This is a genomic window from Brevibacillus sp. NPDC003359, assembly GCF_042878995.1.
In the GTDB taxonomy this organism is placed as follows: Bacteria; Bacillota; Bacilli; order Brevibacillales; family Brevibacillaceae; genus Brevibacillus.
Genome location: NZ_JBIAOR010000001.1, coordinates 173015 through 230006 on the forward strand (window position 1 = coordinate 173015; position 56992 = coordinate 230006).

Below are 56992 nucleotides of genomic sequence, written 5' to 3' on the forward strand. Positions count from 1 at the left end.
GGGCTTCCTGTATGGTTACCTTTCGATCCAGCGTGTAATAGTAGTCGGGGATCGCAGGGGTCAAGGAAAGTTGAAATAAAAACGAAGTGAAATCCGTCACCATCCGTGGTTGATGCAAATTAATTCCCAGGTACAACAGAATGTCGCGACGTTTGTCACAAAGCAAGGAAATCTTCAAGTTCATTCCGAGCCAAGGTACGAGAGGGGTTGAACGACGCTTGCCGGCATTGCCTAAAATGCCACCTTGTTGCTCGTACATACAGACAAAGCTGCCATGCTTTTTGGCTGAAGTGAAAATTTGTTGCATGCGTGCAGCCCCTAGATGCAGATGCTCGGACCGCAAGCCTTCAGGCATGCAATCCGGATGAAAAGTAAAGGTGAGGACTAATGGCTGATAAGCCAAATTCATCTTATCGACCCAGCTCCAGTAAAAAGGGCGATTGCCGATATCCTTGTCCACCTCAACAGGGAGTTTGACTGTCAAATAATCCGGGTGAGATTCGACGATATGGGCAGAAAAAGTCGCCAAATAGCGCTCGACAAATTGTCTGACCTGTTGTTGCTGCATCAGGAGACCTCTTTTCTTTTTCGTTTCCAACAAGATTTATTGGTCAGCCGCCTCAGAAAGCGGGACCGCTGCTTTTGTTATTTTGCTTGCCCGAATCGCATGTCCAATGTTATCGAGCTTCAACGCTATTTCTTTGGAGGAACGGGAATCCATAATAATTTGAATCAGATTATCTTCCAAGGACTGACTTAGATTCAGGCGCTCCACAATATCATCGAGTTCACCGATGACCATTTCAAACAGATCGATTTTTTCATACAGCAGGTTGAGAATATGCTCTTCGATCGTTCCTATTGTAGATAAATTGTAAATGTGTACATCCCTTTTTTGTCCCAGGCGATGGACGCGACCGATTCGTTGCTCTACTCGCATAGGATTCCAAGGCATGTCGTAATTGATTACCTGATTACAGAACTGCAAATTGATGCCTTCCCCGCCAGCTTCCGTCGCGATCAGGACTTGTGCACGGTTTTGGAAAAGATCTGTCATCCAGTCTTTTTTACTGCGTTTAAAGCCGCCGCGGAAGGGGACAGAAGTAATGCCATGGTCGTGCAAATACTTTTGCAGATAGTTTTGTGTTGCCCTATACTCTGTAAAAATGATCACTTTGTCATTGATTTGTTGAATGAGCTCAACCGTCTTGGCAGCCTTGGAATGCGTCTCAATTTGTTTGATCATCTCGACTAGCTCAAGAATTTTCGTGCGCAAGGGAGAGTCCTCACCGGTGCGCTGGTGCATGTTATACAGCGTCATGAACGCAGCTTCCTTACTAGAGCAGACCTCTCGTTGCAAGGTAATCAGAGCGAGAGAGTTGAAGCCTCCAACCCCAAATCCGATTTGGTATTGCTCGCGGACAAAGCGGGTCACACCTTCGTACAAGGTCATTTCCTCAGGGGATAGGTCAATCGGAATCGACTGAACGCGACGACTGGTGAATTGAATACCACCATCACTTCGTTTGTTGCGAATCATGACCTTTTCGATTTCTTCCCGCAATTTCTCGCTGTTTTTGGATTGGCGTTTGCCTTCTACGTAATTGGTAGAGAAGGTGGAAGTATGGCCAAGGTGACCCGGCTTTAACAAATTGATGAGGTTGTACAGTTCGTCCATCTCATTTTGAATGGGCGTTGCAGTAAGGAGCAGACAATATTTTTTGCGGATTTCTTTGACGAACTGATAGTTGCGTGTTCGTTTGTTTTTGAGTTTATGGGCCTCGTCGATGATGAGCATGTCGTAATCGATGTCGAGTACGTGACGTCTGTGAGGATCTCGTTTTGCTGTATCAATTGATGCGACTACGACTTCGTGTTGCCGCCACATATATTCTTTTTTTTGTGCGACTGCTGAAATGCCGAATTTTTGATGAAGCTCTTTTGTCCATTGAATGACGAGAGAAGCGGGAACAAGAACGAGAATTTTTTTAGCCAAGCCTCGAACCATATACTCTTTCATGATCAACCCTGCTTCGATCGTCTTTCCCAGACCGACCTCATCTGCGAGGATGGCACGGCCACGCATCTCTAACAGGACACGTTTCGCTGTCTCCAACTGGTGAGGGAATGGCGACAAGAGTGGGAGGTATTTCAGACATTGCAGCTGGTCAAATTCGCGAACAGCCATCGCTTCTTCCGCTTCCAATGAGAGTTTGAACAACTCCCACTTATCCCAGGGACCATCTTCTTGCATGCGTTCTGTAAGCGGATTGATCCAACTCGTATCAAATGAAATAGGAACATTCGGCATAAAAGATACTCCTTTACATTGCTCTGCCATAACTTTCATGGTTAATGCCAAAAAACTGAACATTTCTCTATTGTCAATGTGTTTTGTTAAGTTTTTCTGAATATGACTGTTAATTTGTATATTTTCAACTTCGAGCTCTCATGGTAGGATAAAGAGGTAGCACATCCATTAGTATGGAAATGATAGCAAAAACTTATGTATGACCATGAAACAACCGCGAATGATGGTAGTAGGGAGAGACTGCTTGAACGTTTGGCAGCGCCGAAGGAGCAAGCCGGTAACGGTGAATCTCTCAGGCAAAAGTACCTCTACCGGACGCAACTCTGGAGAGAGCTCATACGAGCCACCAAAGGGGAAACTTGCATATGGGGGAACGATGTAACCCTCACGTGATTCGCAAGGTAACTCTCAGGTACCAAGGACAGAGGAGGAGAAATGGGCACCATTATTTTGGTGTACCCGTTTTTCCTCCTCTGTTTTGTTTTGGATCTTATTGTTCACAGGAGGTGCCACATGTCCATTTTGAAACGTACGCCACTATTTGATTCTTATGCAAAGTATGGCGCGAAAACCATCGACTTCGGTGGTTGGGATCTGCCGGTGCAGTTTACAAGCATTGGTCAAGAGCATGAAGCCGTTCGGACAAAAGCTGGTCTATTTGATGTTTCCCATATGGGAGAAGTGGACGTAAAAGGGGAAAACGCTCTTTCTTATCTCCAGCGTGTGACTACGAATGACGTATCCAAGCTGGCAGTCGGGCAGGCGCAGTACAGTGTGCTTTGCTACCCGGATGGGGGTACGGTAGATGATCTGCTCGTTTACAAATATGCAGATGATCATTACCTGCTCGTCATCAACGCGGGGAATATCGACAAAGACTATGCGTGGCTAGAAGAACATCTGATTCCAGGCGTAACGATTGAGAATATTTCGCCACAGACAGCACAAATCGCGATTCAAGGTCCTTTGGCAGAATCCATTCTGCAAAAGCTGACGACTACTGACTTGTCTCAAATCGGCTTTTTCCGTTTTGGGCGTGATGTACAAGTGAGCGGTATTTCGGCATTGGTCTCCCGCACTGGCTATACAGGCGAGGATGGCTTCGAGATTTATTTGGCTGCCGATCGTGCGGCAGAGCTGTGGGACAACTTGCTCGCTGCTGGTAAAGAAGAAGGTCTTTTGCCGTGCGGTCTCGGTGCGCGCGATACGCTTCGTTTTGAAGCCAAGCTGCCACTGTACGGCCAAGAGCTCAGCAAAGACATCACGCCGATTGAAGCGGGCATTGGCTTCGCTGTCAAGGTAGACAAAGAAGTGCCATTCATCGGTCAGGAAGTGCTGAAGGCACAAAAAGAAAACGGTGCCCCACGCAAGCTGGTAGGGATCGAAATGATCGACCGTGGGATTCCGCGTACGCATTACCCCGTCTATATGGGGGAAGAGCTCATTGGCGAAGTGACGACGGGAACACAATCTCCAACCTTGAAGAAGAATGTCGGTCTCGCTCTCGTAAAAACCGAGCACGCTGCGTTAGGTACACAAGTAGAAGTAGAAATTCGCGGAAAACGTCTCAAAGCAGAAATCGTTGCCGCTCCATTTTATAAACGCCCGAAAAACTAATCGATCCACCACATACATCCTTTTAGAGGAGGACAACGTCCGTGAAATACCGCTACCTGCCCCAAACTGATCAGGACAAGCGCGAAATGCTGGAAACCCTCGGCATTTCGAGTATAGAAGAACTGTTTGCTGATATTCCGGAAGAAGTACGCTTCAAAGGTGCTTTGAATATTCCAGAAGCCCTTTCCGAGCCAGATTTGGTGAAGTATTTTACACGCCTCGCAAATAAAAACGTGAACTTTAGCACGCATGTCAACTTCCTCGGTGCGGGTGTTTATCAGCATTACACGCCGAGCACTGTCAATCACATGCTGCTCCGCGGTGAATTCTTTACCGCGTATACACCTTACCAGCCAGAGATCAGCCAAGGTGAGCTGCAAGCTATTTTTGAGTATCAAACGATGGTATGTGAGTTGACTGGCATGGAGGTAGCAAACTCCTCGATGTATGACGGTGCGACTTCATTGGCAGAGGCAGCGATGATGGCTGCTGGTCACACTGGCAAAAAGCGCGTAATCGTTTCCCGCGCTGTACATCCGGAAGCGCGTGGTGTTTTGAAAACATATGCGTATGGACAAAATGTTGAGCTGGTTGAAGTAGGTATCAACAGTGATGGCGTGACGGATACAGCTGCTCTGGAAGCGCTTATTGATGAAAATACAGCAGCGGTCATCGTGCAGTATCCGAACTTCTTCGGAAACGTCGAGGACTTGGGAGCGATTGAACCAATTGCGCACGGAAAAGGTGCACTGTTGATCACATCCTCCAATCCGATTGCTCTGGGTGTACTGGAGGCGCCAGGCAAGTTGGGCGCAGATATCGTAATAGGCGATATGCAGCCATTCGGTATTCCAGCATCCTTTGGCGGACCGCACTGCGGATATTTCGCTACCACTTCCAAATTGATGCGCAAAATGCCAGGTCGTATCGTTGGTCAAACGAAGGACGAAAATGGCAAACGCGGCTTCGTATTGACGCTGCAAGCACGTGAACAACATATTCGTCGTGAAAAAGCGACTTCCAATATCTGCTCGAACCAAGCGTTGCTCGCTTTGGCTGCTTCCATTGCCATGACAGCACTCGGCAAGCAGGGTGTACAAGAAATGGCGATGATGAACCTGCAAAAAGCTCATTACGCCAAGAGCGCCCTGCAAGCAAAAGGCCTGGAGATCGTATTCACCTCACCATTCTTTAACGAGTTTGTCGTGAAGCTGAACAAACCAGTCGCAGAAGTGAACAAAGGGCTGCTGGCTGCTGGTATCATCGGAGGCTATGATCTCGGTCTCGACTATCCTGAGCTTGCGAATCATACCTTGCTTGCAGTAACCGAGCTACGTACCAAAGAAGAAATCGACACATTGGCGGCTGAATTGGAGGCGATCACACGTGCGTAACGACCAGGAGAAAGCACTGATCTTTGAAATGAGCAAACCAGGCCGTGTGGGCTACAATTTGCCGGCATTGGATGTTCCAGAAGTAGAAGTAGCAAGCCTTTTGCCAAAGCATCTCATTCGTGAAACGCCGGCTGAGCTGCCAGAGGTATCTGAGCTGCAATTGGTTCGTCACTATACAGAACTATCTCGTCGCAACCACGGGGTAGACAATGGCTTCTATCCGCTCGGTTCTTGCACGATGAAATACAACCCGAAAATCAACGAAGACGTTGCCCGTTACGCAGGCTTCGCGCAGACACATCCGTACCAACCGGAAGAAACAGTACAAGGTGCCTTGGAGCTTTTGTACAATCTGCAAGAAGAGCTTGCAGAGATCACCGGGATGGACGCAGTGACCCTGCAACCAGCTGCTGGTGCTGCGGGTGAATGGACAGGTTTGATGATGATTCGTGCCTACCACGAAAGCCGTGGAGAAGGCCACCGTACCAAAGTAATCGTGCCGAACTCCGCACACGGTACGAACCCGGCATCTGCTGCTGTAGCTGGCTTGGATACCGTAACCATTGCATCTGATGAGCGCGGATTGGTTGACATTCAAGCGTTGCGTGATGCGGTTGGTCCTGACACAGCTGCCTTGATGCTGACAAACCCGAACACACTCGGACTGTTTGAAGAAGATATCGTGGAAATGGCAAAAATCGTCCATGAAGCTGGCGGTCTGTTGTACTACGATGGTGCGAATGCGAACGCGATTTTGGGAATTGCCCGTCCGGGAGACATGGGCTTCGACGTAGTGCATCTGAACTTGCACAAAACGTTTACAGGACCTCACGGCGGTGGTGGTCCAGGTGCAGGTCCAGTCGGCGTGAAAAAAGTTCTCGAGCCATTCCTGCCTACACCAATCGTAGCGAAGAAGGAAGACGGAAGCTTCTATTGGGACAGCAATCGCCCGGCTTCCATCGGTCGCGTAAAAGGTTACAACGGAAACTTCGGTATCCTCGTTCGTGCGTACAGCTACATCCGTACAATGGGTCCAGAAGGCTTGCTGCAAGTTTCCCAAAACGCAGTGCTCTCCGCCAACTACATGATGCGTCGTCTGGCAACGGCTTATCATCTGCCATTTGACCGCGTCTGCAAGCACGAGTTCGTCCTGTCTGGTGTGATCCAGAAGAAGCTGGGCGTACGCACGCTCGATATCGCAAAACGCTTACTCGACTTCGGCTATCACCCGCCAACGATCTACTTCCCATTGATCGTAGACGAGTGCCTCATGATCGAACCGACCGAAACCGAGACAAAAGAAACGCTCGATGAGTTCATCGACGTCATGCTGCAAATTGCCCGCGAGTGCGAGGAAACGCCAGAAGTCGTTCAGGAAGCTCCTCATACCACTGTGGTGAAACGTTTGGATGAAGCGACAGCGGCAAGAAAGCCGATCCTGCGCTATCAGCCGCAAGCATAATTCTAGATTCCAGGAAAAGTCGCCTGTTGTTACGGGCGGCTTTTCTTTACGATTGGTGCTATCATGGGGGAAGAAGAAGCAGGGGAGGGTTCGAGCCGAATGAAAAGAAGGATTGTCTTTACCGGTGGCGGTTCGGCAGGACATGTCACTGTGAATCTTGCGCTCATCCCCCATTTTATCAAGCTGGGTTGGGAAGTCGCCTACATTGGTTCTGCGACAGGAATCGAACGAGAGTTAGTCGCCAGCCATCCCGATGTTCGCTATATTGGCATTTCTTCGGGTAAGTTACGACGTTACTTTGATTGGAAAAACGTGAGTGACCCGTTGCGAGTCCTCAAAGGCATTTGGCAAGCTTCTCGCTTTCTCGGCAAGTGGAAGCCAGATGTGATTTTTTCCAAAGGAGGCTTCGTTTCCGTGCCCGTAGTGTTTGGGGGCTGGGTAAACCGACTTCCTGTCGTCATCCATGAATCTGATCTGACACCGGGTCTCGCTAACAAGCTGGCTGTCCCTTTTTCTAGTAAAGTGTGCGTAACATTTCCCGATACGCTTTCGAAAGTGCCGAAAAACAAAGGGATTCACGTAGGCGCAGTCGTGCGGGAAGAGCTGAAAGAAGGTCGAAAAGAAGCAGGGTTGGGTTATTGCACCTTTTCAGCCAAAAAGCCAGTCCTACTTGTCATGGGTGGGAGCTTAGGAGCGCGAAGAATAAACGAGGCAGTGCGTGGCACATTGCCCTCCTTGCTAGAGCATTTTTCGATCGTACATATCTGCGGCAAAAAACAAGTCGATGAAACGATTCAAATGGCAGGCTACAAACAATTCGAATACGTACAGGAGCAATTGCCAGACCTGTTGGCGATGGCTGATCTTGTCGTGTCACGTGCAGGCTCCAATGCGATTTATGAGTTTTTAGCCCTGCAAAAGCCGATGCTCTTGATCCCGTTGTCCCGTGAAGCAAGTCGGGGTGATCAGATATTGAATGCACAGTCTTTTGAAAGGCAGGGCTTATGTCATGTGCTGCTGGAAGAAGAGCTGACGGAAGCTCGCTTTTATCAAGCGGTAAATCACTTGCATAAGAACAGGGAGCCCATCTTGGAGCGAATGCGTGAAGAAAATGAGAAGAAAACAGATGCATTGGCGCAGGTCATGGCTATTTTACAGGAAACGGCCCGTTCAAATTAGCCCATCAAAAGCTTGCCGTCTTTCGTGCTGGAAGCGTACAATGAAGGCGTTGTGAATGAGGAGGTACATAGATGGAACAGTGGCGCTATATCGTGACGGAAGCAATGTCACCTGCGATGAATATGGCAGTAGATGAAGCAATTTTGCAGTTGCACAGTGAGGGCAAGGTTCCCCCGACCGTTCGTTTTTACACGTGGGACCCGGCGACACTGTCAATTGGTTATTTCCAAAAGGCAATCAAGGAAATCAATCTGGAGGAAGTACAAAATAGAGGAATGGGCTTTGTTCGCAGAGCGACGGGAGGGCGTGCTGTTCTCCATGATCAGGAGCTGACATACAGTGTCATTGTATCTGAAGACCATCCGAAAATGCCCTCAAGTGTGACGGAAGCCTACAAAATCATTAGCTTGGGACTGCTGCACGGATTTCAAAACCTTGGACTCTCGGCGGAAATGGTCTCGTTGGCGAGTGAAGAAGAGAAGGAAAAGTACAATTCTCCAGGATCATCTGCTTGCTTCGATTCGCCTTCTTGGTATGAACTCGTAGTAGAGGGGAAAAAAGTAGCGGGAAGCGCTCAGACCCGACAAAAGGGTGTTATTCTTCAACACGGCTCCATTCTGCTTGATATGGACGTAGATTTGCTATTCTCGCTCTTGCATTTCCCGTCGGAGCGGGTAAAACAACGGATGATCGATAGTTTCCGCCAAAAAGCAGTGACGATCAACGAAGTAAGCCCTCGGCCAATCAGTCTTCAAGAATCCATCGAGGCGTTCTCGAAAGGCTTTGCATCCGGATTGGAAGTGGAATTAATCCCATCAGCGCTAACGGACGAAGAACTCGCCTTGGCAGAAGAACTCGTAAAGACGCGTTATGCCACAGACGAATGGAATCTGCGTCGTTAATCAATAGAGAAAAGCTCTCTCGGATGGATGTTCATACCGGGAGAGCTTCTTTTCATTACACGAGTACACTTGTGTTGATATGCTGTTCAAATAAGTCTTGTAGCGTAAGCACGACAGGTCCTGGCTGTCCGTTGCCGACTGCGACGCCATCTACCGAGATCAGCGGCATGATTTCTGCGGTCGTGCTGGTGAGGAATACTTCATCGGCTTGCTGCAAGAAAGCAATGTCGAATGCTTCTTCATGTACGGTGATGCCATTGTCCCGAGCCAAATCAATGACCACTTGGCGAGTAATTCCGTGCAGGATCAGATTGTCGGCCTGATGCGTATACAGCTCGTCATTTTTTACGACGAACAGATTGGAGGCACTGCACTCCGTGATGAAGCCGTTACGGTGTAAAATCGATTCTTGGGCACCTGCATCCTTTGCATATTGCTTGACAAGAACAGCCCCCAGCAGATTGAGCGTTTTAATATCGCAACGCAGCCAGCGGATATCTTCGACGAGCTGAGCTGTCCAGCCTTTTTTCATATCAGCGACAGGGCGGTCCTTGCGACGGACAAAGCCCATGATCACAGGTTTGATACCAGACGGAATATCGTGTACACGCGGAGAGGCGCCACGAGATACTTGCAGGTAAAGGCTGGCGTCGTCATTCTCCGTGATGTTATTCTTGGCGATCAGCTGATTCGCTAAGTCAGTCAGTTCTTCGGCGCTCCATGGAAGCTCCATTTTTATTTCTTTGGCACTTCGGAACAAACGAGTGAGATGACCGTCCCATTGGTACATGCGACCCTTATAAATACGAACTACCTCATAGATGCCATCCCCAAAGTTATAACCACGGTCTTCTGGATGAACAGCGACTTGCCCGTCTTCTACCCATTTGCCATCTACATACAGCATGGTACTTCCCCCTCAATAAATTCCAATCCGTTTCTTTTAAACGGTTTTTTTGTTGATTCCACCTTAGCAAAAGGGAAGGACATAGGTCAATTTGAAAGTCGCCTTTTCTTTATCAATAATTTTACGGAGAACAGCACCTTTCTATTAAGAAATCATATGGAGGCGAGTCACTCGAAAAATCGACGTTTTGGGAGAAGGAAAACGAAAGCTGTCCGGCGGTGGCGCAGGATGATGTTATTTGACTAACTATTCTGACTAGACGCTGTTTGTCATAACCGCCCATAATAAATGCATAGAGCGAAGGAAAGGGAGAATGCCATGCGATCTGTCCGTCATTATGCGCTATGTGCCTTGCTTGTCTGTGGAACGATTTTGCCGTTACCTTTCCTTTCACATCATGCTTATGCAGAGGAAAATCAAGATTGGATCGATAGTGAACGCTTGTACAGCCATGTCGAGCAACTGGCGAGAACAGCCCGTCCACCTGCTACGGAAACGGAATTTGCAGCAGCTGTCTATGTGGAAAATACCCTTCGATCTTACGGGTACACGACCAAGCTCGATCCCTTTTCTTATTATACGTATCGAAAGCCTACTACTCTATCACTGACCATGGAGGAATGGCCGGGTCAAAAATGGACAGTGAGCGGATTTGCTTTTGGGATAAATGGAACCGCGACAGCAGAAGTGGTGAATGCAGGATTGGGAAGAGCGGTTGATTTTGCGAATGATGCATCCCGGGGGAAGATTGCTTTGGTCAAGCGAGGGGAGATTCCGTTCGGAGAAAAAGTACGCCAAGCGGCGGCTGCTGGAGCCGTTGCTCTTATCATCTGGAATGATCGAGAGGAAGGATGGAATGCTTCATTGGGCGAACCCTTGGATATCGCTGTTCCTGTAATAGCTTTGTCCAAGGCTGATGGCACAAAGCTCCAAAAACGCATCATGGACAAGCTGCCTGTCAAGGGAATTGTAAAGGTAGAAGGAGCCATAACCAGCAAACAAACCTCGTATAATATTGTGGCGAGCCAAAAGCCCAATCAAAACGACACCGGGCAGGTCGTCATGGTATCCGCTCACCATGATTCCGCTGGGTTATCGGTTGGGGCTAATCACAATGGCTCCGGTGTAGCGGCCTTACTTGAAATAGCGCGTAATATGGCTGACAAGCCGATCGATACGGAAGTGAGGTTCGTAAGTTTCGGTGCGGTTACTTCGGGAAGCAGAGGTCCGATAGCTTATGCGAATTCCTTATCAGCCAAAGACCGACAAGCCATGATTGCAGCCTTTTATGTCGATGGAGTTGGCAGTCAAAAGGCAGAGGTGGTTGCAACCACTTCGCTGGGCAACGAAAATCTGCCGATCCAACTCCTGAGAGAAGCGGGAGTGTCTCCTTCCGACAAGGAAAGGACGCGAGAACGAAACGGTGCAGCAGGCTTTTTGGCCGCAGCAGGTATTCCAACGGCACTTGTGACGAATGCAGGATCGGGACAAGCAACAGAAGACTCCTTGGCGCAAATTGATTCGGAACAAATCGCAACGGCAACAAAGGCGGTCCTTTCAGCGATTCACAAAATTACGGAACGAACAACACCAGCTTATCCGATCGGTTCTCCAAGTGGGGGACAGCTGAGAGCGGAGAGTGAGGCTTTGCAGTAAACGTCTCCTTCGAGGGACGTTTTTATTTGTGGTAAAATGGGGGAGAGCAAGCATGGATAGAGGAGGCCTACGTGACGATGAGTCCGTTGAATATTTTGGTGTTTATCCTTGTACTCTTGGTCGTGATCGGAATATTGAATTGGCTCCTATAATGCGAAAAAAAGTGGCCAAGACTCTGTCTTGACCACAGGAGCTACGAGTAAACAATCAGGTCAATTCTGACACTTCCAAACGTACCAGCCCATTAAAAACATGCCGCAATAGGTAGCTGCACTGGCGATCAGAGAAATACTCCACGGAACAACGATTGGGAGCAGAGAGAATAGAAGGACGGTAAGCAACATGACGATGATCAACGGCAGCATTTGCAGATGTTGACGTGTCGCAATGGGACGTGTCAACGAGTAGAGTAGTGCTGCGAGAATGACTCCGCCGTGCACAAGTGAGAGGATAGCAAGGAGCCAATCGCCTCCCGTCATCAGTTGAACCAAAATTTGCTTGATGGGCAGCACAGAGGCGTGGGCATCATGCCAATGGGCAAGAAGGATGGCTTGACCTAACATCGTGAACAAAAGGAAGATTCCAGTTCCGATGATTACCCCCATCCGCACAGTTCGCTCATGGGATGCACGCACAGCCAGTGGCAGAGTCGTAGCCAAGCTGATGAGAAAATGCAAGGCAAGGAAAAATACAGAGTGAATCAGCCAGTTCACATTCATTTGATAACCCAGGCTCGGTACTGGCACATGGGATTGTGCGCTGAAAATCAATCCGAATAATAATAAACCGATTAACAGAGACAGTGCTGTTGCAGTGACAATCCATCTCCAACGATTTATGATAAAGAAGATGGCTATAACGGACAGAAGGATGAACCATAGAGGAGACAACTCCTCCAAGAGAAAATCTGCCTGTTGGCCAAGCATGACTCCTGTATAGCCCAATAGCAGAATGTGGGTGATTACAGATAGGCTAGAAGCGAACGCTTCGCTACACAATACGTAGTACAGCTCGTACAGGGAGCGAATTTGCTTGCGATGGCAAAAGGTCAACAGCTGGACGCCGAACCATCCGAGGCCAAGAGCCGCAAGTGCAATGCCTATTGTCCCCCAGGAACCGAAATAAGTAAAAAAGCGTAACCACTCATATCCACCCAAGTAGAATCCACCTAACGCAGACCCTGCAAAAAGCACGGCGATATGCCAAGCGACTTTGTCCATAGGCATCATCCTCACTTGCAACTTGGTACAAGTGTATGAGACGAACAGGTCTGTTCAGAACAGACGATATTAAATAAACATAAATGTTTACAAATTATACTTAATGGAATATAATGATGATCATACCAGTATTTAGATTATCGATGGGGTGAAACCATGAAAATTGTAGGAATAGCAGGAAGCATGAATGCCAATTCTACGACAAAACAAGCGATTCATATTGTACTCGAAGCAGCGAAGGCTGCAGGTGCCGATGTTGAAATGATTCATCTCGCGGACTGGAAGCTGCCGCTATATGATGATCGTGACGATACCAGTACGTATCCTGAAATTGTCCATCGATTTGTCAAAACGGTTTCTGAAGCAGATGGGCTAGTGATCGGTTCGCCTGAATACCATGGCACAATGACAGGTGCTTTGAAAAATGCCATTGACTTTCTGGAAGGGCGTATTTTGCGTGACAAGCAGGTTGCCATTATTGGCGTAGCTGGGGGAAGCATGGGTGCTACGAACACGGTCAACACCTTGCAGTTAATCATGCGCAACCTGCACGCATGGCCGTTGCCATCTAGCCCTTCCATCCCAAGTGCTTACAATGCCTTTACACCAGAAGGCAAGCTGAAGGATGAGCGCTTGCAGGCGCGTATGGAGCAATTGGGTGAACAACTCGTGCAATATGTCCAAATGATGAACCCAACACCAGAAAAACAGCTGCGATAGGTACTTTTCTCTTGCAAATGCTTCTCATTACACGGTATCATATTTCTACGTGCCTTTTTTGGCTAGATGAAATAACGGTTTGGAAATGAGGGGTTCACAATGCCGCCGACGCCGAGTATGGAAGACTATTTGGAACGCATTTACAACTTAATTGAAGAAAAGGGCTATGCTCGTGTCTCCGATATTGCTGAAGCGTTGGAAGTACATCCCTCTTCGGTCACGAAAATGGTTCAGAAGCTTGACAAAGACAAGTATCTGGTCTACGAAAAATACCGTGGACTTGTCTTGACGCCAAAAGGGAAGAAAATCGGAAAACGCCTAGTGGATCGTCACAGTCTTCTGGAAGAATTTATGCGGATCATTGGCTTGGATGAAGAGCATATTTATAAGGATGTGGAAGGAATCGAGCACCATCTGAGCTGGGAATCGATTACATGCCTGGAGTATCTGGTTCAGTACTTCGAGGCAGATCCAAAGCGTATAGAAGAGCTTCGTAACATTCGTTTGTTAGATGAGCAAAAAGAGGAATAGTCTATATCGTTATCGTATTATAGCGCAAGCCGACCAGGCTTGCGTTTTTCTTTGTGGTAATGGAAAAGCTGTCGTCTTATACATGGAAAATAGGGAGGAATTTTAGGGAGGGGAAACAAGGTGAAAGCGGATGCAGTCTTTGAAGGTGGTGGCGTAAAAGGAATCGCTTTTATAGGTGCCTTACGAGTCATGGAGGAGAATGGATACACATGGGAAAGACTCGCTGGTACCTCGGCTGGCTCCATTGTGGCAGCTTTGCTCGGCGCAGGCTATTCCAGCCATGAATTGAAACCGATCTTTGAAGAGCTCGATTACCTTCACTTTCTCAAGCGCTCAGGGCTGGGCAGGATCCCTCTCATCGGACCACTCTATGAACTAGTCGTGCGGGAAGGAATTTATCGAGCAGATCGAATCGAGTTGTTCATAGACGAGTTGCTACGGCGAAAAGGAGTTCGAACATTCGGAGATCTTCCTCCCGGGAAGTTGAGGATTGTCGCATCCGATGTCACTGACGGAAAAATGCTTGTTTTTCCCGAAGATTTGGCACGGTATGATGTAGAACCAGATCAATTTCCAGTGGCACGAGCAGTTCGCATGTCTTCGTCTATTCCGTTCTTTTTTCAACCTGCAAAGCTGACAAGTGCTGGACATGTCCACTACATCGTCGATGGCGCATTATTGAGTAACTATCCCGTGTGGTTATTTGATGTACCGGGGACTCCGCGGTGGCCAACGATTGGTTTTCGCCTGAGTGATGACCAAGACAAGAGAGAAGCGACCAGCATTAAAGGTCTTTTTTCCTTCTCCCGGGGATTGCTGGCGACCATGCTCGATGCCCATGACCGCCTGTATGTGGAAAAGGCAAAAGCCGTACGGACGATTTTCATTCATACATTAGGGGTGAGGACTACCCAATTTCAACTGTCAAATGAAATGCGGCAACAATTGTTTGATTCAGGGGAAGCAGCGGCTCACAAATTTTTGGCACAATGGGATTTTGAAGATTACGTTAAAGTGTTTCGCAATAGCTCTCCGAAAATGCTGGTTTAAAAACAAAAACAGGTCGCCGATTCAGGCAACCTGTTCTTGTTTTTAGTGGGAGATATTATTTTGTGATTTTTCGTCTGGTTTCTCTTTTTGCTTTCCTTTGCTGCCTTCAATCACACGAAACGGATGATCTTTTCTCGGGGTAGTCGACTGCTTCTTCACAGCTTGCCTGGCAATGGAGGGCTTTGGTTTCACCTTGACCTTTGGTTGTCTAGGTTTGCCTGCGCCTTGTGAAAAGAAGGAGCCAGTTTGTAAATAGTTGCGCACGACCAAGAAAAGTACAACGGATAATCCCAGAATGGTAATCGTACTGACAGGATCATTGATGAGTGTCATCAAAAATCCGTAAATCGCCAATACCATCACGATCATTATCACTGGTGGAATGCGGCGTAACATAGGGCCTCACCTCTATGGGAATAAAAATGCCTCACGTTATCCGGTCGTAACCATTCTTTCCTGCACGTGCTTCTGATCAAGCTCCCGCATCTTCTGGAACGAAGCAATGGCTACCTCGACTTGGCTGTCATCTGGTTCGCGAGTTGTGATCTTTTGCAGCCACAATCCTGGATAACCAAGGTAACGTAGGACTGGTACATCACGGAGCTTGTTTGTCCACTGTAAAACCTCATAGGATACGCCGATGACCAGTGGCAAAAGAACGATGCGTTGTACGACCCTCTCCGTCAGGGAGTCATAACTGAATAACGAGTAAATCACAACACCGACCAGCACCGAGAAAATGAGAAAGCTGCTCCCGCAACGGTAATGCAGGGCGGAAAATTTTTGTACATTGGCTACTGTTAATTCTACCCCGGATTCGAATGCGTTAATCACTTTATGCTCGGCCCCGTGGTATTGAAAAAGCCTTTTAATCAACGGAGCTTGTGCAATGGCTGTAATGTAACCGAGGAGGAGCAAGATTTTAAATCCGCCTTCAGCCAACGTTTGAGGAACGCCATCTGGTACCCATTTACCGAGTAAAAAGTCGGCCAGAAAAACGGGAACGAGTGTAAACACGAATTTGCCGAACAGGAAGGAAAGTACCCCGACGACAGCAACACCTAAAATCATGGTGAGCTTCGATGGACTTTCAGAAACTTCTTCTCCTGACTCCATACTGTATTGTTCAGAGGCGAAGTTGAGATGTTTGGCCCCATTGGCGCTGGCTTCGACCAAACCAACGATCCCACGCAATAACGGAATCTTTTTCAGCGTAGTAATCCATTTATATTCCGTCCTTGGGGATTCAAAATACTCAATTTCATGATTTTTTTTGCGAACAGCTGTAACAGTCATGGTTTTGCCACCGAACATAACACCTTCGATGACGGCCTGACCGCCGTAGCTAGGTACGTTTTGTTGCGCCAATACAATCACCATCCTTACCACTATATTAACGGAAATGGCGACTTGAAGCTACAAGGAGTTCGCACTTTTCCAACAAATGTAAAGCAAAAGTGAAAAGCTTAGAGGAAGAGCATACTACAGAACAGAGGTGATGGAAATGGAAGTAAGTAAATCAGGTCGGAAGCACAGGGAAGCGCGCGTATCCCATATGGAGGAAAGTAGTCAAGGGAGTAAAAGAATCTCCACTTCGAAGATTCTGGAGGTCGCATTCTGGGGAACGATTATTTGGGGGCTCATTCGTATGATGGCTCACTTTTTGAACATGACCCCGTACGGAGTCGGAGCGTTTGCACGTCCCTTTATCCGTATTGAGGATGAAAATATGTTTGCGAGCATATGCCTCGGTGCCAGCGTGTTGTTCGTTGAAACAGTCGTTGCTTCATTTGTGTTCAGCTTGCTATTTAGTCGGATCCGTGCGTGGTGGTTAGGACTCGTCTACGGGGCAGTCATGTTAGTGATAGCGGGCTTCTTCTTTCATATCGGAAATTGGGAGGTAGCCACTTTGAGTACGGAAGGCGCTTGGTATCTGACGTTTGGTTTGTTCATCGGGATGACAATCATGCTCGAGCAGTCAGATGAGAATCATGCTTGGAATGAATCCACAAGGTAGGAGGATTTCTCCGCTCCTTGTCAAAATGGATGTAGCAATGTTTAAAATGTTGCATAGATGAATGCCCACTATGGAACCAGGACGGCTTGTGGTAAAATGTTTCATTAGTAAAAAAACTTTTTCCGAAGAATGTAGATGATGAGGGAGGAATGGTCGATGACTTCCGTTTTGTTACTGAACGGTCCCAACCTGAACTTATTAGGGACAAGGGAGCCGGATGTTTACGGAAGAGAAACGCTGGAAGATGTGGTGACTATCCTGACGGGTGTCATGGATGAGTTGGGCGGAAAGCTTGAGCATCTCCAATCGAATCACGAAGGTGTCCTCATCGACGCGATTCATCAGGCAAGAGGCGTCCATGACGGCATCTTGATCAATCCAGGGGCTTTTACACATTACAGCTATGCGATCCGAGACGCATTGGCCAGTGTGGCTCTGCCAACGATTGAAGTACATATTTCCAATATTCATGCACGAGAAACATTTCGCCATCACTCGGTCATCGCTCCTATTGCGATTGGACAAGTTGTCGGGTTGGGAATCGATGGATATGAATGGGCACTAAGAGCGCTCGTCCGGAAAATCGAAAAAAAATAAGAGCTTTCGAAAAGGGGAAAAGGCTGCCATGAAACAACGTCTGCAAAAATTGCGCGAAGCACTTACACAAGTTGGAGCAGAGGCGTTTATTACCGAAAAAACAGAGAACCGTTTCTACCTGAGTGGTTTCACCGGATCAACGGGATGGGTGATTGTCACCGAAACAGAGGCGTTTCTCGTCACTGACTTCCGCTATGTGGAACAAGCGCAAGAACAAGCACCTGATTATACGGTAGTAAATAACGAGCGAAAAGCTGTTGAAGCCATCGCAAAGCTCTTGCAAGAAAAAGGGATCAAGCGCTTAGCATTCGAAAGCAGCGTGTCCTTTAGCAGCTATCAGGAATGGAATAAAGGATTTGACGGAGTAGAGCTGGTACCAACAAGTGGTTTGCTTGAAAAAATCCGCATGTTTAAAGACGAATCCGAGATGGTCATTATTCGTGAAGCGGTTCGTATTGCAGAAGCAGCGTTTACGCATATTCAAGGCTACATCAAGCCAGGTGTGCGTGAATCCGATGTTGCTTTGGAATTGGAATACTTCATGCGCAAACAAGGAGCGACGGGCTCTGCCTTTGATATGATCGTAGCGTCGGGTGTGCGCGGCGCTTTGCCACATGGACGTGCGTCCGAGAAAGTGATTCAAGCAGGGGAAATGGTTACGCTTGACTTTGGTGCTGCTTATCAGGGCTACAATTCCGACATCACACGTACGTTGTCCGTGGGAGAGCCAGACCCGAAAATGCGAGAAATCTACGAAATCGTTTTGCGTGCGCAGTTGGCAGGTTTAGAAGCATTGAAGCCAGGTGTATCCGCAAAGGATGCTGACGCAGCAACGAGAGACATCATCACAGCAGCAGGCTATGGCGATGCCTATGGACATAGCGCAGGTCACGGTCTCGGACTGGAAGTTCACGAACTGCCGGGGTTGTCGACTGTAAGTACCTTCGTATTGGAGCCAGGTATGCTCGTCACGATGGAGCCAGGCATTTATGTAACAGGTCTTGGTGGCGTGCGCATCGAAGACGATGTGTGGATTACAGCTGATGGTCACGAGAACCTGAACAAGTCCACGAAAGAGTTGCTCATTTTGCCTGTGTAATTTATACTTATTCTGTTATTGATTGATTTGGGAGGACTACCATGATCTCTGTAAACGATTTTCGTACCGGTTTGACAATCGAAGTGGATGGCAATATTTTTACCGTGCTAGAATTCCAACACGTAAAACCAGGTAAAGGTGCGGCATTCGTTCGCTCCAAACTGCGCAATCTGCGTAGCGGCAACACGACAGAAATGACCTTCCGCGGCGGCGAAAAAGTAAACCCTGCCCGGATTGAATCCAGCACGATGCAGTACCTGTATGCTAGTGGTGATGAATACACTTTCATGAATACTGAAACATACGAGCAAATGACGTTCACTCAAAAACAAATCGAGCGTGAACTGCGTTTCCTCAAGGAAAACATGAACGTGCAAATCATGCAGTACAACGGAGAAACAATCGGCATTCAATTGCCGAATACAGTTGAACTGGTTGTATCAGAATGTGAGCCAGGTGTAAAAGGTGACACGGCTTCTAACGTAACAAAGAAAGCAACCTTGGAAACTGGCTTCGTAGTAAACGTTCCTCTCTTCGTAGAAGAAGGAGAGCGTCTGATCATCGATACTCGTACGGAAGCATACGTTTCCCGCGCGTAAAAGTACGGATTGCAAGAAAAGCTGTGCCCATTTGGGTGCAGCTTTTTTTATTTGATTTCTCATATTGATGCGCTATTGTAAAAATTATGCAATTACACTAAATTAAGTGGTACGGAGAAATAGTAGGGTGGAGGGGTACTGCATTGAGAACGGAACAAGAAATGATCAGCATGCTGATCGATTTCGCCAGGAAGGATGATCGAATCCGCTTGGTAACCTTGGAAGGGTCACGCACGAACAAAAATATACCCGCTGATCCATTCCAGGATTATGATATTTCGTATTTTGTGACAGAGATGGATTCTTTCAAGGAAAATGATCAATGGCTCGATATTTTTGGGGATCGGATCATGATGCAGAAGCCGGAGGATATGGAGCTTTTTCCGTCCGAATTAGGGAATTGGTTTTCCTATCTCATGTTATTTGAGGATGGAAATAAAGTAGATCTGACGTTGATTCCGATAGACGAGACAGAGCAATATTTTGCAGATAGCGACGGCCTAGTTGAGGTTTTGCTTGATAAAGATGCGCTTATCAAACAAGAGGTGCTCGCTTCCGATCGTCAATATTGGATCAAAAAACCAACTGCTAGAGAGTTTGATGACTGTTGCAACGAGTTTTGGATGGTATCTACTTACGTTGTCAAAGGTCTGGCGAGAAAAGAAATCCTGTTTGCGATTGACCATCTAAACGAAATTGCCCGACCAAATTTGCTCCGAATGATGGCATGGCAAATCGGATGTGAGAGAGGTTTTACCTTTAGTGTAGGGAAAAACTACAAATTTGTTGATCACTTTCTTCCAAAAGAAGATTGGGAAGCGTTACTATCCACTTATCGAGAAAATGGCTACGCTGACATGTGGGAATCATTATTCACTTGCTATGAGCTATTTCGAAAATACGCCAAAGCGGTGGCAGACAGCCTTGGATATCCTTATCCGGATTACGATGAAGCCATTACCAAGTATGCGGAAACTATCTACCATTCGTGGAAGTGAAAGTCGCCATTCGACCGCCTTTATCAAGGGCGGTTTTTTTATGCTGTTGGAAAGTAAAAAATTTGGAAGGTATTAATCTCCCAGGAATGCTGGTGAGAAGAAAAAGCGCAGGGCTCGTAGACCTTGACATCGCCTACCCAGTCGGAACTTCAAAAAGGGGACCACGTTTGTCGAACACTTCTTCCTCGAGAACCTTCCGCCCGTAGGGTGGCTTTGGCTCGACGGTACTCTTTTTGAAGTGGAGACGACCAGTGAATCACCCCTGCTGGCGTGTCAGAGTCGAAGAGACCTGTGCTTTTTCTTCTCCTCCACTATGCTGACTCAAACTTTTTTAAAAATGTAATCATTTATGGAAAGAAAATACAAAATGATCCGTTAATTCATATGAACCTGCCAAAACGAACGCTGCGCAGCGAACTTTTTTGAAATGGGAGGATTTCCTTTGCAGGATGATTGGTTGCTCATACAACAGGTACAAACAGGGAATCGGGATGCCTACGCGCACCTGGTCGACAAGTACAAAGATCGTTTATACAGCTATCTTTATCGAATGACGGGACAGCAGCAGGATGCCCAAGACTTGACACAAGAAGCATTCATCAAAGCGTACTGTCAAATGGATAAGTATAAGCCGACAGATGCATTTTTGGCCTGGCTGTATCGGATTGCGTCCAACTTGTGTATAGACGCGTGGCGCAAGAACAAGCACTACGCCAAAACATCTTTGGAAGAGACAAGGCTGATTGAATCCGATACACCCGAAAAAGCTTATCTGGAAAAAGAAAAGCAAGATACCTTGCAGCAGCAAATCATGGCGTTGGGTGAAGAATACCGCGTTGTGTTTTTGCTGAAATACTTGGAACAGATGAGCTACAAAGAGATTAGCGAGATTTTGCATGTTCCGATCACAACTGTACAAATGCGTATCCATCACGCCAAGAAAAAGCTCCGGGCTAGTATCGCGCAAGAAATGTCAGGAGGTGCTGCTATCTATGAATTGCTCCAAAACTGAAGAGTTGCGCAAGTATTTGACTGGTGAGCTATCTGCAAGTGAAGCTAGACTGCTGGAACGACATGTCGAAGAGTGCCTGCTCTGTCAGAGGCTGATGATGGAGGAAGAGGATAGCAGCGAGGAGTTCCCGAGCCTGCAAGTTCCAAGCGCGTTGCCCACAGATTTTACTGTCCAGGTGATGACAGCGTTAAAGCAAGTAAAATTGCCAAAGCCAAAACCAGATTGGAAAAAGAGGAGCGTAAACATTTTGAAGAAAACTGCGTTAGCTGTAGCGAGTGTCACGGCAATCATTACGTTTGGGTCCATGGTGTCTCCGACTTTTGCGAGCTATGTAAACAGTGTCATACAGTCGATTCAAGGTATCGATCAAGGAATGAAGCAGGCTGCTGAAAAGGGGTATGCCCAAGAAATCAATAAAAGCGCGACAGATCAAGGAATTACACTGGTTGTAAAAGAAGTGGTTGCGGATCCAGTGCGGATGGCGATCATTGCAAATATCGTGGATCAAAATGGCAAGCGTATCCCGTTTGATGCGGAAAAAGACGGATTGTCCCTTACTTACAAAACCAAGTCAGGTGAAGACCTGAATCCTGGAGGAGGGGGCTATACCTACGGAGAAGAAGGAGAGTATCTTGTCGTCAGCCATGATATTTTCCGATTCCTGAAAGATAGCAAGAAATTGCCGGATGAGATAATCGTCGGTGTCGAAGCAACGATACTGGGTGGGAAAGAAGGAAGTTGGAAAGTTGAGTTTCCAATTGATATGAAAAAGACGAGGGAAGTGGCAAACCATACAGAGATTGGACAAAAGTACACGACACCGCAAGGGATAAAAATCATATTACAAAACATAATGACGGTTCCGAGTACAAGTTTGCTAGAGTTGGAAACAGTCTGGACAAAAGAAAGAGAAGAACAAATCCAAAAATGGAAAGAGCAAAACGGCTGGATTGTAAAAGAGCCAAAACAAGGTACATTCACAGAAGCGGAGAGGATGGAGAGGTATTTTATCGATATGGGAGTAGCGTTCCAAATATTCGATGAAAAAGGGAATGTGGTAGCAGGATGGGACGATGCCATACAGGAAGAACTTAACCAAATTCGAAAGAACAACGTAAAGCACTCGTATCGCGGAAAAGTGCATGATGACGGTAAAGGAGTTACGAAATGGAATGGGATGACTCCACTAGCAAAGGATCAAACGTACAAATTAAGAATGCACTCCCTGTACCTGTATGAGCCATCGAAATTTCAGGCAACCATCCCGGTGCATACCTTGTTAAAGGATAAGGTGGCCATGACCAACAGTGACAGTACCTATACCTTAACCGGCTTTACCTTAAAAACGACGGAGGGAGATGAAGAAATCGGGAATGAGACTTATTTTGGAAAAGGTGCACTGATTTCGTTCTCGGCAATACTGCCAGAAGGGATCGTCTACACGACTGAATGGTCGGCACAGGATGAGTCCAAACAAACATACAATGTATCTCCTAAAGGAACAACATATACAAGAGGCAAGGATGGAAGAGTGCATGTTACAGGGACATTCTTCATCCGCGACCTTGAAAAACAGCCAAAAGAGTTAAAGCTATCTCACGCTATTCAACAACGCCAATATCAAGACCTCAACTGGGAAGTTCCATTTGAGATGTCCAATAATGCCAAACGCTAAAACAACATAGACAAATCCCCCTCTTGCATGTAAAAGAGGGGGATTTCGTTCTTTATCTGCTTCCAAACCATTCCCACAGCTTCAACACAAACGCTGTAATACCAGCAGCCATCAAAGGTCCGACGGGAATGCCCCGAAAAAACACAATGCCAATGATCGAGCCAATCACCAGACCGACAATCATATGTGGCTCAGAGCGCAGCAAATCGAGTCCTTTTCCATTCATCCAGGTGGCAATGGCACCACCAGCCAGTGCGGTTAAGCCGACGACCGTAGTGAAGAGGGGGGTGACGTCTTTCCACGATATTTTTTCACTGGCGAATGGAACCAGCACGGAAATGGTCAAAAAGAGCAGGCCGAGCTCCAAACCACGTCGTTCTACCGTTGGGAAAAAACGCTCCAGTGCCGTTAGTTTCAACACCAACAATATACTCGCGGCAGTGGCAATAATCGGTGAGCGCCCAATAAGACCGATAACGATCAGGATGACGAGCATCACTTCTCCAGACATCATTGGCATCAAAACCCCTGTCCCTGTTCTCCTTTCACATTATGAGACAAGGTGTGGGAGTATGCGTTTCTCCTTGATATAGGGAACAATTTGATATTGATCCACTTGAGCGCAGTACCGTATGTCGCTTGCGAGATGATGCTGGATGAGCCTTTTTCCTGTTGTGGTGTGGGGTAACAGCTCACTCAGTTTTCCCGCGTAGTACAGGTAGCTCGCTTTTAGAACTTCACTTAGATCACAAATTTGGATGCTCGGTAACGATTGTTGTGCCTGGACAATCATCAAGCCGGCGGCCAGACCGTCTTCTAGAGCGAATTCCGACCGGGTACCTGCACAGTACAGAGTAATATCGAGATGAAACGAAAGAGCGTGCCGAATGCATGCAGTGGCATTCAAGAAACAGCCAATCAAAAGAGCAGAGGCGCGTTCTGCTTTTTGGATCGCGCGAGTCCCGTTCGTCGTGGTGAGAATAAGCTGGCTCTCCGTTTTCCCAAGAGCTGCGATTTCGGTGGGTGAGTTGTTGCAGTCGAATTCAGGGATTTTTTTGCAGTGACGTTCGCCAGCCAAAATACAGTCGTTGGCGCGCAGCGAGTTCGCTTGCCCAATTGTTTCGACCGGGATTACGCTACGAAATCCATTGCCTAATGCGGTGACAATCGTACTGGAGGCACGGAGCACATCAATGACGATGACAACATGATTACTGATCTGTTCAAAACGAATTTCTTCCACGGTTGGCACCACTTCTATTCGCACGGATAACACCTTCCTCTCTCCATGAGAAGGGCTGTATCGCCGCGCAATCCTCGCCGGAGTGTTTCCACAGAGAATACATCTGTAGAGGCAATATTTCCGAGATTAACGTCGTTGCCAATGGCTTTGATGAAGCAGACCTGTTGATCTTTTTGTGGTGCTTCCCAGATCAGTCGGGAGGCTTTTTCTTTTGCTGCCGATACTATGTCTCGAACGAAGGAATCGTCAATCTTGCCGTCTCCGTCGCATACGCCGACAGTACCACTCTCTCTTGCTTCCACAATAACGTGACTGGCACCATTGTGCAGGTCGAAGCTAAGAGTCTCCAGCAATTCATCTCGACATGCGCGATACTCGGCCGTTTTTTTTCCGACCTCTGTGTAGACCACCAGATCATTGTCTAACGCGTAATTGATGGCTTCCTGACGGTGTGCGAAGGATAAGGGGAACGTTCCATCGGAGATTTCTACCGCAGTAAAACCGAGAGAGCGAATCAGCTTCATATAATCTGCAATCGTATTGTGCCGAATGGCAATTTCAAAAAAAGTTCCACCAGGCATGATGTGTACGCCATTTTGCTTTGCGAGGGTCAATTTTTGGTTGAGTATTTCGAGTGGGTACAGAGCGATGGTGCCAAAACCAAGTTTGTATAGATCGATATACGGAGCAGCCAGCGCTAACAGGTCGGAATAAGCGGTAAGTCCAAGGCCTTTGTCAATGACCATGGTTAAGCCCTTCGCCCGGGGCTTCTCTCGGATTTGCCCGGACGGGTTTGCCCAGCTGTCAGGCAAAAACGATTGATCACACTCTAGCATCGGCAAGTTCCTCATTTCTTCTAGGCGTATGGTTCAGTGTATGCCCAGCAGAGGGGAGGAGTGAGGGCAAACGCCTATAGAGGTGGTGCAAAAAGTGCTGAAATGATGTGGTACAGGCATAGAGTGAAAAGAGGGGAGGACGAGACGGTATGTTGGAAAAAGCAATTATGGGTATGGCGGCACTTAGGGTCTTCTCAGGCAGTATCGAGATCATTGCAGCTTTGCTCATTTTAAAAGTGAACCAGGTCGAAAAAGCATTACTCATTAATTCAGGTCTTGCGATCGTCGGGCCAATCATTTTGATCACCACCACGACAATTGGTTTACTAGGGATGTCGGATCGGGTTAGCTTTGCCAAAATTGCTTGGATTCTGGTGGGGATCTCCTGCATCTTGATTGGTGTCCGCAAGTAGTTATCCATTTCCTTCCATTGGTAAATGCAGTCATGATGGGGAACGATATGTGGGAGAGATTGGATGGGAGGGAATGTGGATGCCAGAATCATTGGCGAATCGAATCGCATACTTGCAAGGGTTGGCAGATGGGTTGGAAGTGGGTGAGAAGAGCCCCGAAGGAAAAATGATGGTAGAGATGATTGAGGTTCTAAATGAAGTAGAAGGTCAGCTACGAGAGCTTCACGCGCGAGTGGAAGAGGCCGAGGACTATGTGGAGGCCTTGGATGAAGACTTAGAGGATATTGAGCTCTACCTTTTTGAAGATGAGGATGACTTGTATGAAACCGTTATCGATTGTGAGGATGATGACGACGAGTACGCGACATTCTACGATTTGGATGATGATGAAGACGCGCAACGATATGAAGGACAAGTCGATCCCCATCTCGATACGACCTACGAGTTCGCATGCCCTAGCTGCCAGAAAGAAATCTATCTGCACGAGGGCAAAGATGAGGAAGGTTTCAGACACTATATAATAGAGCCGGTGGATAACAAGAAGACGAATAATCGATGATCCTGATAGGAAAAGCTTGCACTCGCGTTTCTAGCACGAGAGCAAGCTATTTTTTTTGCATAAATCCCGTCCACCTCTGCATAGGATGGAGGTAAGTCAGAGTGGACAAAGGCAGAATGCTGCAAAAGGAGGGTACCTGATGAATGAAATCTTGGCAATATTGCCAGCAACTTTACGCACGATTTTGACGGCCCTTCCTATCGCGGTAAGAGAGAATCTGGAAGAGATTCGGCTTCGGCAAAGCCAGCCGCTAGAAGTCCGGTTTGGCCAACAATCTAGCTACGTGACACCAACGGGGCAAATCACCTCCATACCCGCTCAAGGATGGCTGTTTTCAGCAGAAGAGGCTGCAAAGCTCTTAAACCAGGTCAGCCAGCATTCTCTCTATGCCTTGGAAGAAGAGTTGAAAAGGGGCTACATCACAGTGGTTGGCGGTCATCGCATTGGCATTGCGGGGAAAGTGGTGCTGGACAAGGGTGAAGTGAAAGGAATCAGAGATGTGACGAGCTTCAACATCCGGATTGCCCGCGAGAAAAAAGGTGCGGCCAAGAAGGTCATGCCGTATTTGTTTGAAGATGGCAAATTGCTGAACACGCTGCTCATCTCCCCACCCCAGTGTGGGAAGACGACCTTGCTGCGTGATATGGCGCGAACCATCAGCTACGGGAGCGAGTGGTCTTCAAGTCGCAAGGTAGGAATTGTGGACGAGCGTTCTGAATTGGCGGGATGCTTGCAAGGAGTCCCTCAACGAGATGTTGGTCCGCGGACGGATGTCCTGGATGCTTGCCCAAAGGCTGCGGGGATGATGATGCTGATTCGTTCCATGTCTCCTGATGTTCTGATTGTGGACGAGGTGGGAAGAGCAGAAGATGGCGATGCTGTCTGGGAAGCGATTCATGCAGGTGTAGCCGTCATTTGCTCGGCGCATGGAGCAAGCGTCAAGGAAGTAGCCGAACGCCCCATGCTGGGCAAGCTGATTCGATACGGAGCCTTTTCACGCTATATCGTACTCAGCCGCGCAAAAGGTGTCGGAACGATCCAGGCCATCTACGATCAAAGCATGAACCTGGTTGAAAGGGAGAAGGCTGCATGGTCAAGCTGATGGGAGCCGTACTCATCCTGTTTTCGGCGTCGATGGTTGGTTGGCAGATCGGCAAGTATTACGCGAATCGTCCCGTTCAGCTTCGGGCTCTGCTCGTTGCTCTGCAAATGCTCGAAACGGAAATTGTGTTCGGGATGACCCCACTACAGCGGGCGTTTGTGAAGGTTGGTCATCGTGTCTCCGAAGAGGTAGGGAAAGTATTTCTTCTAGCCGCTGAATTCCTGCAAACAGAAAAGGCGCATTCGGCTGAGGAAGCCTTGCAACAAGCAATGAACAGACTCTGGACACAAACCGCTTTGCGAAGACAAGAGCGAGAGGTGCTTGAGAGTCTAGGTCAGGTACTCGGATCATCCGATCGGGAAGACCAGCAAAAGCATTTGCGCCTAGCTGTCACCCACCTGCGAGGGCTGGAAGAGGAAGCTCGTGCAGAACAGGAAAAGTACGAAAAAATGTACAAGAGTTTGGGCTTCTTAGGTGGACTCTTGGTCGTCATCCTGATGTTCTAAAGGCGAGGTGTTCACAGTGGATTTTGATTTGACACCTGTATTCCAGATAGGAGCAGTAGGGTTCATAACAGCCATCCTGCATACAATCCTGAAGCAGGCGGGCAAGGAAGATATTGCGCATTGGGCAACTCTGGTTGGATTCATCATTGTCCTGTACATGGTGTCCCATTACATCGGTGACTTGTTCTCCGAGGTAAAACGCGTCTTCCTGTTCAACTGAGGAGGGGCTCCAGATGGAGATTGTACAAATAGTCGGACTAGGACTGGTGGCTACGATTCTCGCGCTAGTCATTAAGGAACAGAAGCCGATGTTCGCCTTTTTGCTGGCGATCGCGAGCGGAGTCATCATCTTTTACTTTCTCGTCGGAAAAATAGCAGATGTCATTCGGATTTTGGAAAGATTGGCGGTTCAAGCAGATTTGAACCTTGTGTTTCTGGAAACGATTCTAAAAATCATTGGAATTGCCTACATCGCTGAATTCGGTGCACAGATGACCCGAGATGCTGGACAAGGTGCGATTGCTTCGAAAATCGAGCTCGCTGGAAAAGTTCTCATCCTAGTTATGGCTGTACCGATCATCCAAATCATTATCGAAACAGTGATCGACTTGTTGCCGGCATAAGGGAGGTGGGATGTCCATGGCACACACTTGCAAGCTGATCCTGTTCTTGTTCCTGCTCCTTGCCTTGTTTCCAGTTGCCGTGTCTGCTGCTGTGACACCCGCGGCCGGTCCGATCAATCAAATCGTGCAACAACAGGTCGATCACTTGCAACTAGACCGAGTCGAGCAATACTGGAAACAGTTACAGCGCGACTATAAAGGGTATTTGCCCGACTTGAAATCGCAAGGCTTTATCCAAATCCTCATGCAGCAAGGTGACTTCAGTGTTTCAGGAGTCCTGCAAGGAATGGGCAAGTTCATCTTTCATGAGATTTTGATGAATGGCAAGCTGCTCAGTTCCATCATTATCATTACGGTCTTCGCGATGATTCTCGAAACGATGCAGAACGCCTTTGAACGCAATGCGGTGTCGACAGTGGCGTACTCGATTGCTTATCTCGTCTTGATGGTACTTGCGATCAATAGCTTTCATGTCGCCATTACTTATGCCAAAGACGCAATCGCGAACATGTCAGATTTCATGCTGGCCATGATTCCGCTCGTCATCGCGCTGCTTGCTTCGGTAGGGAATTTGGCATCAGCCACTATGTTTCACCCGCTGATTATTTTCATGATCAACACCAGCGGGATGATGATCTCGTACGTCGTGTTTCCGCTGCTGTTTCTCTCTGCCATGTTATCTATCGTCAGCCTGTTTTCAGAGAGGTACAAAGTAACGCAATTAGCGACCTTGCTTCGCAATATTGCAATGGGTGTCCTTGGCTCATTTCTGACGATTTTTCTCGCCATCATTTCCATACAGGGAGCGACTTCAGCAGTTGCTGACGGGGTCACACTTCGAACAGCAAAATACATCACGGGCAATTTCATCCCGATAGTAGGTCGTGTGTTCTCCGATGCGGCAGATACTGTACTCAATGCCTCGCTCCTGGTCAAAAATGCTGTTGGCTTGGCAGGCGTTTTGATCCTGATCATGCTATGCGCGTTTCCGGCATTGAAGATACTGGTACTGGCTCTGATCTACAATCTGTCATCTGCCGTACTCCAACCGCTTGGAAACAGCCCAATCATCAGTGCGTTAGGTACGATTGGGAAAAGTCTTTTGTTCGTCTTCGCTGCTTTGGCGACGGTAGGCCTGATGTTCTTTTTGGCGATTACGATCATTATTGCGGCGGGCAACATCTCGATGATGGTTCGGTAGGTGATGAGATGACGTGGTTAACACTGTGGTTGAAAAAAATTATCCTGCTCGTCCTTTTGGCTGCCTTCCTCGATCTGATCCTGCCCAATACGACACTGCAACGCTACGTAAAAATGGTGATGGGCTTGATTCTCTTGCTGACGATCATTTCTCCCGTGTTCAGTCTGTTCAGCCTCTCGCAGGAAGATTTGGCCTTTCGTCTGGATCGCTACCAACAAGAGCTGAACAAGCCTGCTTCGGCAGAGTGGAAGCGTATCACTGACAAGCTACTCGGTCAACAAAATCAACAGATGACCGCCTACGTCCAGACACAGGTAGCGTCCTCGGTAAAAGCCAGTGTCAAAGAGCAGTACGGCGTCACTGTCGAAGATGTCACGATTACCGTCAATCAGCAAAATCCGGAACAGCCAACCCTTGAGCGAATTGAGCTGGTAGTTGCTGACACGAACAAGGAAGAGCAAAAAGGGCAGAGCACGATTGAACCGATTAAACCTGTCCAGCCTGTTGAGATTACGATTGGCGAACCGATTCAAATACAACCTGATCCTCAATCAGATATTGCAGCAACAGCCTATCATGATAATCCACTTTATGCGCAAATCACAAACGATGTAGCGAAAGAGTGGGGGCTTTCGAAGAGTCAGGTTGTCATCACGGACGAATCGAAAGAAAGAGAAAAGCAGTAGCGGATACAGTCAGTGAAGTGAGGTGAAAACAATGAACCAATTATGGGAAAAGCTGAAAAGGCTGTTCGTGAAGCAACAAGGCGAGGCGATGCAGGAAGAGAAGAAAATCGTAGTAGGGAGCAAAGGCAAAAACCAAAAACTAAAGCCGATGCATTATTTCATCGTCATATTGGGAATTGGCGTAGCCATCATGATTTTGACGGATTTCCTCAGAGTGGAAAAAGATCAGCCACTCGGATTTGGAGATATAGGGAGTGAGGCACCCGGTCCCTCCGGTGGCGATACAACCTCCCAGGTGCTGGGGGGATCACCGACTACGGATGTCATCGCAGAATATGAAAACATTTACGAGACGCAGCTTCGCGATATCCTCGCTTCTGTTGTCGGCGTAGGCGAAGTGGAGGTCATGGTCAATCTGGAATCAACACCAGAGCTGGTTGTGGAAAAAAACCGCAATATTCGTTCCTCAACCAATCAGGAAATGGACAAAGAAAAGGCAACCCGCAATCAAAATGACCAGTCACGAGATGAGCAGGTAGTCATCATCCAAGGTGGTAAGCAAGATGCACCCGTCATCGTGAAGACGCTGAAGCCGCAAATCCGCGGGGTCCTGGTAGTGGCTAAAGGGGCCGATAACATCCAGGTTAAAGCGTGGATCACTGAAGCCGTACAAAAGGTTTTGGATGTTCCCGCTTATAAAATATCCATTTTGCCCAAAAAAGGGTAGGAGGTAATGACGAATGATTCTGCGAAAGCAAACGGTATGGTTGTTGACAATGCTTGCTGTCATGGTTGTGCTCTCCGGATATTACTTGGTGAAGGGGCCGCAAGACCAGGTCCCAACATCAGGACAAGAGCAAGCCGTCCAGAAACAGGAGCAAATTTCCGGTGTGGTTGTTGAATCCAAGCAAGTAGATCACGCCCCACAAGCAACTCCTGTCGATCAAGCTCCAAAAACAACGCCGGTAGAGGGTAAAAGTGGTACCCAAGAAGCCAAAACTCCTGCTGCACCAGAAGCGAAACCAGCCGCAACGAACACGGTTGTCCCCGTTGCAGAAACAGCGAGTGAAATCTTCCAAGGCTACAAAATGAAACGCGAAGCTATGCTGCAGCAACAAAAAGACGAGCAGCTCGCGATCGTAAACAGCACGGAGTCCTCTCCGCAGGCAGTAGCAGAAGCGATGGCTAAGTTTGAAGAACTGTCCAACACGGAAAGTGCTACAATGACTGCAGAAGAAATGCTCAAAGCGAGCGGCTATCAGGATGCGGTAGTTACCGTCCAAAATGACAAGGCGACAGTCATTGTACAAAAAGATAAATTAAGCGCAAATGAGGTCGTGGAAATCATTGCAAATGTGAAGCAGCACTTAAATATCCCAGCGACAAACATTAACGTACAATACAAGTCATCCTAATAAAAGCTGTGCTACTTTCTCGTTATAAGGGATAAGAGAAACGGGCATGATGGTAAGGATTTTCTCGCTTCTGTTGGAAAAGAAGCGGGGAAATCCTTTCTTGACGTGGTATAGGCAACAGGCTACCATGGATTTATGGTTTGCCAAAAGGATACATAATGGACTCCACGAACCTCTATTGAAAGAAAAGAAGGAGTGCTTGTTCGTAATGAAAATGCATGAAATCCGCGAAATTATTAAGTTAATTGATCAATCATCCATTCAAGAATTTAACTTGGAAACAGAAGGTGCCAAGGTGTCTCTGAAAAAATCCAATGGTACGGAAACGATTGTCGTAACGCAACCAGCGGTTCAAGCTCCTATCGCAGCACCAGTAGCACATATCCCGGCTCAGCCAGTTGTCGCGGCAGCGCCAATCGTAGCAGAAGCTCCGAAAGCAGCAGCTGTACAAGCATCGGATGAAGCAAATCTCCACAAAATTGTATCTCCAATGGTAGGAACTTTCTACAGCGCACCAGAACCAGACAAGCCGGCTTACGTACAAGCTGGTGATAAAGTGACTGCGAGCAAAGTTGTTTGCATCGTGGAAGCCATGAAACTTTTTAACGAAATCGAAGCAGAAGTAAGCGGCGAGATCGTGAAGGTGCTCGTAGAAGACGGCCAATTGGTTGAGTATGGCCAAGCATTGTTTTTGGTGAAGCCAGAATAAGGTGGGGGAGAGCGGAATGTTTCAAAAAGTATTGATTGCCAATCGCGGGGAGATTGCCGTGCGTATTATCCGGGCATGCCGCGAGTTGGGCATTCGTACGGTCGCCGTCTACTCCGAAGCGGATCGAGAAGCGCTTCATGTGAAGTTGGCCGACGAAGCTTACTGTATTGGTCCAAAGGCATCTAAGGAAAGCTATTTGAATATAGCAAACATCATGAGTGTAGCGACCAAGGTAGGGGCAGACGCCATCCATCCTGGTTATGGCTTCTTGGCGGAAAACGCCGACTTTGCCGAGATTTGTACCGCTTGTAACATTACCTTTATCGGTCCAGACCCGGAAGCGATTGTGAAGATGGGGGACAAGTCTACAGCCAAGGATACGATGAAAGATGCAGGTGTACCTACTGTACCAGGTACGGAAGGGCTGATCGAAGATGTGGCTGGCGCTGTTGTCACAGCAAATGAAATCGGCTATCCTGTCATGGTCAAAGCGACGGCGGGTGGCGGCGGACGCGGAATGCGCGTAGCCGTTAACGACGAAGATTTGGAAAAGGCGATCCGTCAAGCGCAAAACGAGGCGAAAACGGCTTTTGGCAATCCAGGGGTTTACTTAGAGAAGTTCGTGGAAGGCCCACGACATGTGGAAATTCAAATCATGGCTGACAAGCATGGCAATGCCGTATACTTGGGTGAACGCGACTGCTCCATCCAACGTCGTCACCAAAAGCTGATCGAGGAAGCACCATCTCCAGCTTTGAGTGAAGAGCTTCGTAGGCAAATGGGTGACGCTGCCGTTGCGGCGGCAAAAGCCGTTTCCTATCACGGAGCGGGCACTGTCGAGTTTTTGCTGGACAAACACGGACAGTTCTACTTCATGGAAATGAATACGCGCATTCAGGTAGAGCATCCTGTAACCGAGCTGGTGACTGGCTTTGACCTGATCAAGGAGCAGCTGACCGTAGCGGCAGGTCAACCATTGTCCTTTACACAAGAGGATATTCAAATGGATGGCTGGTCAATTGAATGCCGCATTAATGCTGAGAATCCTGCGAAAAACTTCATGCCTTCACCAGGTCGTATCACGGAATATTTGGCGCCAGGTGGCTTTGGTGTGCGCGTTGACAGTGCGGCGTATGCGGGATATTCCATTCCGCCATACTACGACTCTATGATCGCCAAACTGATTGTGTGGGGCAAGGATCGTAACGAAGCGATTGAGCGCATGAAACGTGCCTTGAGCGAATTTGTGGTAGAGGGTATTACAACAACGATTCCATTCCATTTGAAGGTAATGGAGCACGAAGTGTTTGTCAGCGGGAATTTCGATACGAAATTCTTGGAAACCTACGACTTGAACCTGGATGAAGAGTAAGTAGGGCTGATTTGTAAAAATACGGTGTGCTTGGTATAATGAAATACAAATTAGAGGGAGGTGCGAAGCATGGAAGAGTTTACTCCAGATTTAGATAGAACAGAACTTGGTAAGGTCCAGATCGCTCCTGAAGTGTTGGAAGTGATCGCCGGCATGGCTGCATCCGAAGTAGAAGGTGTGGCACAGATGAGCGGCGGTTTCGTAGGAGAAATAGCTGAACGTTTAGGCCGTAAAAATATAGCGCGTGGTGTGCGTGTAGAGGTTGGCTCCCGTGAAGCAGCGGTGGATGTATCCATCATTGTCAAATACGGACATCGCATCCCGGAAGTCGCTCGAAATATTCAAGATAGTGTACGCAATGCGATTGAGAGCATGACAGGCCTTTCAGTAGTAGAAGTAAACGTACATATCGTTGATGTTGAGTTGAAAGCAGAAGAAAAAGCGCCGGCACCAGTACCGGTCGAAGATCACCAGCGCGTGCGCTAACAAGCAGCGGATGGATGCCCCCTACGAACAGGGGGCATTTTCCTCATTTGAAAACCTGATTTTGTTTAGGCTTTCAGCGTAAATTCATGGAGTTTTCTGGAGCGTGCCGTGTTTGGCTCCTTTTTCAAACATGGTTGAAAGGAGAGGTGCTTGTGAACTTGTTTGACCGCTTTATCTTGACGATTTACAGCTTTGCGCTCATTGTTTTGTCCTGCATCGCGATAGCAGCTACCAGCGGACTGATCCCGCAAGATTTTTTCCGTCCGTACGTGGATCAGATGCTGACGGGTACGAACATCACCTATCTCATTGTCGCGATTATTTTCCTCGTTGTCAGCCTTCGCTTCTTTTTCAATTCTTTCCGCTCTAACAAGCCTAAAGTAGAACGGGGAATCCGTCAGCGTAGTGATATGGGTGAGGTCAACATTACGATTCAGACAATCCAGACCATTGCTGAGCGTGCAGCCCGCCGTGTGAAAGGAGTGCGCGATATGAAAACGACAGTCAAAGCACTCGAGAGCGGCAATATTATCACCCTGCGTGTTTCGGTAGATGGAGAAACGCCATTGCCTGAACTGACACAGAAGCTACAGGCTGACGTGAAGGAGCAAGTCGAAGGGATTGCTGGTGTTGTCATTTCCGAGGTGGCCATTGTCGTGACGGAAGTAGCTCAGCAGGAAAACTACGCGGCTCGTAAACGGGTGGAATAGAAGGTGAAGTCCATGATGTGGGAGTTATTGTTGGAACACAAGGGGAAGCTAATGGGGATTTTGGCCGGACTTTTTTTCGGCATTATCTACCTTCTCGTGGGATTTTGGGATACACTGGTTTGTGTTGTGTTTGTCGGGACCGGTTATTATATTGGTCGCAAGCTCGATCATAAAGAAGACTTGCGTGAGATACTCGACAAGATTTTGCCAGGCAAGTTTCGGTGACATAAAGAAGGTTCGAGCTCAATCTAATTAGTAGGTGAATGAATGGTATGAAACGAAGAACAGCACGAGAAAAAGTAGTTCAATGTCTTTTCCAAATCGATATGGCAGAGGTTCCGCTAACGGATGCGGTTGCCCTCGTCATGGAAGAATCCGAGGAAAATGCGCAGTATTTGCGTTATCTCCTCGACGGTGTATTGAAAAACTTGACTGAGATTGATGCGGAAATCAAGAAGTATCTGCGTGGATGGCATTTGGAACGCATCGCCAATGTAGATCGAGCTATTCTTCGTCTGGCGTTTTACGAGATCATGTTCGAGCAAGACACTCCTGACAAAGTCGTGATGAACGAAGCGATTGAGATCGCGAAGCTCTTTAGCGACGAGCAGTCCCACCGATACATTAACGGTGTGTTGTCGAGCTTCTTGCAATCGCGTGAAACCAAGCAGGCGTAATAGGTAGGAGATACAAGCATGAGTAAGGTAATGTTGGGCATCGACACGAGCAATTACCGGACATCACTGTGCTTGGCTCAGGAAGACGGCCGAATTGTTGCAGAAGCAAAACGCCTTCTAAAAGTAAAGGAGGGCAAGCGCGGACTGCAGCAATCCGAAGCCGTCTTTCAGCATGTGATAAACCTGCCGGAACTAAGTGAAGAGATGAAGTGGAAGGATTACGAGATTGCAGCGATTTGCGTAAGCGAGAAGCCCCGTCCGCAAGACGGATCGTATATGCCTGTATTTAAGGTAGGAGAGGGCTTGGCGAAATCGTTGGCGACTTACTTGCGTGTTCCCATGCACTTGACGACTCATCAAGAGGGACATATCGCGGCGGGGGAATATACCGCTGAAGTGCGTCCGGCAGAGGACCGCTTTTTGGCTGTACATTTGTCTGGAGGCACCAGCGAGTTGTTATTGTGCGGGCGTCATGCAGCGGGTTATGCCATTGAGAAGATCGGCGGGACGATCGATCTGCACGCTGGGCAGCTGGTGGATCGGATTGGTGTGGCACTCGGTCTGTCCTTTCCTGCCGGTCCTGCGCTGGAGCAATTAGCCAAGGACTCAACAGGTGCATTTCGGATTTCTTCGGCGGTCGATGGGCTTTCCTTTAGTTTTTCTGGTCCAGAAGCGTCGCTTTTGCGTGAAGTGGAGAAGGGAAGTACGAGTCCTGCTGAGATTGCGCGGGCGACGGAGCAATGTATTGCCAATACACTAGAGAAGTCATTGCGCCATGCAGTAGAGCAAGGCTACCCGAAGGGCATCTTGATCGTTGGAGGAGTAGCTGCTAATTATTACATACGTGAGCGGTTAATCAAACGCCTGGAACACCCTGCCGTGAAGGCGAAGCTGTACTTCTGTGACCCCGTTTACTCCGGTGACAACGCCTATGGAGTCGCTATGTTGGGGTGGATGAAGCAAAAGGCGAACATTAAATAAATGAAAACTTTTTATAATTCGGCTTTACAGCTGAAGGGGAAATCGGTACACTTAACGTATCGACGTTGATAAAGGAGGCTTTTTCTCCATGGCTGCAACCATTCTCCAGGGAAAAGAAGTAGCACAGAGCATTCGGGCCGAATTGGCGAACGAAGTAGCTGAATTGAAAAAACAAGGGATCGTACCGGGCTTGACCGTTGTCATTGTTGGCGACGACCCGGCTTCTCACTCCTATGTACGGGGGAAGGCAAAAGGCTGCGAGGAAGTTGGTATTTCATCCGAGATCATCAAGAAGGACGTTGACATCACAGAGGAAGAGTTGTTGGTTATCATTCAACAGTTGAACGAAAATCCGAACGTTAATGGGATTTTGGTTCAGCTTCCTCTTCCTGCTCATATTTCAGAGCATGCGGTAATCGAAGCCATTGCCCCTGAAAAAGATGTGGACGGTTTCCATCCGATTAGCATAGGAAACATGGTGTTGGGAAATGATACCATGCTTCCTTGCACGCCGCACGGGATTATTGAATTGATCAAGCGCACAGGAACCTCGATGGCAGGCAAGCATGCAGTGGTGATTGGGCGCAGCAACATCGTTGGTAAGCCGGTATCGTTGCTCCTGCAACAGGAAAATGCTACGGTAACCATGTGTCATTCTCGTACGCAAAATCTTGAGGAATACACGTTAAAGGCAGACATCCTCGTCGTTGCAACCGGTAGGGCTCATATGATCGGCAAGGAGCATGTCAAACCGGGCGCCGTCGTCATTGACGTTGGTGTGAATCGCATCGAAACGGGTAAGCTGGTTGGAGATGTCAAGTTCGACGAGGTCAAAGAAGTGGCTAGCTTTTTAACCCCAGTTCCAGGCGGTGTTGGCCCGATGACGATTACGATGCTGCTGAAAAATACGGTTGTGGCAGCGAAAAAGCAAGCAAAACAATAGAAGAAAATCTGCAACATATTATAGAATGGATAAGGCATAAGCTTTATCCATTCTTTTGCATAGTTCTTGTTACATGCATGGCAAAGCCAAGTTTTTGTAAAGGAGGGGCCGCATGGCATTGCAAGATATCTTATCAGTCAGTGATCTCAATCGTTATATTAAGCTCGTACTGGAACAGGAACCCCACCTGCAAGATATATGGGTGAGAGGGGAAATCTCCAATTTTACCCACCATTCCAGCGGTCATATGTATTTCACGCTAAAGGACAAGCAGTCACGCATCAAAGTCGTCATGTTTGCGAGCTATAACCGCTTCCTACGTTTCTTGCCCAAAGATGGGGCAAAAGCGATTGTACGCGGGTCAATTTCCGCATACGAACGGGACGGCGCGTATCAGTTGTACGCCAAAGAGATGCAGCCAGATGGTCTCGGTTCGCTTTATTTAGCATTTGAGCAGTTAAAAGAAAAATTGGCGCAAGAAGGGTTGTTTGCAGCAGAGAGGAAGCGGATGCTCCCGCGTTTTCCCAAGCGTGTCGGTGTCGTCACTTCGCCGACAGGAGCTGCTATCCGAGATATTTGCACGACGATTCGCAGACGGTATCCGCAGGCAGAGATCGTACTTTCACCTGCAGTTGTCCAAGGTGCGGACGCACCGGCATCGATTGTCTCCGCTATTCGGATCATGAATGATCAGCCTGACATAGATGTTCTCATCGTAGGGCGCGGTGGTGGTTCCATCGAGGAGCTGTGGGCTTTTAATGATGAAAACGTAGCGAGGGCGATTGCTGCATCACTCATTCCTGTCATCTCCGCCGTTGGACACGAGACGGATGTGACGATCGCCGATTTCGTAGCAGATGTCCGGGCAGCTACGCCGACTGCCGCAGCTGAATTGGCTGTCCCTCATTATTTGGAATGGGTCGAGAGAGTGCGGCAGCTCGAAATACGGATGCATCGAGCAGTTCGTGGTACCATGACAGAGCAGAGGAACCGTCTGACACGCTTGAGCAATTCGTATGCGATGCGCCAACCGGAACGTAGGCTAGAGGAAGCCGCAGAACGATTGGATCGAGCACAATTACGGATGCGTCAATCGATGAAGCATTTGCTGGAGCGAAGACGCGAACGCTATGCGAGATTAGACGAACAAATCAAGCGCTATCGCCTCGCCGATCAAATCGGGGACAAACGGAAGAATCTAACCAAGCTCCGTGCCACCCTGGACGAACGGATGCTCGGCCGTCTCAACCAAAAAAGAATGGCATTCGCAGCTCGTGTAGCTACATTGGAAGCACTGAGTCCGCTGAAGGTCATGCAGCGTGGATTCTCACTTGTATACACCAATGACAGACTCGTAAAATCGGTGGAACAGTTTGCCCCGGGCGATGAGATCATGGTACGATTAAGTGATGGCAGTGCAACTGCGCGTGTGGAAAAATTGAAGCGGGAGGAGGGGAAGCACAATGGCTCGCAAGAAAACGGAGCAAGAGACTGATATGCAGTTTGAAGACGCGATGAAGCGTCTGGAAGAAGTCGTCAATCGACTCGAAGAAGGGGACATCCCTCTCGAAGAAGCGATTACGCTGTATCAGGAAGGCGTGACTCTTTCCAGAATTTGTGGCCAAAAGCTGGATGCAATCGAAGCGAAGATTACCCAGTTGGTGGAAGAAGACGGACAGGTAAAGCAGAAGGCTTTTCGTGTGGAAGGAGAATAATGATCGGCGTGCATACATTCGAGAGTTATTTGGTGGAGAAGACCAACTATATAGAACAAAGACTCTTGCCAGCACTTGAGCAGCAAGGAGTTCCGGAAAACTTGTATGAATCCATGAAGTATTCGCTCATGGCAGGTGGAAAAAGGTTGCGTCCTATGCTGGTGTTGGCGGTCCTCGAAGCACTGGACAAGCCGATTGAACGGGGGGTGGCATTTGCCGCTGCCTTGGAAATGATACATACGTATTCCTTGATTCACGATGATCTCCCTGCGATGGACGACGATGATCTTCGTCGCGGAAAACCGACCAATCACAAAGTATTCGGTGAAGCAACAGCCATTCTCGCAGGAGATGCTTTGCTGACTAGAGCATTCGCCTACATTGCAGAAGCATACATGGATCGCTCCGATGTTTCAGCGGCTACTACCGTGAAACTGATTGCGGAGCTGGGAAAACGAGCTGGGGCAACTGGCATGGTTGGTGGACAGATGGCTGATATCGAAGGAGAGAGCAAACGCCTTAATCTGGATCAGCTCGAATATATCCATCGTCACAAAACGGGTGATCTCTTGATCGCAGCCTTGCGCGGGGGGGGCTACCTCGCAGAAGCATCCGAAGGACAAATGGAAGCATTGACACGCTATGGTGTATGCATTGGACTTGCTTTTCAAATTCAGGATGACATCTTGAATGTGGAAGGAGATGCCCAAGAGCTGGGGAAAGCAGTTGGCAGCGATGCGGATCGGGAAAAGGCGACATACCCATCGCTTCTTGGTCTAGCCGAATCGAAGGCGCGTCTTGACGAATTGATTGCAGAGGCAAAAGCAGCGCTTGCAGATGCGGGAATTGAGAACTCTGCACTCAGCCCTTTGGCCGACTACGTTCGTGATCGTAATAAATAAGTGAAAGCTGGCAACCCATACGGGAAATGCCAGCTTTTTTGCATACCTACCTATTACAAGCTTTTATCGTCAATGCTATTTAAAAATTGTTCAATCTCGCCAATCACCGATGGTATACTGTCTTCCTCAAATGGAGAATACAGCTTCGCCACTTGCACCAACTCGAGGAACGACTTGCTTCCGCCTTCGCGGCAAAGCGTCAAATAATCCTCCCATGCTTGCTTCGGCTCAGATTGAGATCGTTTCCAAAATTGGAATGCACAAATCTGGGCCAGTGTGTAGTCGATGTAATAGAAGGGGTTTTGAAAAATATGCGATTGCTGTTGCCAGAACCCGCCCTCCTCAAGATACTCATTCTGTGCATAATTGCGATGGGGGAGGTACTTGCGCTCAATTTCACGCCAAGCCCGTTTACGCTCTGTCGGGGTCATATCGGGGTTCTCGTAGATAACATGCTGGAACTCATCAACAGACACGCCGTACGGAATAAACTGGAGTCCGCCACTCAAATGAGAGAATTTGTATTTGTCGGTATCTTCTTTGAAAAAATGCTCCATCCATGGCCAGGTCAAAAACTCCATGCTCATCGAATGTATTTCACATGCCTCATAGGTTGGGAAATGATATTCAGGGACCTCAAAATCTCGGCTTACATACACCTGAAACGCATGTCCTGCCTCGTGCGTGAGTACGTCGATATCATCAGATGTACCGTTAAAATTGGCGAAAATAAATGGAAGCCTGTATTGGCTGATGTATTCACAGTAGCCGCCTGTAGCCTTTCCTTTTTTGCTCAATAGATCTAAACAGTCATTGTCCAGCATGAAGTTGTAAAATTCGTCGGTTTCAGGTGACAACTCGGCATACATCTTTTTCCCGTTTTCCACAATCCATTCCGGCGGGCCTTTGGGGCTTGGATTCCCTGTAGCAAAATCAAAGGAAAGATCGTAATACTCAAGTGTATCGACACCAATGCGCTGGCGCTGACGTTCGACGAGCTTAGACGCTACTGGAACGATGTGCTCAAGCACTTGTTGGCGGAAACTGGCTACCATTTCTGCGTTGTAATCGGAACGGTTCATACGTGCATAGGCTAGCTCCACAAAGCTATTGAAGCCGAGTTTTTTGGCGATGCGTGTGCGTACCTTGACGAGCTGATCGTAAATGCGATCAAATTCGTCCGTATTTTGCCGCATATAATCATACTTCGCTTCATTAGCGCGTTTCCGCATGTCTCTATCTTTCGCGATTGTAAAAGGAACCATTTCTGAAAGGTTTCGCTCTTCTCCTTCAAACATGATTTTGGCAGAAGCTTTTAGAGCGACATATTGACTAGCCAAGCGGTTTTCTTCCTGCAAATCAGTGATAACTTCTGGCGAAAATGTACGGAGTGTGCTCTCCGCGATGCGAAACAGCTGTGCTCCCCATTTTTCCTCCAATTCAGCGCGGAAGGAAGAATCGACGATCGCCTGATAGTAGCGGGAAACGATTCCGGTATACAAAGGAGTTGCTTCATCCCAATAGTCCTGCTCCGCTTTGTAGAAGGGATCCTCTGTATTGATCGTGTGGCGGATTTGTGCGACATACCGTGCAGATTCCACTTCTTGTCGCAGTTTGTTCAATTGAGCCATGCGCGTATCTTGCTCAGAGAAGCTTGTAGCATGTTGAAACGCTTCCAATAATTGCGTGAATTGTCCTTCAACTTTGTCTATATCCATGCGCTCATACTGAATTTGTGAGAACTTCACGGACGTCCACCTCTTTATGTTCGGAGTATGTATTCAAAATCATCTTACCAGAAAATGCAAGATATCGCCTTCATATTCGTATATGTTGATGAAAAGTGGTGTTTTTATTAAGAAACCGTTATAATGAATCAAGCTGAAAATAAGCGAAATCGGCTATAGCAATAAGGAAAGCCGGGTTTTCTAGTGGCTTGATTGATATGCAGCATGCACAATCGCCGGAGAACGAACAGTGGAAAGTGAGGAATACCAGTGCTGCTTACTACTATAAATGATCCTCAAGACTTGAAAAAGTGCACGCAACCGCAGCTACATACATTGGCATCCGAGATCCGTCAGTTTTTAATCGAGACGCTATCGAAAACAGGTGGTCATCTCGCGCCGAATCTGGGAGTCGTCGAGCTGACGCTAGCGCTGCACTATGTTTTTGACAGTCCCAAGGACAAGCTGATCTGGGATGTTGGACATCAAGCATACGTACATAAACTGCTGACAGGACGCCGGGAGATGTTTCCGACCTTGCGTCAGTATAAAGGGCTGTGTGGGTTCCCAAAAATGGTGGAAAGTTCGCATGACGTCTGGGAAACGGGGCATAGCAGTACGTCGTTGTCTGCCGCAATGGGGATGGCGACTGCGCGGGATTTGAAAAAGGAAAAGAATCATGTCATTGCAGTCATCGGTGACGGTGCGCTGACAGGCGGTATGGCTCTGGAGGCCTTGAACCACATCGGTCATGAGCGTAAGAATGTCATCGTTGTGTTAAATGATAACGAGATGTCCATTGCGCCAAACGTTGGGGCCTTGCATAACTACTTGGGTAAAATTCGCTCGACGGAGAATTATCAATGGGCGAAGGATGAAGTCGAAGGATTATTGAAATCCATTCCGGCTGTAGGGGGAAAATTGGCTCACATGGCTGAACGCTTCAAGGACAGCATGAAGTACTTGCTCGTATCTGGCGTTCTCTTCGAAGAGCTCGGCTTTACGTATATTGGCCCAATCGACGGACATAACATGGAGCTGTTACTCGATACATTGAAGACAGCCAAGCATACAAAAGGCCCTGTTTTGATTCATGCCATCACGAAAAAAGGACTAGGCTATGCGCCAGCTGAAGCTGACTCAGTCAAGTGGCATGGTATCGGTACTTATAAAATCGAGTCAGGTGATACACCGAAATCTGCACCAACGTATACGTCTGTTTTTGCAGATACGATGATGAAGCTCGCAGATGAAGACAATTCGATCGTGGCTGTTACTCCTGCGATGCCAGCGGGTTCAGGTTTGATCCCATTTGGACAGAAGTACCCGGACCGATTGTTTGATGTCGGGATTGCAGAGCAGCACGCATGTACATTTGCGGCAGGATTAGCAACACAAGGCTTGAAGCCGGTCTTTGCGATTTATTCGACTTTCTTGCAAAGAGCCTATGATCAGTTAATCCACGATGTCGCGCGCCAAAAGCTCAATGTGATTTTCGCCGTTGACCGTGCTGGGCTCGTCGGAGCAGACGGGGAGACGCACCAGGGGATGTATGACGTGGCATTCATGCGCATCATTCCGAATATGGTCATCATGGCACCGAAGGATGAAAACGAACTGCGTCACATGATGAAGACAGCAGTTGAATATAAAGAGGGTCCGATTTCTTATCGTTATCCGCGTTTGCCAGTTCGTGGCGTCAAAATGGATGATGACTTAAAGGTACTCCCAATCGGAAAAGCCGAGATTGTACGCGAAGGCAAAAACGTGGCGATCCTTTCGTTTGGTCACGTATTTGAAATTGCTGAGGCGGCTGTCAATCAGCTTCAAGAAGAAGGAATCAAGCCGATGCTTGTCAATGCACGTTTTTGCAAGCCTTTGGACGAAGAGCTTTTGTTCCGACTTGCGAAGGAAGGCTACGATATTATTACTGTCGAAGAGGGCTGTGAAATGGGCGGATTCGGCAGTGCTGTCATTGAATGCTACAATCGTGCAGGCTATCACGGAATGACTGTACAGGTTGTCGCGGTACCTGATTATTTTGTCGAGCATGGAAGTGTAAAAGAACAGCGGCAAGAGGTAGGGCTCACAGCTGATAATATCGCTGCTCGTGTCCGAGCCTTGATGCCAATTTCGAAGGGCGTAGTGGAAGCATGAGTGTAAGGAAAGAACGGGTTGATGTTCTCTTGGTCGAAAGAGGCCATTATGAGACTAGAGAAAAAGCAAAAGCAGCCGTAATGGCAGGCCTTGTGCAAGTAGCTGGCGACCGATGTGACAAGCCGGGAACCAAATTTGCCGAGGACGTTGCGATTACGGTGAAGGGCGAGGTACACCCGTATGTGAGTCGGGGTGGCCTCAAGCTGGAAAAGGCATTGCGAGTCTTTGAGATTGATATGAAGGATCGTGTCATGATGGACATCGGGGCCTCTACTGGCGGTTTTACAGACTGTGCGCTGAAAAATGGTGCGCGACTTGTATACGCCATTGATGTCGGGTACGGACAACTTGCGTGGAGCTTGCGACAGGATGAACGGGTAGTGGTCATGGAACGGACAAATTTCCGTCATATGGATCCCGAGGCATTCGAACATGAACGTCCGGATGCGGCATCGATTGACGTATCGTTCATTTCATTGCGACTGATTTTACCCGTGCTGTACCGTTTTTTGAAGGATGGCGGCGATGTTGTTGCGCTAATCAAGCCTCAATTCGAAGCAGGTAAAGAAAGAGTCGGCAAGAATGGAATCGTACGTGATCCAGAAGTACACGAGAGCGTACTGACTGACATTGGACAATTTGCCAGTGGATTGGGTTTCGCACTAAAAGGCTTGGACTACTCTCCTATTACGGGGGGAGAAGGAAACATTGAATTTGTTATGCATGTCCAGAAAAGTGAGGGCGGCATGAATTCGGAAGCATGGTTGCAAAGCCTAACAGAGGTAGTTGCTTCTGCTCATGCGAATTTGAAATAGGATGAAAAACCAAAGCCTCGGGAGTTTTGTCACAATCGAGGCTTTTTATTTATGCATGTGAAGTTGTATACTTGTATATGAGGTTGTTCAAGAAGGATTTCCAACCAACCAGTTTTGGGGTGGACCACGTGAAGAAAATTGGAATCATAGCGAACAAAGGAAAACCCGAAGCACGTATCGTTGCACGGGAACTGCTGTATTTACTTGAGGACAGAGGGGCGCAGGTATTCCTGGATGAACATGTCGCATCAGATGTAGGGCATCCAGAACTGGGCGCATCTGTAGAAGAGATGGGAACGCAGGCGGATCTGGTTTGTGTATTGGGAGGCGATGGCACGCTACTCAGAATTGCTCGCCAGCTTGCCGGTCACTCTATCCCGATCTTTGGGATTAATTTAGGCACGTTGGGATTTTTGTCAGAAGCGGAACCGGAGCATCTGCCTCAGGCTGTAGACAATCTCCTTTCTGGCAAGTACGACATTGAAAAGAGAGCGATGCTGGAAGCGTGTTTGGTGCGAAAAGGAACCATACTGGGGACATACACGGCGATGAATGATATTGGGATTGCAAAAGGGTCATTTTGCCGGATCATTCAATGTGCGGTCTTTCTGGATGATGAGTACGTTGCGACGTTCAGCGGAGATGGTGTCATTGTCTCTACGCCGACAGGATCAACGGCATACTCACTCTCAGCAGGCGGTCCAATAGTAGCGCCTAATGTGGACATGCTATTACTGACGCCAGTGGCTCCTCATTCTTTGACGGCCCGGCCGATGGTCCTGTCAGGCAATCAAACGATCCGAGTCGAGGTAGATGCCATTCATCAAGAGATGGGACTGTCCATTGACGGGCAGTTTGGTTATCGACTTGAGGGCGGCGATCAGATTTACATTAAAAAGTCACCGTGTGTTACCCCGCTGATTAAGTGGGAAAAAGGTGGCTTTTTCGAAGCAATACGTACGAAATTACAAGGGGAATGGGAGTAATCCATATGAACAAAGGGCAACGACATATTCGTATTCGGGATATCATCAGCAATCAAGAAGTAGAAACACAGGATGATCTGGTGGACCGCTTGCGGACTGCTGGCTTCACTGTTACGCAAGCGACTGTATCCCGAGACATCAAGGAATTACACTTAGTAAAAGTGCCGCTCCCTGATGGACGATATAAGTATTCAATGCCTGCTGAACAAAAATTCAATCCGCTGCAAAAGCTGAAACGCATGCTTGTGGATTCCTTTATTAGCATTGACCAAGCTGATCATTTTATTGTACTGAAGACACTTTCGGGACATGCGAATGCGGTAGCCGAACTGATTGACAACCTTCCATGGGAAGAAATCATGGGGACAATCAGTGGTGACAACACGATCCTGATTATTTGCCGTTCCAAAGAAAATACCCATGAAGTGACGAAACGCTTAATGGAAATGTTGTAGAAGGTGGTCGCTTGCGATGCTAGTGGAACTCTCGATTCGAAATTTTGCCATCATCAAATCAGTGACGGTCTCTTTCCAAAAAGGCTTAAACATCCTGACAGGTGAGACTGGTGCCGGTAAATCCATCATTATCGATGCGCTAGGTCTGTTGCTGGGAGGCCGGGCTTCGGCTGATTTTGTCCGTTACGGTGAGCCTCGTGCAGAAGTGGAAGGACTATTTGAATTGCCGCCCGGTCACCCTGGACTTGCCGTTTGTAAGAATGTCGGTGTCCAGATTGAGCAAGACGGTATGCTCGTGGTACGCCGAGATATATCGAATCAAGGGAAGAGTATCATTCGTATAAATGGCCAGCTCGTGACCCTGGCTATGCTGCGTGAGTTAGGGCCTTGGCTGGTTACTGTGCATGGACAACATGATACACATATGCTGATGCAGTCAGACAAGCATATCAATTGGCTCGATGCCTATGGGGAAAGTGCGTTGGGAGCTGCGAAGCAAGAGTACGGTACCCTGTATGCTGCTTACCGCAAAACCAAGCAAGATCTGGAGCGTATGGCACGTAACGATCGGGAGCTGGTACAGCGCATCGATCTCTTGCAATATCAGCTCGATGAAATTGAGGCGGCAACCCTCACACCTGGCGAAGACGAGAAGCTCTTGCAGCAGCGGAAAAAGTGGATGAACATTGAAAAAGTTTATTCAACGATTCAAGACGCATACCGCGCATTGCATGGTGACCAGAAGGGAATGGATTGGTTAGGACATGCGATGGGAGAGCTAGAGCGTGGTGTGAACTACGAAGAACAGCTCGTGCCGATTTTGGAGATAGTCCAATCGGCATACTATCAGATTGAAGATGTAGTACATAACCTTCGTCAATTGTCGTACCAAATGGAATTTGAGCCGGAGCAGCTGGCGGAGGTAGAACGTCGTCTTGATCAAATCCAGTCATTAAAACGCAAGTATGGCAAAAGTGTTGATGATATTTTGGAGTACGCTGCCACGATTCAGGATGAATTGGATGACATGCATCACTATGAAGACCGCCTCCAGCAGGTAGAAAAACAATTGCAGGAGCTTGCAGCCGATTTGGCGGTGGAGGCTTTGGAGTTGTCCGTTATTCGTTCCGAATGTGCAGGAAAACTCGCGCAAGAGATCGAGCAGCAGCTAAAAGAACTGCACATGGAGCGTGCTCGTTTTGCCATCGATGTCAGACAGGCGCCGGATGAAGATGGGGTGGAAATCGACGGAATCAAGCGCTTCGTAGATGCGAATGGAATGGATCAGATCGAGTTTTTAATCTCACCTAACCCGGGTGAGCCATTGCGTTCCTTGGCGAAGATTGCTTCCGGCGGGGAGCTGTCTCGGGTCATGTTGGCCATTAAAACGATTTTGGCGGGTACAGATCAAGTGGAGACACTCATTTTTGATGAAGTCGACACAGGTGTAAGCGGAAGAGCGGCTCAAGCGATAGCAGAAAAACTCGCCCGAGTCGCTGGACAGCGCCAAGTCCTGTGCATTACACACTTGCCGCAGGTCGCATCCATGGCAGATGCGCATTTTCTGATCAAAAAGGAAATGAGCGAGAATGAAACGGAGACGCGGGTGCATCGTTTGGCTGATGATGAACGTGTAACGGAGCTGGCCCGCATGCTAAGCGGAGCAGAGGTAACAGCGAAAACAGAAGAACATGCGCGCGAGATGATCCTTCTCGGTCGCGAACGAAAGACTGTCAGCTAATTTAAGTTGGCAGTCTTTTTTTCGTGGTTTCTAATGTTCAGAGTGGGTTATTTTCCTGACATAATCCGCTTGGCTGGTGGCAACATTAAAGGTACACAAGGTGGAGGTGTCCCTCATGACCGCTTGCGGTCATTCAAAACGGACTTGACCGTTTTGTTTTGTAGGTGTAGGTAGGGAACGGTAGGAGTGATTACTGGTGATCCGACAAAACAAAAGAAAATGGATGGGAAGTCTCCTTCTCCTCATCACGGCGCTTGTCGTGAGTTCCACCCCGTTCCGCGATCTGTCCTCCTTTCCCCGTGAATTGCGTTTGATGGAAGGGTCCCTCGAGCAGCTACGGGTCTCTGTGCCGGTAATGGGCACGCTAATCAATAGCAATCCTGATATTTTGCACGTTAACGGGACAGAGGCGCGTGAGGTTTCCGTTGATTTGAGCAGACCCATGTCCGTTGAACCGCGAAGGGCTGGGGAAGCCCAATTGCAGGTGAAGTGGCATAACATTCCGCTGACTGCTGTAAAAGTAAATGTATTGCCAGATCTGCGGTTGTACCCTGGTGGACAATCAATCGGGGTGAAGCTGCAAACAGCGGGTGTTTTGGTTGTCGGTCATCATTTAGTTGACAATGGTAAGAACAAGTTTTCTCCAGGTGAACAGGCAGGTATACACGTTGGTGACATGATTATCAAAATGAACGACATGTACATCAATGACATGAACGACGTAAAGAAATTGATTAACGAAACGGGCAAAAAGAATCATTCCGTTCAGTTGCTTGTCGTTCGTGGCAAGGAAAAGCTATCGCTCACTTTACATCCTGCGAAAGACAAAAAAGACAGTGAATACCGTATGGGTCTCTATATTCGGGATTCAGCGGCAGGCGTAGGGACATTGACCTTTTTTGATCCGAATTCCAAAGCGTACGGAGCGTTAGGGCACGTCATTTCCGACGTTGATACTGGTCAAGCCATTGTCGTAGGCGATGGTCAGATCGTGCAAGCAAGTGTCACATCGATTGAAAAAGGACAGAGCGGCAACCCAGGGGAGAAATTTGCGCGTTTCTACAATGAAAGTGAAGTTCTCGGAAATATAACCAAAAATACCCCTTTTGGCATTTTCGGCAAAATGAAGGACGAGCCCAAACGCAGTTATTATCAAGAGCCGTTACCAATCGCTCTTGCTGAGCAGGTAGAGGAAGGACCAGCCAAAATTCTTACTGTCGTGGAAGGACAAAAGGTGGAAGAGTTCGATATTGAGATTGCAAACGTGGTCAAGCAGCATTTTCCTGCAACCAAAGGGATGATCATTAAAGTCACGGACAAACGCCTTTTGGAAAAGACGGGTGGCATCGTACAGGGGATGAGCGGAAGTCCCATCATTCAAAAAGGCAAGATCGTCGGTGCCGTCACACATGTGTTTGTTAATGATCCTACTTCGGGATATGGCTGCTACATTGAATGGATGCTTCAGGATGCTGGCGTGAATGTGCGCGGTACTGCTGAATCCAATGCAAATACGAGCAAAGCTGCCTGAATGAAAAGCCGTCACGCGAACGATGCGAGGCGGCTTTTCCGATTTTTGCAGTCCTTTGACGAATCGATTATAAATGAATGGATTCTTTGTCGAAATATCAGTTAAATCATTCAATCTTTCGTCATTGGCAGGAATGGAATTTGCTTTGTCGAATAATTTTTGTAGAGAAAAGATGGTAAGGACTAATCCTTTTAGATTTGTTAACCTCTAGAACGCCACCTTCTTTCCAAAAGACCGTCCATTGTTAGGAGGAACGACCTTGAGCAAGATTGAAGTGTTGTTGGCAGATGATAACCGTGAATTTGTAAATCTGTTAGAAGAGTACATCAGTAGCCAGTATGACATGAATGTTGTGGGTGTTGCTTACAACGGCAATGAGGTAGTTCGACTGCTGCAGGAACGTGTACCCGATGTATTAATTTTGGATATCATCATGCCACATCTGGATGGCTTGGCTGTTTTGGAGCAAATTCAGGCCATGCGCTTAAGTCCCCAACCTAAAATCATCATGTTGACTGCTTTCGGGCAGGAAGAGATTACGAAGAAAGCAGTAGAACTGGGAGCAGCTTACTACATTTTGAAACCGTTTGATATGGAGGTGCTGGCACAGCGCATCCGTCAAATCATTACAACCAAAACTGCCTCTTCTTTTGTTTCTTCAGTGAAACCGCAAGCAACTTTGCAAATCCGCGGACGCAATTTGGATGCGAGCATCACCAGCATTATTCATGAGATTGGAGTTCCTGCTCATATCAAAGGTTATTTATATTTGCGGGAAGCGATTACAATGGTATACAACGATGTCGAGCTGCTTGGTTCGATTACCAAAGTCCTGTATCCGGACATTGCGAAGAAATTCAATACAACCGCTAGTCGCGTAGAACGTGCGATCCGTCATGCGATAGAAGTAGCGTGGTCCCGCGGCAATTTAGATTCCATTTCCAGCTTGTTTGGTTATACGATTTCCAACACCAAGGCGAAGCCGACCAACAGTGAGTTTATTGCCATGGTGGCGGACAAGCTGCGGATTGAAGCGAAGATTAGCTAGGATGTAGATACACATTTACAGGATGATTAACCAATACAAAAGACATTAGCACTTGCTTGCTAGTGTCTTTTTGTATTGGTAGGAATTCGGAGTGTTTCCATTAGGAAAGCTTGTTCCTATTAGTTCTGCCATCATTCATAGTATCTGTACAAATTGCGGGTATGTTATCGAAAGTTATGTTGAAAACCCATCGAAATTTAAATACCCGGATACATAGGTTTTATTGAGAATAATTTCAATCGGAGATAAATAAAAATGAGCAAACTATTATCCTATAAAGAAATTCGTATTCGTTCTTCTACATCACCTATTGAGTATAAAAGCGCTGGTTATCGTCAAAGATTTCTAGCCATTAAAGGAAAAGAGATCGCCAATACAGGTATAGATTGTGAAACCTGTCTTTTTTATGCCGACGTTTCAGGAATGGATATGAAAAACCCAACAAAAATATCTAACAAATTAAATCAAGGGATACATACACTGGACCCAGATTTCATGTCAGATCTATCTTGTCTCATTCCAAATGGTCATTACGTGGTAACTTTACTAAAGGTGTATCCAAGGGTTAAAAGAGAGGCATATGGGACTGAGTATTATAAGGCTGGGCTAAGGAATATAAGCAGTATGAGGAAAATAGAAGAATATATAGTACCAATTCAATCCAGTGAAACATTAAATCCAATAGCAATAAATGAGTACGTAGAAATGGTGGATGTAAAAGAAACACCAACAGCATTGAGCATTTCTTTCCTAGATATAAAATATCCGATGATTGATTATGATGAGGTATGGGTTTATAGTCATTTTTTATTGGATGGTCATCACAAAATGTTTGCGGCAGGTAAAGCCAAAAAAGCCATCACCCTACTATCCTTTTTATCGATTGATGAGTCGTTCGCAAATAAGGAACAAATAGATAAACTTTTCCATGTTTTAACCTGAGTTGGATAGTTTGTGAAACAAGGGCAGGCCGGTCATTGGTTATATGGGCAACACAGGTTTTAGCGTTGGATATCATCTCCACTTGGATGTAGTTTGTGCAAAAGTATGGAAAGCAGCAGAAACACAAATGAACTTAGCCGTGTGATGCGAAAAGAAGTAAAGCCAGGGTATGTTAACCCTGTCTTTCGCTAAGGTTCGTGTGTTTTCCACTAGAGCGCGCAATTCCTTCTCATCATTTGACTCGGTTGATAAGGCAACATACCAAATTCCTGTCCCCTCATCAAATCGATCAATGGCTAATACGTAGGCAGCAGTGGCACTTCTGGTGTGCTTGCCGTTTCGCTACAAGCTGGAAGGATAAGTGCTAGTGCAAGTAGTAAGGCTAGTTTTAATTTCAAGCTGCAACTCTCCCAGTTATGTTTTTATGGATTTTACCAAAGCTAGGAAATGTATACCATATCTAACCCGATTCGCTCGATGTTGAGTATGGTGAAAAAAGATAACCAACAGTGAGTTCATTGCGATGGTGGCAGACAAGCTGCGGATTGAGGTGTTGATTAGTTGATCTAGTCGCAAATCGCGTACTTCTCCTAAATATTAGGAATAGATCGATCGATATGGAAACGTTTGTTATAATTTTCGTGAGACTGATATGATCAGTAAAAAACATCTCTTTTCCAAAAAGGAGAGGGATGTTATTTTATGCATCCTGCAAAAGCAATGAAGGCATGAACTACTCTTTCCGGAGGAATTGAACCAATGTGCCTAGAATTAATCGTTATGATAAAAGAAACACCAGGATTTGAACCAAAGCCGCTACTCTCCCCATATGTTTTGACAGGCAAGCTGTTACGCGAAAATAGCCCTCATTTTTTCAAGCGTTTTCCGAAAAGACAGGGTTGGTGGGTGACAACCGAAGAGGGCTGCGCTTGCAGATTTAGCATTTCCAAGCATCCTGATAAAGTAAAATTCGGGATGTACCCGGAAGAGGAGAGGCCTCGGTATTACCAAGAATACGAGGAGCTACTTGATCACGACAAGACGCAAGTTGAGCTGTATGGTTTATGGATAGGTGATAAATTCACGAAAAGAGAACCCATTTACTCGACGATCGAGGCCCTCTTTTCACCGAAAAAATTTTCTTTAGACGAACAACATTACATCCTGACAAAATGAACTCTTAATAAGAAACTGCCGCAGTCCCTTGCGAGATTTTGATCCTCCTATGTAAAATAGAAAAGCATACGATACAAATACATACTACTAAGAGCGAGGCAGGTGCTGTGAAAGTGCGCAATTTGGATGAAATTCTCGCATTTAACCGTGAATTTGTGGCGAGCCATGAATATGAAAAGTACCAAACAACCAAGTTTCCTGATAAACGTCTGGTCGTGCTCTCTTGTATGGATACCCGTTTGGTTGAACTGCTGCCGAAAGCCATGAATATGCGAAATGGGGATATCAAGCACGTAAAAAGCGCCGGGGCAATCGTGTCCCATCCTTTTGGAAGTATCATGCGCAGTATTCTTATTGCAATCTACGAATTGAATGCTGAAGAAGTGATGGTGGTCGGGCATTATGACTGCGGGATGAGTGCGATAGACAGCAAACGCACGATGGAGAAGATGCTGGAGCGAGGAGTCTCGGCTCAAACGTTTTCCACGCTTCAACATGCAGGGATTAACTTACATAAATGGCTACACGGATTCGATCGTGTAGAAGAAAGTGTGAAAAATAGCGTAGAAACGATTAAAAATCACCCGCTCCTCCCACCGAATGTGGAGGTACATGGTTTACTCATTGACCCGGTTACCGGAAGATTGGACGTTGTCGTGAATGGGTATGAGCGAATGAAAGACAGTGAATGATCCTAACCTTGCCCCCATTTCGCGGAAAACATTTCTCCATAAAGTCACGAAATGGGTAGGTGGAGTAATTGGTCTCGGTGTAGCGACTGGCGTGTACGGTCATGTCTGGGAGCGAAAAGCTCTTGAGATTGTGCGATTGTCCATCACGATACCGGGATTACCCGAAACCTTTAAGGGAACAAAGCTTATTCACTTCAGTGATGTCCATCTCGGTCATTATTTTGAACCAAAAGACTTACAACCCGTCATAGATTTGATCCAGAGCGAAAAACCGGATTTGATTTGCTTCACAGGGGATATCATTGATGAAGTGACGCGACCTCTGTTCGCCGCCGTCCCACTTTTCAATCAGCTCCTAGCCCCATTAGGCAAATTCGCCGTTTTGGGCAATCACGATTATCGAGCTGGTGAACAACAAAAAGTTCGAGATGGCTTAGTCGCGTCTGGATTTGAGGTGTTGGATAATCGGCACGTTGTCGTGCACAAAGATGGCCAGCAGTTATATATGGTGGGAGTCGATGATGTTTTCTATGGCGTACCTGATCTTCCAAGGGCGTTGGAAAATATCCCGCCGGAGGGCAGCGTTATCTTGTTGGTGCACGAACCGGATTTTGCTGATATCGCGTCAGAGCATCCCGTGCATCTCCAACTGTCCGGCCACAGCCATGGCGGACAAGTGCGCTTGCCCTTCATTGGTCATCTCATGGTGCCGCAATACGGGCGTAAATATGTTCAAGGACTGTATCAGGTAGATGGCATGGCTGTGTACACGAACAGAGGATTGGGTACGACGATCTTGCCAGTTCGTTTATTTTGCCGCCCGGAGCTTACGGTCATAACGCTACATTGAAATTTTATTAATAATGTTCCTTGATCCATTGGACGAATTGCTGGAAAGCATCGTCCTCTTTTTTTGGATGCAGGTAGGCGATGAGTGTGGGGCGCACTAATTCACCGTTTGCGAAATCGTAAGCGACCAATCTTCCGGTCGCTAGCTCTTGTTGAATGGTTCTTTCCGGAAGGATCGTGATCCCTAGCTGGCGTTCGACCATTTTTTTAACCGCATTAAAGCTGTCCAGTTCCATAATAATATTCGGAAAAACTCCCTGCTGTGCCAGATAGCGATCAATCCGTTGGCGATAGGGAGCGGTGTGATTCCCGAACACAATCATTTCCTCGGTTCCCCATGCCTGAAAACCTGGAAACCCGCTAGCCCAAGGATGGCTGGGCGCCATGACGAGCAGGAGCTGATCGCTGGGAAGGAATTCTTGATGGATGTGCGGGTGATACATTTCACTCCCGAGAAAGGCAATATCGGCCGTTCCGGTTAGCAGAGCGCTGAGGGACTCCTCATACAACGTAGAGCGTACGTAGCAGGTGAAGCCCGGATGAGCAATACGGTACTCCCCAATCAGACGCGGCAGCTCATAGGCGACAAAAGCTTTGCCCGCGACGATGTTCATCGATTGGCGCTGTTCTTTCTCTTGGATAAAGGAGCGCATTTGCTCCACGATATTCGTAGCAACCGGTAGTAACCGACGTCCATCACCTGTCAGACTGACCCCTGAGGCAGTGCGAACAAAAAGCGCACTCCCAACCTGGCGCTCAAGCTGCTTCAATCGGTGTGTAAGTGTTGATTGCGCCAAAAATAACGCCTGTGCAGCGCGATTAATCGATCCATGCCGAGCAATCGTCAAAAATACCTCAAGACTTTCTCGATCCATTGTGAGTTGCCTCCTATTCAAATTCTCGATAACTAGTTATCTGTATTCTATAACAAGGATGACAAACATTGGAATATGATTAGGGCAGGAGGTGTTCCCGATGAAACATGAGGAGATCAAACAGGCTGTGCAAGCGCAATTTGGAAAAAATGCAGAGCAATACGTGCAAAGCAAGACGCATGCAAAAGGCACCGACCTGGAACTGATGGTGGAGTGGATGCAGCCAGCAGAGAAGTGGCGGGCACTGGATATCGCCACAGGAGGTGGGCACGTAGCGAGGACATTGGCTCCACATGTGAGCTTGGTCGTCGCCACGGATTTGACTCGCCCGATGCTCATGGCCGCGGCTGCGGCCAATAATACAGAACTTGTCCATAATGTGATGTATGTTCAGGCTGATGCAGAATCTCTTCCGTTTCTCGATGAATCATTTGAGATCGTCACATGCCGAATCGCGGCTCATCATTTTCCGGATCCGATGGCTTTTGTTCGTGAGGTGAGTCGCGTGCTGTCCCCTGGTGGGATGTTTCTCTTCATCGACAACGTGTCGCCAGAGGAGTTATCACTCTCGGCATTCATAAATGAGGTAGAGAAAACACGCGATCCCAGTCATGTTCGCTGTCTTTCCGTAAGTGAATGGCGCGCGTTGTTTGAAGCGAATGGCTTGACCCCGCAAAAGCAGCAGGAACGCAAAAAAAAGTTTGAGTTTTTACCATGGGTCAAGCGTACTTCCGAATCATCTGAGCAGGAAGCGGCTGTCGAAAAAATGCTGCTGAACGCTACAGATGAACAAAAGGAATATCTAGGACTAACGAGTAAGGAAGGCAGAGTATTGACCCATCAGATTGACGAATGGATGGTTCTGTGCAAGAAAAGAGGAGGAAATGAAGAAGATGATAACTAAGCATGAATGGATTGGGCTCGATCATATACAATTAGCAGCACCAGCCGGAGCAGAGGATGTAGCGCGTAAGTTTTTCGGGGAGCTTTTGGGAATGCCGGAGGTTCCAAAGCCAGAGAAGCTTCTCGTTCGATGTGGCGTATGGTTTCAATGTGGTGCCCAAATGATTCATATTGGATCGAAGAAGGATTCATTCCCGCGAAAAAAGCACATCCGGCGTTCCTTGTGCAGAACATTGGTTCACTAATGGAGCACCTGCAAGCACATGGGGTATCGATTCGGATTGACGATGAAATCCCTCACCTTATCCGCTTTTTCACAGAGGACCCATTTGGAAACCGACTGGAGTTCATGGAGGCGAAGCAGGAATGACAATAGATTTTCACGCTGAGAAAAACCAGTTGAGCTATACAGGAAGAACCGCAGACGATTCGTGGAGTCAGACGATCCTGTCACTTGTGAATCCCGTTGGGAAAAACGTCGTGGACATCGGTTGTGGCGGTGGAATTTACAGTAAGGCTTGGTCTGGGCTAGGGGCTGCTACTGTTACTGGCGTCGACTTTTCCCACGTGATGGTAGAAGCGGCTAGAGAGCAATGCGCTAACGATCCGAAGATTTCGTTTGCACAGGGGGATGCCCGCGCAACAGGCTTACCCAGTCAGTGTGCGGATATTGTATTTGCTCGCGCATTGATCCATCATTTCCCGGAGCAAGACTTGCAGAAGTTTTTTAAAGAAGTGATCAGGCTATTGGCACCGGGGGGAATATGCCTGATCCAAGACCGGACGATGGAAGATGTCAAAATGCCAGCCTCACCGACTCATTTTCGCGGCTATTTCTTTACCCGATTCCCGCGCTTGCTCACGATAGAACAAACACGCAGACCGGATGATACAACGGTGCAGAACACGATGAAGCTCGCGGGGCTTGAACAGGTGAACAAAACAACGTTGTGGGAGACAAGACGCGAATACGATAGCTGGAATGACTTGGAAGCTGACTTACTTTCAAGAAAAGGCCGCTCGATTTTGCATGAATTGACCGATGTGGAACTGAAAGACCTCGTTCATTC

Annotated in this window: 61 protein-coding genes, 1 pseudogene and 2 riboswitches (2 of these 64 cut by a window edge); of the genes and pseudogenes, 51 read left to right on the plus strand and 11 right to left on the minus strand. The window is 47.6% G+C overall.

From position 1 onward, the window contains the following. Both ACFYU8_RS00695 and ACFYU8_RS00700 read right to left on the minus strand, forming a co-directional pair. Positions 1-568 carry the 5' portion of a YqhG family protein gene (locus ACFYU8_RS00695; RefSeq protein ID WP_390296775.1) on the minus strand. The gene continues 557 nt to the left of window position 1, outside the view, so 568 of the gene's 1125 nt are visible here — the first part of the coding sequence; it begins with the start codon at positions 566-568; the stop codon falls past the left edge of the window. A gap of 36 nt (positions 569-604) precedes the next feature. Then, positions 605-2311, minus strand: coding sequence for a DEAD/DEAH box helicase (locus ACFYU8_RS00700; protein ID WP_390296772.1), 1707 nt, complete (start codon positions 2309-2311; stop codon positions 605-607). Positions 2312-2531: 220 nt separating this feature from the next. Next, positions 2532-2629, plus strand: a riboswitch (glycine riboswitch). After that, positions 2630-2746, plus strand: a riboswitch (glycine riboswitch). A 78-nt stretch (positions 2747-2824) separates the two neighbouring features. On the opposite strand from ACFYU8_RS00700, the gene gcvT reads away from it, so the two are divergent. From gcvT to ACFYU8_RS00725, 5 genes are all read left to right on the plus strand, one after another. Beyond that, complete coding sequence (gcvT, locus tag ACFYU8_RS00705) at positions 2825-3928, plus strand: glycine cleavage system aminomethyltransferase GcvT (RefSeq protein WP_390296769.1); 1104 nt, start codon at positions 2825-2827, stop codon at positions 3926-3928. A 41-nt stretch (positions 3929-3969) separates the two neighbouring features. Next, positions 3970-5322 carry an aminomethyl-transferring glycine dehydrogenase subunit GcvPA gene (gene gcvPA / locus ACFYU8_RS00710; RefSeq protein WP_390296766.1) on the plus strand — a complete coding sequence of 451 codons (1353 nt, stop codon included), beginning with the start codon at positions 3970-3972 and terminating at the stop codon, positions 5320-5322. Beyond that, positions 5315-6784 (plus strand): aminomethyl-transferring glycine dehydrogenase subunit GcvPB, encoded by a 1470-nt coding sequence (gcvPB, locus tag ACFYU8_RS00715; protein ID WP_390296764.1) that lies wholly within the window; start codon positions 5315-5317, stop codon positions 6782-6784. Before gcvPA ends, gcvPB begins: the two co-directional genes overlap by 8 nt. 99 nt (positions 6785-6883) lie before the next feature. Then, a complete protein-coding gene (locus tag ACFYU8_RS00720; protein WP_390296761.1) occupies positions 6884-7963 on the plus strand; it encodes an undecaprenyldiphospho-muramoylpentapeptide beta-N-acetylglucosaminyltransferase in 1080 nt (359 codons plus the stop codon). Between the two features lie 71 nt (positions 7964-8034). Continuing rightward, the gene (locus ACFYU8_RS00725) at positions 8035-8865 is read left to right on the plus strand and encodes a lipoate--protein ligase family protein (RefSeq protein ID WP_390296758.1); all 831 of its coding nucleotides are present in this window, start codon (positions 8035-8037) and stop codon (positions 8863-8865) included. A gap of 55 nt (positions 8866-8920) precedes the next feature. On the opposite strand, the gene dat is transcribed toward ACFYU8_RS00725, so the two are convergent. After that, positions 8921-9772: a D-amino-acid transaminase gene (dat, locus tag ACFYU8_RS00730; protein WP_390296755.1), complete on the minus strand. Its 852-nt coding sequence runs from the start codon at positions 9770-9772 to the stop codon at positions 8921-8923. A 318-nt stretch (positions 9773-10090) separates the two neighbouring features. On the opposite strand from dat, the gene ACFYU8_RS00735 reads away from it, so the two are divergent. Then, a complete protein-coding gene (locus ACFYU8_RS00735) occupies positions 10091-11428 on the plus strand; it encodes a M28 family peptidase (RefSeq protein WP_390296752.1) in 1338 nt (445 codons plus the stop codon). A gap of 212 nt (positions 11429-11640) precedes the next feature. On the opposite strand, the gene ACFYU8_RS00740 is transcribed toward ACFYU8_RS00735, so the two are convergent. After that, the gene (locus ACFYU8_RS00740; RefSeq protein ID WP_390296749.1) at positions 11641-12648 is read right to left on the minus strand and encodes a hypothetical protein; all 1008 of its coding nucleotides are present in this window, start codon (positions 12646-12648) and stop codon (positions 11641-11643) included. Positions 12649-12804: 156 nt separating this feature from the next. On the opposite strand from ACFYU8_RS00740, the gene ACFYU8_RS00745 reads away from it, so the two are divergent. From ACFYU8_RS00745 to ACFYU8_RS00755, 3 genes are all read left to right on the plus strand, one after another. Continuing rightward, positions 12805-13368, plus strand: coding sequence for an NADPH-dependent FMN reductase (locus tag ACFYU8_RS00745; RefSeq protein WP_390296746.1), 564 nt, complete (start codon positions 12805-12807; stop codon positions 13366-13368). A gap of 99 nt (positions 13369-13467) precedes the next feature. Next, positions 13468-13899, plus strand: coding sequence for a transcriptional regulator MntR (gene mntR / locus ACFYU8_RS00750; RefSeq protein WP_106837664.1), 432 nt, complete (start codon positions 13468-13470; stop codon positions 13897-13899). A gap of 120 nt (positions 13900-14019) precedes the next feature. Beyond that, positions 14020-14949: a patatin-like phospholipase family protein gene (locus ACFYU8_RS00755; protein WP_390296743.1), complete on the plus strand. Its 930-nt coding sequence runs from the start codon at positions 14020-14022 to the stop codon at positions 14947-14949. 42 nt (positions 14950-14991) lie between these two features. Here the strand turns inward: ACFYU8_RS00755 and ACFYU8_RS00760 are convergent, their stop codons facing one another. Both ACFYU8_RS00760 and ACFYU8_RS00765 read right to left on the minus strand, forming a co-directional pair. Further along, on the minus strand, positions 14992-15345 hold the full coding sequence (locus tag ACFYU8_RS00760) for a hypothetical protein (RefSeq protein WP_390296740.1): 354 nt from the start codon (positions 15343-15345) through the stop codon (positions 14992-14994). 36 nt (positions 15346-15381) lie between these two features. Further along, positions 15382-16329: a DUF1385 domain-containing protein gene (locus ACFYU8_RS00765; RefSeq protein ID WP_390296737.1), complete on the minus strand. Its 948-nt coding sequence runs from the start codon at positions 16327-16329 to the stop codon at positions 15382-15384. Positions 16330-16453: 124 nt separating this feature from the next. Here ACFYU8_RS00765 and ACFYU8_RS00770 point away from each other — a divergent pair, with 124 nt between their 5' ends. The 7 genes from ACFYU8_RS00770 (at position 16454) to ACFYU8_RS00800 (ending at position 22946) form a co-directional block, all read left to right on the plus strand. Further along, the gene (locus ACFYU8_RS00770) at positions 16454-16966 is read left to right on the plus strand and encodes a YqhR family membrane protein (RefSeq protein WP_390296734.1); all 513 of its coding nucleotides are present in this window, start codon (positions 16454-16456) and stop codon (positions 16964-16966) included. Positions 16967-17122: 156 nt separating this feature from the next. Next, a complete protein-coding gene (gene aroQ, locus ACFYU8_RS00775) occupies positions 17123-17563 on the plus strand; it encodes a type II 3-dehydroquinate dehydratase (RefSeq protein ID WP_390296731.1) in 441 nt (146 codons plus the stop codon). A gap of 28 nt (positions 17564-17591) precedes the next feature. Next, positions 17592-18662 (plus strand): M24 family metallopeptidase, encoded by a 1071-nt coding sequence (locus ACFYU8_RS00780; RefSeq protein WP_390296728.1) that lies wholly within the window; start codon positions 17592-17594, stop codon positions 18660-18662. A 41-nt stretch (positions 18663-18703) separates the two neighbouring features. Continuing rightward, positions 18704-19261 (plus strand): elongation factor P, encoded by a 558-nt coding sequence (gene efp / locus ACFYU8_RS00785; protein ID WP_390296725.1) that lies wholly within the window; start codon positions 18704-18706, stop codon positions 19259-19261. Positions 19262-19404: 143 nt separating this feature from the next. Next, positions 19405-20259: an aminoglycoside 6-adenylyltransferase gene (gene ant(6) / locus ACFYU8_RS00790; protein ID WP_390296722.1), complete on the plus strand. Its 855-nt coding sequence runs from the start codon at positions 19405-19407 to the stop codon at positions 20257-20259. A gap of 442 nt (positions 20260-20701) precedes the next feature. Continuing rightward, positions 20702-21271 carry an RNA polymerase sigma factor gene (locus ACFYU8_RS00795; RefSeq protein ID WP_390296719.1) on the plus strand — a complete coding sequence of 190 codons (570 nt, stop codon included), beginning with the start codon at positions 20702-20704 and terminating at the stop codon, positions 21269-21271. Beyond that, positions 21252-22946, plus strand: a complete 1695-nt coding sequence (locus ACFYU8_RS00800; protein ID WP_390296716.1) for a DUF4179 domain-containing protein — start codon at positions 21252-21254, stop codon at positions 22944-22946. The genes ACFYU8_RS00795 and ACFYU8_RS00800 overlap by 20 nt, the downstream gene beginning before the upstream one ends. A gap of 52 nt (positions 22947-22998) precedes the next feature. Here ACFYU8_RS00800 and ACFYU8_RS00805 read toward each other — a convergent pair whose 3' ends face one another. From ACFYU8_RS00805 to comA, 3 genes are read right to left on the minus strand one after another with little or no spacing between them, the layout of a single operon-like run. Beyond that, complete coding sequence (locus ACFYU8_RS00805; RefSeq protein ID WP_012686015.1) at positions 22999-23460, minus strand: DUF441 domain-containing protein; 462 nt, start codon at positions 23458-23460, stop codon at positions 22999-23001. A 36-nt stretch (positions 23461-23496) separates the two neighbouring features. Then, positions 23497-24213 carry a 2-phosphosulfolactate phosphatase gene (locus ACFYU8_RS00810; RefSeq protein ID WP_390296713.1) on the minus strand — a complete coding sequence of 239 codons (717 nt, stop codon included), beginning with the start codon at positions 24211-24213 and terminating at the stop codon, positions 23497-23499. After that, positions 24204-25025, minus strand: coding sequence for a phosphosulfolactate synthase (comA, locus tag ACFYU8_RS00815; protein ID WP_390296710.1), 822 nt, complete (start codon positions 25023-25025; stop codon positions 24204-24206). Before comA ends, ACFYU8_RS00810 begins: the two co-directional genes overlap by 10 nt. 149 nt (positions 25026-25174) lie before the next feature. On the opposite strand from comA, the gene ACFYU8_RS00820 reads away from it, so the two are divergent. From ACFYU8_RS00820 to ACFYU8_RS00920, 21 genes are all read left to right on the plus strand, one after another. Then, positions 25175-25438, plus strand: a complete 264-nt coding sequence (locus ACFYU8_RS00820) for a YqhV family protein (RefSeq protein ID WP_007725730.1) — start codon at positions 25175-25177, stop codon at positions 25436-25438. 79 nt (positions 25439-25517) lie between these two features. Beyond that, positions 25518-25997 (plus strand): CD1247 N-terminal domain-containing protein, encoded by a 480-nt coding sequence (locus tag ACFYU8_RS00825; protein ID WP_390296708.1) that lies wholly within the window; start codon positions 25518-25520, stop codon positions 25995-25997. A gap of 139 nt (positions 25998-26136) precedes the next feature. Continuing rightward, positions 26137-27099 carry a stage III sporulation protein AA gene (spoIIIAA, locus tag ACFYU8_RS00830; RefSeq protein WP_390296706.1) on the plus strand — a complete coding sequence of 321 codons (963 nt, stop codon included), beginning with the start codon at positions 26137-26139 and terminating at the stop codon, positions 27097-27099. Beyond that, complete coding sequence (gene spoIIIAB, locus ACFYU8_RS00835; protein WP_012686020.1) at positions 27087-27605, plus strand: stage III sporulation protein SpoIIIAB; 519 nt, start codon at positions 27087-27089, stop codon at positions 27603-27605. The genes spoIIIAA and spoIIIAB overlap by 13 nt, the downstream gene beginning before the upstream one ends. Before the next feature lie 16 nt (positions 27606-27621). Next, complete coding sequence (spoIIIAC, locus tag ACFYU8_RS00840) at positions 27622-27825, plus strand: stage III sporulation protein AC (RefSeq protein WP_390296704.1); 204 nt, start codon at positions 27622-27624, stop codon at positions 27823-27825. 13 nt (positions 27826-27838) lie between these two features. Next, positions 27839-28228 (plus strand): stage III sporulation protein AD, encoded by a 390-nt coding sequence (spoIIIAD, locus tag ACFYU8_RS00845; protein WP_016739903.1) that lies wholly within the window; start codon positions 27839-27841, stop codon positions 28226-28228. A 16-nt stretch (positions 28229-28244) separates the two neighbouring features. After that, a complete protein-coding gene (gene spoIIIAE / locus ACFYU8_RS00850) occupies positions 28245-29429 on the plus strand; it encodes a stage III sporulation protein AE (protein WP_390296701.1) in 1185 nt (394 codons plus the stop codon). A gap of 8 nt (positions 29430-29437) precedes the next feature. After that, entirely contained in the window at positions 29438-30115 is a 678-nt protein-coding gene (gene spoIIIAF / locus ACFYU8_RS00855) for a stage III sporulation protein AF (RefSeq protein ID WP_390296699.1), read from the plus strand. 31 nt (positions 30116-30146) lie between these two features. Then, a complete protein-coding gene (gene spoIIIAG, locus ACFYU8_RS00860) occupies positions 30147-30842 on the plus strand; it encodes a stage III sporulation protein AG (RefSeq protein WP_390296697.1) in 696 nt (231 codons plus the stop codon). 13 nt (positions 30843-30855) lie between these two features. Beyond that, on the plus strand, positions 30856-31530 hold the full coding sequence (locus tag ACFYU8_RS00865; RefSeq protein ID WP_390296695.1) for a SpoIIIAH-like family protein: 675 nt from the start codon (positions 30856-30858) through the stop codon (positions 31528-31530). 208 nt (positions 31531-31738) lie between these two features. Beyond that, positions 31739-32239, plus strand: coding sequence for an acetyl-CoA carboxylase biotin carboxyl carrier protein (gene accB, locus ACFYU8_RS00870; protein ID WP_390296693.1), 501 nt, complete (start codon positions 31739-31741; stop codon positions 32237-32239). 16 nt (positions 32240-32255) lie between these two features. Beyond that, on the plus strand, positions 32256-33611 hold the full coding sequence (accC, locus tag ACFYU8_RS00875) for an acetyl-CoA carboxylase biotin carboxylase subunit (protein ID WP_390296691.1): 1356 nt from the start codon (positions 32256-32258) through the stop codon (positions 33609-33611). A 69-nt stretch (positions 33612-33680) separates the two neighbouring features. Further along, positions 33681-34097 (plus strand): Asp23/Gls24 family envelope stress response protein, encoded by a 417-nt coding sequence (locus ACFYU8_RS00880; protein WP_390296689.1) that lies wholly within the window; start codon positions 33681-33683, stop codon positions 34095-34097. Between the two features lie 152 nt (positions 34098-34249). Further along, a complete protein-coding gene (gene amaP / locus ACFYU8_RS00885; protein WP_390296687.1) occupies positions 34250-34807 on the plus strand; it encodes an alkaline shock response membrane anchor protein AmaP in 558 nt (185 codons plus the stop codon). A 12-nt stretch (positions 34808-34819) separates the two neighbouring features. Then, positions 34820-35032 (plus strand): DUF2273 domain-containing protein, encoded by a 213-nt coding sequence (locus tag ACFYU8_RS00890; protein WP_390297385.1) that lies wholly within the window; start codon positions 34820-34822, stop codon positions 35030-35032. Positions 35033-35079: 47 nt separating this feature from the next. Then, the gene (gene nusB / locus ACFYU8_RS00895; protein ID WP_390296685.1) at positions 35080-35484 is read left to right on the plus strand and encodes a transcription antitermination factor NusB; all 405 of its coding nucleotides are present in this window, start codon (positions 35080-35082) and stop codon (positions 35482-35484) included. 18 nt (positions 35485-35502) lie between these two features. Then, complete coding sequence (locus ACFYU8_RS00900) at positions 35503-36465, plus strand: tRNA (adenosine(37)-N6)-threonylcarbamoyltransferase complex transferase subunit TsaD (RefSeq protein WP_390296683.1); 963 nt, start codon at positions 35503-35505, stop codon at positions 36463-36465. Positions 36466-36553: 88 nt separating this feature from the next. Further along, positions 36554-37408, plus strand: a complete 855-nt coding sequence (gene folD, locus ACFYU8_RS00905) for a bifunctional methylenetetrahydrofolate dehydrogenase/methenyltetrahydrofolate cyclohydrolase FolD (RefSeq protein WP_390296681.1) — start codon at positions 36554-36556, stop codon at positions 37406-37408. Between the two features lie 112 nt (positions 37409-37520). Next, complete coding sequence (gene xseA / locus ACFYU8_RS00910; RefSeq protein ID WP_390296679.1) at positions 37521-38903, plus strand: exodeoxyribonuclease VII large subunit; 1383 nt, start codon at positions 37521-37523, stop codon at positions 38901-38903. Then, the gene (gene xseB, locus ACFYU8_RS00915; RefSeq protein ID WP_007725705.1) at positions 38872-39123 is read left to right on the plus strand and encodes an exodeoxyribonuclease VII small subunit; all 252 of its coding nucleotides are present in this window, start codon (positions 38872-38874) and stop codon (positions 39121-39123) included. The genes xseA and xseB overlap by 32 nt, the downstream gene beginning before the upstream one ends. Continuing rightward, a complete protein-coding gene (locus ACFYU8_RS00920) occupies positions 39123-40025 on the plus strand; it encodes a polyprenyl synthetase family protein (protein ID WP_390296677.1) in 903 nt (300 codons plus the stop codon). The genes xseB and ACFYU8_RS00920 overlap by 1 nt, the downstream gene beginning before the upstream one ends. A 53-nt stretch (positions 40026-40078) precedes the next feature. On the opposite strand, the gene ACFYU8_RS00925 is transcribed toward ACFYU8_RS00920, so the two are convergent. After that, a complete protein-coding gene (locus ACFYU8_RS00925) occupies positions 40079-41773 on the minus strand; it encodes a M3 family oligoendopeptidase (protein ID WP_390296675.1) in 1695 nt (564 codons plus the stop codon). A gap of 249 nt (positions 41774-42022) precedes the next feature. On the opposite strand from ACFYU8_RS00925, the gene dxs reads away from it, so the two are divergent. The 11 genes from dxs (at position 42023) to ACFYU8_RS00980 (ending at position 54145) form a co-directional block, all read left to right on the plus strand. After that, positions 42023-43909 (plus strand): 1-deoxy-D-xylulose-5-phosphate synthase, encoded by a 1887-nt coding sequence (gene dxs, locus ACFYU8_RS00930; RefSeq protein ID WP_390296673.1) that lies wholly within the window; start codon positions 42023-42025, stop codon positions 43907-43909. Then, positions 43906-44724: a TlyA family RNA methyltransferase gene (locus ACFYU8_RS00935; RefSeq protein ID WP_390296671.1), complete on the plus strand. Its 819-nt coding sequence runs from the start codon at positions 43906-43908 to the stop codon at positions 44722-44724. Before dxs ends, ACFYU8_RS00935 begins: the two co-directional genes overlap by 4 nt. Before the next feature lie 128 nt (positions 44725-44852). Beyond that, positions 44853-45710, plus strand: coding sequence for an NAD(+)/NADH kinase (locus tag ACFYU8_RS00940; protein WP_390296669.1), 858 nt, complete (start codon positions 44853-44855; stop codon positions 45708-45710). A 5-nt stretch (positions 45711-45715) separates the two neighbouring features. Next, the gene (gene ahrC, locus ACFYU8_RS00945; protein ID WP_390296667.1) at positions 45716-46165 is read left to right on the plus strand and encodes a transcriptional regulator AhrC/ArgR; all 450 of its coding nucleotides are present in this window, start codon (positions 45716-45718) and stop codon (positions 46163-46165) included. Positions 46166-46181: 16 nt separating this feature from the next. Then, positions 46182-47906 (plus strand): DNA repair protein RecN, encoded by a 1725-nt coding sequence (recN, locus tag ACFYU8_RS00950; RefSeq protein WP_390296665.1) that lies wholly within the window; start codon positions 46182-46184, stop codon positions 47904-47906. A 196-nt stretch (positions 47907-48102) separates the two neighbouring features. Continuing rightward, on the plus strand, positions 48103-49437 hold the full coding sequence (gene spoIVB, locus ACFYU8_RS00955) for a SpoIVB peptidase (protein WP_390296663.1): 1335 nt from the start codon (positions 48103-48105) through the stop codon (positions 49435-49437). Between the two features lie 259 nt (positions 49438-49696). Further along, on the plus strand, positions 49697-50485 hold the full coding sequence (spo0A, locus tag ACFYU8_RS00960; protein ID WP_390296661.1) for a sporulation transcription factor Spo0A: 789 nt from the start codon (positions 49697-49699) through the stop codon (positions 50483-50485). Positions 50486-50740: 255 nt separating this feature from the next. Beyond that, positions 50741-51427: a hypothetical protein gene (locus tag ACFYU8_RS00965; protein WP_390296659.1), complete on the plus strand. Its 687-nt coding sequence runs from the start codon at positions 50741-50743 to the stop codon at positions 51425-51427. A 759-nt stretch (positions 51428-52186) separates the two neighbouring features. Beyond that, entirely contained in the window at positions 52187-52603 is a 417-nt protein-coding gene (locus tag ACFYU8_RS00970) for a hypothetical protein (RefSeq protein ID WP_390296657.1), read from the plus strand. Between the two features lie 113 nt (positions 52604-52716). Next, entirely contained in the window at positions 52717-53295 is a 579-nt protein-coding gene (locus ACFYU8_RS00975; RefSeq protein WP_390297382.1) for a beta-class carbonic anhydrase, read from the plus strand. After that, on the plus strand, positions 53288-54145 hold the full coding sequence (locus ACFYU8_RS00980; RefSeq protein ID WP_390296655.1) for a metallophosphoesterase: 858 nt from the start codon (positions 53288-53290) through the stop codon (positions 54143-54145). Before ACFYU8_RS00975 ends, ACFYU8_RS00980 begins: the two co-directional genes overlap by 8 nt. A gap of 7 nt (positions 54146-54152) precedes the next feature. On the opposite strand, the gene ACFYU8_RS00985 is transcribed toward ACFYU8_RS00980, so the two are convergent. After that, positions 54153-55019 (minus strand): LysR family transcriptional regulator, encoded by an 867-nt coding sequence (locus tag ACFYU8_RS00985; protein ID WP_390296653.1) that lies wholly within the window; start codon positions 55017-55019, stop codon positions 54153-54155. A 100-nt stretch (positions 55020-55119) separates the two neighbouring features. Here ACFYU8_RS00985 and ACFYU8_RS00990 point away from each other — a divergent pair, with 100 nt between their 5' ends. From ACFYU8_RS00990 to ACFYU8_RS01000, 3 genes and pseudogenes are all read left to right on the plus strand, one after another. Then, positions 55120-55923 (plus strand): class I SAM-dependent methyltransferase, encoded by an 804-nt coding sequence (locus ACFYU8_RS00990; RefSeq protein ID WP_390296651.1) that lies wholly within the window; start codon positions 55120-55122, stop codon positions 55921-55923. Further along, a pseudogene (locus ACFYU8_RS00995) lies at positions 55913-56292 on the plus strand (VOC family protein). The gene ACFYU8_RS00990 and the pseudogene ACFYU8_RS00995 overlap by 11 nt, the downstream one beginning before the upstream one ends. Then, positions 56289-56992 carry the 5' portion of a class I SAM-dependent methyltransferase gene (locus ACFYU8_RS01000; protein ID WP_390296649.1) on the plus strand. It continues 100 nt past the right edge of the window, so the window shows 704 of its 804 coding nt (coding positions 1-704); it begins with the start codon at positions 56289-56291; its stop codon lies beyond the right edge, outside the window. Before ACFYU8_RS00995 ends, ACFYU8_RS01000 begins: the two are co-directional and overlap by 4 nt.

Bases quoted from the DNA above. Each gene is read 5' to 3' on its own strand.
- ACFYU8_RS00700 (WP_390296772.1), bottom strand. From the start codon at position 2,311: ATGCCGAATGTTCCTATTTCATTTGATACGAGTTGGATCAATCCGCTT.
- gcvT (WP_390296769.1), top strand. From the start codon at position 2,825: ATGTCCATTTTGAAACGTACGCCACTATTTGATTCTTATGCAAAGTAT.
- ACFYU8_RS00720 (WP_390296761.1), top strand. From the start codon at position 6,884: ATGAAAAGAAGGATTGTCTTTACCGGTGGCGGTTCGGCAGGACATGTC.
- ACFYU8_RS00725 (WP_390296758.1), top strand. From the start codon at position 8,035: ATGGAACAGTGGCGCTATATCGTGACGGAAGCAATGTCACCTGCGATG.
- dat (WP_390296755.1), bottom strand. From the start codon at position 9,772: ATGCTGTATGTAGATGGCAAATGGGTAGAAGACGGGCAAGTCGCTGTT.
- ACFYU8_RS00735 (WP_390296752.1), top strand. From the start codon at position 10,091: ATGCGATCTGTCCGTCATTATGCGCTATGTGCCTTGCTTGTCTGTGGA.
- ACFYU8_RS00740 (WP_390296749.1), bottom strand. From the start codon at position 12,648: ATGGACAAAGTCGCTTGGCATATCGCCGTGCTTTTTGCAGGGTCTGCG.
- ACFYU8_RS00745 (WP_390296746.1), top strand. From the start codon at position 12,805: ATGAAAATTGTAGGAATAGCAGGAAGCATGAATGCCAATTCTACGACA.
- mntR (WP_106837664.1), top strand. From the start codon at position 13,468: ATGCCGCCGACGCCGAGTATGGAAGACTATTTGGAACGCATTTACAAC.
- ACFYU8_RS00760 (WP_390296740.1), bottom strand. From the start codon at position 15,345: ATGTTACGCCGCATTCCACCAGTGATAATGATCGTGATGGTATTGGCG.
- ACFYU8_RS00765 (WP_390296737.1), bottom strand. From the start codon at position 16,329: ATGGTGATTGTATTGGCGCAACAAAACGTACCTAGCTACGGCGGTCAG.
- ACFYU8_RS00770 (WP_390296734.1), top strand. From the start codon at position 16,454: ATGGAAGTAAGTAAATCAGGTCGGAAGCACAGGGAAGCGCGCGTATCC.
- aroQ (WP_390296731.1), top strand. From the start codon at position 17,123: ATGACTTCCGTTTTGTTACTGAACGGTCCCAACCTGAACTTATTAGGG.
- ACFYU8_RS00780 (WP_390296728.1), top strand. From the start codon at position 17,592: ATGAAACAACGTCTGCAAAAATTGCGCGAAGCACTTACACAAGTTGGA.
- efp (WP_390296725.1), top strand. From the start codon at position 18,704: ATGATCTCTGTAAACGATTTTCGTACCGGTTTGACAATCGAAGTGGAT.
- ACFYU8_RS00800 (WP_390296716.1), top strand. From the start codon at position 21,252: ATGAATTGCTCCAAAACTGAAGAGTTGCGCAAGTATTTGACTGGTGAG.
- ACFYU8_RS00805 (WP_012686015.1), bottom strand. From the start codon at position 23,460: ATGATGTCTGGAGAAGTGATGCTCGTCATCCTGATCGTTATCGGTCTT.
- comA (WP_390296710.1), bottom strand. From the start codon at position 25,025: ATGCTAGAGTGTGATCAATCGTTTTTGCCTGACAGCTGGGCAAACCCG.
- ACFYU8_RS00820 (WP_007725730.1), top strand. From the start codon at position 25,175: ATGTTGGAAAAAGCAATTATGGGTATGGCGGCACTTAGGGTCTTCTCA.
- ACFYU8_RS00825 (WP_390296708.1), top strand. From the start codon at position 25,518: ATGCCAGAATCATTGGCGAATCGAATCGCATACTTGCAAGGGTTGGCA.
- spoIIIAA (WP_390296706.1), top strand. From the start codon at position 26,137: ATGAATGAAATCTTGGCAATATTGCCAGCAACTTTACGCACGATTTTG.
- spoIIIAB (WP_012686020.1), top strand. From the start codon at position 27,087: ATGGTCAAGCTGATGGGAGCCGTACTCATCCTGTTTTCGGCGTCGATG.
- spoIIIAD (WP_016739903.1), top strand. From the start codon at position 27,839: ATGGAGATTGTACAAATAGTCGGACTAGGACTGGTGGCTACGATTCTC.
- spoIIIAE (WP_390296701.1), top strand. From the start codon at position 28,245: ATGGCACACACTTGCAAGCTGATCCTGTTCTTGTTCCTGCTCCTTGCC.
- spoIIIAF (WP_390296699.1), top strand. From the start codon at position 29,438: ATGACGTGGTTAACACTGTGGTTGAAAAAAATTATCCTGCTCGTCCTT.
- spoIIIAG (WP_390296697.1), top strand. From the start codon at position 30,147: ATGAACCAATTATGGGAAAAGCTGAAAAGGCTGTTCGTGAAGCAACAA.
- ACFYU8_RS00865 (WP_390296695.1), top strand. From the start codon at position 30,856: ATGATTCTGCGAAAGCAAACGGTATGGTTGTTGACAATGCTTGCTGTC.
- accB (WP_390296693.1), top strand. From the start codon at position 31,739: ATGAAAATGCATGAAATCCGCGAAATTATTAAGTTAATTGATCAATCA.
- accC (WP_390296691.1), top strand. From the start codon at position 32,256: ATGTTTCAAAAAGTATTGATTGCCAATCGCGGGGAGATTGCCGTGCGT.
- ACFYU8_RS00880 (WP_390296689.1), top strand. From the start codon at position 33,681: ATGGAAGAGTTTACTCCAGATTTAGATAGAACAGAACTTGGTAAGGTC.
- ACFYU8_RS00890 (WP_390297385.1), top strand. From the start codon at position 34,820: ATGATGTGGGAGTTATTGTTGGAACACAAGGGGAAGCTAATGGGGATT.
- nusB (WP_390296685.1), top strand. From the start codon at position 35,080: ATGAAACGAAGAACAGCACGAGAAAAAGTAGTTCAATGTCTTTTCCAA.
- ACFYU8_RS00900 (WP_390296683.1), top strand. From the start codon at position 35,503: ATGAGTAAGGTAATGTTGGGCATCGACACGAGCAATTACCGGACATCA.
- folD (WP_390296681.1), top strand. From the start codon at position 36,554: ATGGCTGCAACCATTCTCCAGGGAAAAGAAGTAGCACAGAGCATTCGG.
- xseA (WP_390296679.1), top strand. From the start codon at position 37,521: ATGGCATTGCAAGATATCTTATCAGTCAGTGATCTCAATCGTTATATT.
- xseB (WP_007725705.1), top strand. From the start codon at position 38,872: ATGGCTCGCAAGAAAACGGAGCAAGAGACTGATATGCAGTTTGAAGAC.
- ACFYU8_RS00920 (WP_390296677.1), top strand. From the start codon at position 39,123: ATGATCGGCGTGCATACATTCGAGAGTTATTTGGTGGAGAAGACCAAC.
- ACFYU8_RS00935 (WP_390296671.1), top strand. From the start codon at position 43,906: ATGAGTGTAAGGAAAGAACGGGTTGATGTTCTCTTGGTCGAAAGAGGC.
- ahrC (WP_390296667.1), top strand. From the start codon at position 45,716: ATGAACAAAGGGCAACGACATATTCGTATTCGGGATATCATCAGCAAT.
- recN (WP_390296665.1), top strand. From the start codon at position 46,182: ATGCTAGTGGAACTCTCGATTCGAAATTTTGCCATCATCAAATCAGTG.
- ACFYU8_RS00965 (WP_390296659.1), top strand. From the start codon at position 50,741: ATGAGCAAACTATTATCCTATAAAGAAATTCGTATTCGTTCTTCTACA.
- ACFYU8_RS00970 (WP_390296657.1), top strand. From the start codon at position 52,187: ATGTGCCTAGAATTAATCGTTATGATAAAAGAAACACCAGGATTTGAA.
- ACFYU8_RS00985 (WP_390296653.1), bottom strand. From the start codon at position 55,019: ATGGATCGAGAAAGTCTTGAGGTATTTTTGACGATTGCTCGGCATGGA.
- ACFYU8_RS00990 (WP_390296651.1), top strand. From the start codon at position 55,120: ATGAAACATGAGGAGATCAAACAGGCTGTGCAAGCGCAATTTGGAAAA.